Genomic DNA, 57,671 nt, shown 5'->3' with positions numbered 1-57,671 from the left:
GTGCCCGCGGTCGACCCCAAGGCCGAGCCCACGCTGCGCGCGTTCGCCACCGCGTACATGCAGGCGTTCAAGACACAGCCGTCGACGTATTCCGCCGAGGCGTACGATGTGGTCAACCTGATCATCGAGGCCGCCAAGTCCCTGCGCTCGCAGACGCCGACGAGGTCGGCGATGCTCGGCGCGATCCGGTCGGTCCGCTACAAGACGCCGCTCAAGGAGTACGCCTTCGACCGGTCGACCGGCGAATTCGCCGGAACCGGCGCCGTGTACGGGTACCAGGTCAAGGCCCAGACGATCACGTACGTCGGCAACCTCCACAAACTGGTCACCGCCTGAGCCGTCGGCTGAGCCCGGCCGTTGGCGGTGGTATCGACACCGGGGCCCGGCGTCCGCACTCCGCGGATCGCCGGCCCCGGCCGACTCCCTTGTACGGCGCGGGCCTCAGCCCTGCGCCCACTCCCGCTGCGTCTTCAAGTCCTCGCGCAGTTCCGCCAGTTGCTCGGCGACCCGGACGGGCGCGGTGCCACCGCGCCCGTCGCGCGAGCGGATCGAGCCGAGGACGGTCAGCACCCCGCGCACCTCCGGCGTCAACTCCGGCGAGATCTCCGCGAGTTGCGCGTCGGTCAGGTCCCACAGCTCCAGGCCGCGCGGCTCGCAGTACTTGACGCAGGCGCCCGCCACCTCGTGCGCGACGCGGAACGGCGTGCCCTGCTTGACCAGCCACTCCGCGATGTCGGTCGCGAGCGAGAACCCGGCCGGAGCCAGCTCCTCAAGCCGCTCGCGGCGGAACCGCAGCGTCGCCACCATCCCGGTGAACGCCGGCAGCAGCACCTCAAGGGTGTCGATGCTGTCGAACACCGGCTCCTTGTCCTCCTGCAAGTCGCGGTTGTACGCGAGCGGGAGGGCCTTCAGCGTGGCCATGAGCCCGGTCAGGTTCCCGATCAGGCGCCCGGACTTGCCGCGCGCGAGCTCGGCGATGTCCGGGTTCTTCTTCTGCGGCATGATCGACGAACCGGTGGAGAACGCGTCGTGCAGGTCGACGAAGGAGAACTCCTTCGTGTTCCAGATGATGATCTCCTCGGCCAACCGCGACAGGTTGACCCCGAGCATGGCGGTGACGAACGCGAACTCCGCCGCGAAGTCGCGGCTCGCGGTGCCGTCGATGGAGTTCCCCGCCGAGGCGCTGAAGCCCAGGTCGCGGGCGACCGACTCGGGGTCGAGGCCGAGCGAGGACCCGGCGAGCGCGCCCGAGCCGTACGCCGACACGTCCGTCCGGCGGTCCCAGTCCCGCAGCCGGTCGGCGTCCCGTGCGAACGCGTGAACGTGCGCGAGCAGGTGGTGCGCGAGCAGCACCGGCTGGGCGTGCTGGAGGTGGGTGCGGCCCGGCATCGCGACGTCGAGATTGGCCTCGGCCTGCGCGACCAGCGCCTCCTGGAGGTCGGCGAGCAGCGCCCCGATCGCGCGGCCGTGGTCGCGCAGGTACATGCGGCCCAGGGTGGCGATCTGGTCGTTGCGGGAGCGGCCCGCGCGCAGCTTGCCGCCGAGGTCGGGGCCGAGGCGTTCGAGCAGGCCGCGTTCCAGCGCGGTGTGCACGTCCTCGTCCTCGATGGTCGCGGTGAACGTACCCGCCGCGACGTCCGCCTCAAGCCGGTCCAGGCCCTCCAGCATGCGCGCCAGCTCGTCGTCGGTCAGCAGACCGGCCTTGTGCAGGACCCGCGCGTGGGCGCGCGAACCGGCGATGTCGTACGGCGCGAGCCGCCAGTCGAAATGCACCGATGCCGACAGCTTGGCCAGCGCCTCGCTCGGGCCGTCGGAGAACCGGCCGCCCCACAGACGGGTGGTCTCCTGCTCGTTCGTCACGTTCTGCCTTCTCCCTGGTACCGGTTGCGCGGGCCGACGCGGGGCCCGACCTTACTGCCCGAGGTCCCGCCCGGCCGCGATCTTGCTCGACAGGCCGAAGATCTCGATGAAGCCCTTGGCCTGCGACTGGTCGAACGTGTCGCCCGTGTCGTACGTGGCCAGGTTGAAGTCGTACAGCGAGGACTCGCTGCGCCGCCCGGTGACCACCGCGCGGCCGCCGTGCAGGGTCATGCGGATGTCCCCGGACACGTGCTGGTTGGCCTCGGCGATGAAGCCGTCGAGGGCGCGCTTGAGCGGCGAGAACCACAGGCCGTCGTACACCAGCTCGGCCCAGCGTTGCTCGACCTGCCGCTTGTAGCGGGCGAGTTCGCGTTCGACGGTGACGTTCTCCAGCTCGGTGTGCGCGGTGATGAGCGCGACGGCGCCCGGCGCCTCGTAGATCTCGCGGCTCTTGATGCCCACAAGCCGGTCCTCGACCATGTCGATGCGGCCGACGCCCTGGTCGCCCGCCCGGCGGTTCAGCTCCTCGATGGCCTGGAGCACGGTGACCGGGCGGCCGTCGATCGCGACCGGCACGCCGGACCGGAACGTGATGACGACCTCGTCGGCCTCGCGCGGCGTCGCCGGGTTCTGCGTGTACTCGTAGACGTCCTCGATCGGGCCGTTCCAGATGTCCTCCAGGAACCCGGTCTCGACGGCGCGCCCGAAGACGTTCTGGTCGATCGAGTACGGGGACTTCTTGCTGGTGGCGATCGGCAGGCTGTTGGCCTCCGCGAAGGCGATGGCCTTGTCGCGGGTCATCGCGTAATCGCGTACCGGCGCGATGCACTTGAGCTCGGGGGCGAGCGAGGCGATGCCGACCTCGAAGCGGACCTGGTCGTTGCCCTTGCCGGTGCAGCCGTGCGCGACGGTCGTGGCGCCGTGTTTCCTGGCCGCGGCCGCCAGGTGCTTCACGATGACGGGCCGGGACAGCGACGAGACCAGCGGGTACTGGTCCATGTACCGGGCGTTGGCCTTGATCGCAGGCAGGCAGTACTCGTCCGCGAACTCGTCGCGGGCGTCCGCCACCTCGGCCTCGACCGCACCGCACGCGAGCGCGCGCTTGCGGATGACCTCAAGGTCCTCGCCGCCCTGGCCGACGTCGACGGCCACCGCGATGACCTCGGCGCCGGTCTCCTCGGCGATCCAGCCGATGCAGACCGAGGTGTCCAGCCCCCCGGAGTATGCGAGTACGACGCGCTCGGTCACGAGCCTTGCTCCATTCCGTTCAGCCGCCGAACCGAGCAGCCCGGCGACGGTCGTTCAAGTCTTCGAGGGGGTGCACGCGACGCGTCCACCACCCCGCACCCACGGCCTCAAAGGGCCGCACCCCCCGAGCCCCCGGGGGACGCGCCCTGGGCCTGGCCACGGCGTGAACCCGGCCCGCCCTTGGCCCGAGCTCAACCCGACCCCGGCCCGGGATTGGGCCCCGGCGTCCCGCTCGGGATTCGGCCCGTGGTTCCGCCCGGGTTGGCGCCCCGGATTCGGCCCGAAATTGGGCCCGGCGTTCGGCCCGGGGTTCCGCCCGGACTGGGTCTCCTGGCCCGGGCCCTGGCTTGGGCCAGTTTTTCGTGGTCACACGCCGCCATGCCCGCGAGCCGCAGGCCGCGCGGCGCTCGCCGCGTTGCGGACCTCGCCCGACGAACCCGGCACGCGCCGCAACCCGCGGCCTATCCGGCGGTCGTGCGTGCACACTCAATCGCCAGTCCCTTGTCTCGTTCCTGGCCAACGTTCCGGATCCTTGCGCTAACTCGTGTCTTCGAAGTCCCGCCGGGCCCGGGGGCCGTGGCACGCTCTGGGCCTTGACGGCCCTCCCAAATCGCGGCGCTACGACTCTTGCCGCCGGGCCCTGACGGCCCGTCCAAGCGAAACCCGGGCCGAGCCGCGGGCCGAGCCTTGCGAGGGCACCCACCAAGGCCCGCGGGCTATCCGCCGGGAATGCGGAGACATGGCCTAGTCCCTGGCCGCCGCGGAGCGGCCGCCTTCGGCGAGGGCGACGAGGTGGGCCACCAGTGCCGCTCCCCCCTCGGGGTCACGGCACACCAGCAGGATCGTGTCGTCGCCCGCGATGGTGCCCAGGATCTCGCGGCTGTCGGCGTGGTCCATCGCCGAGGCGAGGAACTGCGCGGCGCCGGGCGGGGTGCGCACCACGACGAGGTTGCCCGAGGCCTCCGCCGAGACCATGAGTTCCCCCGCGAGCCGGGCCAGGCGTCCTTCGCTCACCGTGTCGTCGGACGGCACGCGCGGGGTGCGGTCGCCGCCTTCCGCGGGGACCGCGTAGATCAGCGCGCCCTGCCCGTCGCGGATCTTCACCGCCCCCAACTCGTCGAGGTCGCGCGACAGGGTGGCCTGCGTGACGGCGAGGCCGTCGTCGGCGAGCAGCGCGGCAAGTTGCGCCTGGGACCGGATGCGGTGCCGGGTCAGGATGTCCACGATGCGCCCGTGGCGTGCGGCGCGGGTGCTCGGCACCGCGTACACGCCCTCGGGCGCCGGCGTGGGCATGGTCTCTTGCTCGTTGCTCATGACGACCTCGCCTACCTTCGGACTCGTCGTCGGCCGCGCGGGCGCGGTACCGCGTGGGTCGTGGTCACCGGGGTCCTCCCGCGGCCGAAGCGGCTGACGCCGCGTCAAGGATCTCGGGCAGCGCCGCGATCAGCGCCTCCACGTCGGCGGTGTCGACGACCAGCGGAGGAGCGAGCCGGATGACGTCCGGCGCCACCGCGTTGACGAGGAAGCCCGCGTCGCCGGCGGCTTCGGCGACGTGACCCGCGACGGGTGCGGTCAGCACGATACCCAGCAGGAGGCCCGCGCCACGCACATGATCGACCAGCGGGTGGCCCAATGCCTCGACACCGGCGGTGATCCGCCCGCCCAGCGCGCGAGTTCGGTCCAACAGGCCGTCGGCCTCCAGCGTGTCGAACACGGCGAGGCCCGCCGCGCAGCACACCGGGTTGCCGCCGAACGTCGAGGCGTGCTGCCCCGGCGCCAGCAACTGCGCGGCGTCGCCGAACGCGACGCAGGCACCGAGCGGCAGGCCGCCGCCGATGCCCTTGGCCAGGGTCATGACGTCCGGCAGGGCCCCCTCGAAGTACGGGTCCTGGTGCGCGAACCAGTACCCGGTCCGGCCGGTGCCGGTCTGCACCTCGTCGAGCATGAGCAGCGCGCCGCGCTCGGCGGTGATCTCCCGGGCCCGCTTGAGGTAGCCGGGCGGCAGCGGCCGGACGCCGTACTCGCCCTGGATCGGCTCCAGGAGCACGGCCGCGGTCCGGTCGGTGACCATCGCGTCCAGCGCGTCGATGTCGCCGAACGGGACATACCGCACGCCGCCGGGCAGCGGTTCGAAGCCCTCACGCTTGCCGGGCTGCCCGGTCAGCGCGAGCGCGCCCATGGTGCGCCCGTGGAAGGAGCCCTCGACCGTGACGACCTCGGGCCGCCCGGTCCGGCGCGCGATCTTGAACGCCGCCTCGTTCGCCTCGGCGCCGGAGTTGCAGAAGAACACCCGGCCGTCGCGGCCGGTCAGGCCGAGGATGCGCTCGGCCAGTTCGACCGCGCGGGTCGAGATGAACAGGTTGGAGACGTGGCCGACCGCGGAGAGCTGCGTGGTGACGGCGTCGATGACCGCCGGGTGGGCGTGGCCCAGAACGTTGACCGCGACCCCGGAGAGGAAGTCGGTGTACTCGCGCCCGTCCGCGTCCACCACGTGGGCGCCCTTGCCGGACACCAGGGCGACCTTCGGCTGCCCGAGCGACGGCATCAGGGCCCCGCCCCACCGCTGCTGGTACGCCTCGTTCGTCTGCGAACCGCTCATGCCCCCGCCCCCTGGTTCGGTGCCGGGACGACCATGGTCCCGATGCCTTCGTCGGTGAACACCTCAAGCAGCAGCGAGTGCGCGACCCGCCCGTCGAGGACGTGGGCGGCCTTGACGCCCGCCCGTACGGCGCGCAGGCACGCCTCCATCTTCGGCACCATGCCGCTGGCCAGGGTCGGCAGCAGCTCGGCGAGCTCGTCGGCGTCGAGGCGGCTGATGACCTCGTCGCTGTCGGGCCAGTCGGCGTACAGGCCCTCGACGTCGGTCAGCACGACCAGGCGCTCCGCGCCCAGCGACGCGGCCAGGGCCGCGGCGGCGGTGTCGGCGTTGACGTTGTAGACGTGCCCGTCGGCGCCGCGCGCGACCGAGGAGATGACGGGGATGCGCCCGTCGTCCAGCAGCGCGGCGATGGCTCCGGGGTTGACCTCGACGACGTCGCCGACCAGCCCGATGTCGACCAGTTCGCCGTCGACCACGGCGTGCCGCTTCTCCGCGGTCATGGTGTGCGCGTCCTCGCCGGTCATGCCGACGGCGAACGGGCCGTGCTCGTTCACCAGGCCGACGATCTCGCGCTGCACCTGGCCCGCGAGGACCATGCGGACGATGTCCATCGCCTCGGGGGTGGTGACCCGCAGGCCGCCCGCGAAGGTGGACTCCAGGCCGAGCTTGTCCAGGTGGGCACTGATCTGCGGGCCGCCGCCGTGCACGATCACCGGCTTGAGCCCGGCGAAGCGCAGGAAGACGACGTCCTGGGCGAAGGCGCGCTTGAGGGCGTCGTCGACCATGGCGTTGCCGCCGAACTTGATGACGACGGTCTTGCCGTAATAGTGCTCAAGCCACGGCAGTGCCTCGATGAGGGTGTGCGCCTTGCCGAGCGCCACATTGTGGCGCGCGGCCCGGATCGCTTTGCCCACGGACTCGGTCTTCACCGTGCTCCCCCCGGACGGGTTCTGGTCGATTGCGGCGGTCATGACGAGTACGCCGAGTTCTCGTGCACGTATTCGGCGGTCAGGTCGTTGGTCCACACGGTGACGGCCTCGGCGCCCGCGTTGAGCCGGGCGGTGATGCGCACCTCGCGGCCGGTCATGTCGACCCGGTCGCGGTCCTCGCCGACGGCGCCGCCCTTGCAGACCCACACGCCGTTGATGGCGACGTCGAGCCGGTCGGGGTCGAACTCGGCGGAGGTGGTGCCGATCGCCGAGAGCACCCGGCCCCAGTTGGGGTCCTCGCCGTGGATCGCGCACTTGAGCAGGTTGTTGCGGGCGATCGACCTGGCGACCTGGAGGGCGTCGGCCTCGGTGGCCGCGCCCTCGACCTCGATGGCGATGTCCTTGCTCGCCCCTTCGGCGTCGGCGACGAGCTGACGCGCCAGGTCCGCGCACACCGAGCGCACGGCCTCGGCGAACTCGCCCTGCTCGGGGGTGACTCCGGAGGCACCGGAGGCGAGCAGCAGCACGGTGTCGTTGGTGGACATGCAGCCGTCGGAGTCCACCCGGTCGAACGTGGTGTGCGTGGCCGCCCGCAGCGCGGAGTCCAGCGTCTCGGCGGGGACGTCGGCGTCGGTGGTCAGCACGACGAGCATGGTGGCGAGACCGGGGGCGAGCATGCCCGCGCCCTTGGCCATGCCACCGACGACCCATCCGGACCCGCCCGCGGTGGCGACCTTGTGCACGGTGTCGGTGGTCTTGATCGCGACGGCCGCCGCCTCGCCGCCGTCGGCGGACAGCTGGGCCGCCGCCGCGTCGACCCCGGGCAGCAGCTTGTCCATCGGCAGTTGCAGGCCGATCAGACCGGTCGAGCACACCGCGACCTCGCCGGCGTTGAGGCCGAGGGCCGCGGCCACCTGCTCGGCGGTGCGGTGGGTGTTCTGGAAGCCCTCGGGACCGGTGCAGGCGTTGGCGCCGCCGGAGTTGAGCACCACGGCCTGGAGCCGCCCGCCGGTGAGCACCTGCCGGGACCACAGGACCGGAGCGGCCTGCACCCGGTTGGACGTGAACACGCCCGCGGCCGCGAGCGACGGTCCGTCGTTGACCACCAGGGCGACGTCGGTCGCGCCGGTCGTCTTGAGCCCGGCCGCGACGCCGGACGCCCGAAATCCTGCTGCTGCGGTGACACTCACGGCGCGACCCCCGTCTTGCTCAGTCCCAGGTCCTCGGCGAGGCCGAGGGCGATGTTCGTGCTCTGCACCGCGCCGCCCGCGGTGCCCTTGGCCAGGTTGTCGATCGCGCCGACGGCGACCAGCCGCCCGGCACGCTCGTCGACCGTGACCTGGATCAGCGCTGTGTTGGCGCCGTAGACCATGGCGGTCGCCGGCCACTGCCCCTCCGGCAGGAGGTGGACGAACGGCTCGGCGGCATACGCCTTCTCATACGCCTCGCGAACCTGCGCGCCGCTCACCCCGGGCCGGATCTTCGCCGTGCACGTGGCGAGGATGCCGCGCGACATCGGGACGAGGGTCGGCGTGAACGAGACGGTGACCGGCCCGCCCGCGACGGCGGCGAGGCCCTGGCCGATCTCCGGCGTGTGCCGGTGCACCCCGCCGACGCCGTACGCGCTCGCGGACCCCATGACCTCGCTGCCGAGCAGGTGGGTTTTGGGAGCCTTGCCGGCGCCGGAGGTGCCGGACGCGGCGACGATCACCACATCGGGCTCGACCAGCCCCGAGGCGAACGCCGGGAAGCAACTGAGCAGCGAGACGGTCGGGTAGCAGCCGGGCACGGCGATGCGCTTGCTGCCGCGCAGCCGGTCGCGCGCGCCGGGCAGCTCCGGCAGGCCGTACGGCCAGGTGCCGGCGTGCTCGGAGCCGTAGAAGTGCTCCCAGTCGGCCGCGTCGTGAAGCCGGAAGTCGGCGCCGCAGTCCACGACGAGCACGTCGTCGCCCAACTGCCGCGCTATCTCCGCGGACTGCCCGTGCGGCAGGGCGAGGAAGACCACGTCGTGTCCCGCCAACGCGTCGACCGTGGTCTCGGAGAGCACGCGGTCGGCCAGCGGCACCAGGTGCGGCTGAAGCGTGCCCAGGCGCTGACCTGCGTTGGACCCCGCGGTGAGCGTGCCGACCTCGAAGTGTGGATGTGCGAGCAGCAGCCGAAGAATCTCTCCGCCCGCGTAGCCGCTGGCTCCCGCCAGTGCCGCCGTGACGCCCATGGTCGCCTCCTCCCGACGGAATGAATATACGGAGGAGCGAAGTTTTATGCAAACACCATCCGCCACGGCCACGTGGCCCACCCACGACCGGGGCCTCCAGCTGCGACATTACTCCGAAGATCGCCGCATAACGGATGCCGTGGGAGCGTCCCCCCACACCGCCTCGCCGCCCCCGCGCGACGGCCCCTCAGGGCCCACGAAAATTCGAAGACGCGACCTTAGGATCGGCGGCATGGCGCTGCGACCTGTTCAGGTGAACATCAAGGCCATCGACGCTGTGGCGGTGGGGGCGTTCTGGGCGGCGGCGCTCGGGTGGACCGCGTTCCGGCCCGGCGCGACGAGCTACGTCGGGCCGTCCGAGGAATTCGTGTGGCCGGATCCGGTTGCCGTCGGTATCGACGTCGTGCCGGTTCCCGAACCCAAGGGCACGGCCAAAAACCGGCTACACCTCGATCTGGCCACCACCTCCGCCGCCCATCAGGCGGAGTTGGTCGTACGCCTCCTCGAACTCGGCGCCGCACACGCCGACATCGGCCAGGGCGATGTGCCGTGGACCGTGCTCACCGACCCGGAGGGCAACGAGTTCTGCGTGCTGGAGCCGCGCGAGATTTACCGCGACACCGGGCCGATCGCCGCGATCGTCGTCGACTGCGCCGACCCGCGGGGCATGGCCCTGTTCTGGGGTGAGGCAACCGGCTGGTGCACGCACGAGGTGGACGACGGCTTCGCCCGGCTTCGCGCCGCCCGGGGAGGCGGCCCGTACCTCGAATTCATCCGCACGCCCGACGGGAAGGACGCGCCAGACCGCGTCCACCTCGACCTGCTCCCGGCCCCCGGCGACGACCAAGCCGCCGAAGTCTCACGGCTGCGCCGCCTCGGCGCCGCCGACCTCGACCTGGGCCAAGGCGACGTCCCGTGGACCTGCCTGGTCGACCCCGAGGGGCACGAGTTCTGCGTCCTCGCCCCACACTGACGCCCCACACAGACACCCCACACTGACCGCCCCGCGCACCGACAGCCCGAACGACGAACGCCCCGGACGGCGGAAAAGCCGTCCGGGGCGCCCGGTTCACGTCTCTCGGCCCTGCCGGCCCCAAGCCGACACCCCGCCTCAGGCGAGCGAGGCCAGCGCCTTGTTGAAGGTCGCCGACGGCCGCATCACCGCGGCCGCCTTCGCCGGGTCGGGCTGGTAGTAGCCGCCGATGTCCGCCGGGGAGCCCTGGACCGCGAGCAGCTCCTCGTTGATCGTCTGCTCCTGCTCCGCCAGCGTCTTGGCGAGCGCCGCGAACGCCTCCGCGAGGGGCGCGTCCTCGGTCTGCTTGGCCAGCTCCTGCGCCCAGTACAGCGCGAGGTAGAAGTGGCTGCCGCGGTTGTCGATGCCGCCCACGCGGCGCGCCGGCGACTTGTTCTCGTTGAGGAACGTGCCGGTCGCGCGGTCGAGGGTGTCCGCGAGAATCTGCGCACGGGCGTTGCCGGTGGTCTGCGCGAGCTGCTCGAAGCTGACCGCGAGGGCCAGGAACTCGCCCAGGCTGTCCCAGCGCAGGTAGTTCTCCTTGACCAGCTGCTGCACGTGCTTGGGCGCCGAGCCGCCAGCGCCCGTCTCGAACAGGCCGCCGCCGTTCATCAGCGGGACGACCGACAGCATCTTCGCGCTGGTGCCCAGTTCGAGGATCGGGAACAGGTCGGTCAGGTAGTCGCGCAGCACGTTGCCGGTGACCGAGATGGTGTTCTCGCCGCGGCGGATGCGCTCCAGCGAGAACGCGATCGCGTCGACGGGCGCCATGATCTCGATCCGGAGACCGGAGGTGTCGTGCTCCGGCAGGTACTTGCGGACCTTCTCGATGAGCTGCGCGTCGTGCGCGCGGTCCGCGTCGAGCCAGAACACCGCCGGGTCGCCGGTGGCGCGGGCGCGGGTGACGGCGAGCTTGACCCAGTCCTGGATGGGCAGGTCCTTGGTCTGGCACATGCGGAAGATGTCGCCCGGCTGCACCGGCTGTTCCAGCACGACCGCGCCGGACGCGTCCACGACCCGTACCGTGCCCGCCGCGGCGATCTCGAACGTCTTGTCGTGGCTGCCGTACTCCTCGGCCTTCTGGGCCATGAGGCCGACGTTGGGCACCGAGCCCATCGTCGCCGGGTCGTACGCGCCGTGCGCCCGGCAGTCGTCGATGACGACCTGGTAGATCCCGGCGTAACTGCTGTCCGGGATCACCGCGAGGGTGTCGGCCTCCTCGCCGTCCGGGCCCCACATGTGGCCGGACGTGCGGATCATGGCCGGCATCGAGGCGTCGACGATGACGTCGCTCGGCACGTGCAGGTTGGTGATTCCGCGGTCCGAGTCGACCATCGCCAGCGCGGGGCCCTCGGCGATCTCGGCGTCGAACGACGCCTTGATCTCGGCGCCCTCGGGCAGCGACTCAAGGCCCTTGAGGATGCCGCCGAGCCCGTCGTTCGGGGTCAGGCCCGCCGCGGCGAGGGTGTCACCGAAGCGCGCGAACGTCTTGGGGAAGAAGGCGCGTACGACGTGGCCGAAGATCACCGGGTCGGAGACCTTCATCATCGTGGCCTTCAGGTGCACCGAGAAAAGGACGCCCTCGGCTTTGGCCCGCGCGACCTGGGCGGCCAGGAACTCGTTGAGCTGCGCCACGCGCATGACGGACGCGTCGACGACCTCGCCCGCCAGCACCGGCACCGACTCGCGCAGCACTGTGGTCGTGCCGTCCTCGGCGGCGAGCTCGATGCGCAGCGAGCCGTCCGCGGCGGCGACGGCGGACTTCTCGGTGGCGCGGAAGTCGTCGGCGCCCATGGTGGCGACGTTCGTCTTCGACTCGGGGGTCCAGGCGCCCATGCGGTGCGGGTGCGCCTTCGCGAAGTTCTTCACCGACGCGGGAGCTCGGCGGTCCGAGTTGCCCTCACGGAGCACCGGGTTGACCGCGCTGCCCTTGACCTTGTCGTAGCGCGCGCGGACGTCCTTCTCCTGGTCCGTCCGCGGGTCGTCCGGATAGTCCGGAAGCGCGTAGCCCTGCTGCTGCAACTCGGCGATGGCGGCCCGGAGCTGCGGGATGGACGCCGAGATGTTCGGCAGCTTGATGATGTTGGCCCCGGGGGTCTTGGCCAGCTCGCCCAGCTCCGCGAGCGCGTCATCAATACGCTGCCCCTCCTCCAGGTACTCCGGGAAGCCGGCGATGATCCGGCCCGCCAGGGAGATGTCGCGGGTCTCGACCGCGACGCCGGCCGTCGAGGCGTAGGCCTCGATGACCGGCAGGAAGGAGTACGTCGCCAAGGCCGGGGCCTCGTCGGTGTGCGTATAGATGATGGTCGAGTCAGTCACCGGGTGCTCCGCTCCACGTCTGCAACATTGCTCGACATCAAGATATCCCGTGAACGGCACCACCTCGACAGGGCCCCGCCCGCACCCGCCGCCCGTTCGGCCGAACCTCGCGCGCGGACCCCCCAGACGGGGATCAAGCCGACAACCGACGGGTAATTCCCCGCCACCGAACAACCCGTACGAGACCCCGGCCACGCGCCCGTGACCTGGGCGTCCTACGTTAGAATCTGGCCTTTCCACGCACCGCCACGCGCCCGTCCGCAGCACTGTGCGCACGGCGCCGAACCCCGACCGTCGCGCGGCAGCTTGCGCGCCCAGAGACGAACGAGACGAAGTGACCACTCCCCTCGGATCGGACCACCGGATCGAGACCACGCCTCCGGAGTCCCCGTCCCAGGCCTCAGGAACCTTCGGCGGACGCCTCAAGACCCGGCTGCGCGCGGTGCGCCCGGCCGACCTGGTCGTGATGGCGATACCCACGGTCATCCTCGCGGTGATGGGCTGGCAGAAGCGGTGGATGACGGACGACGGCCTCATCTTCACCCGCGCCGTCCGGCAGATCCTTGAGGGCAACGGCCCCGTCTACAACATCGGCGAGCGCACCGAGACCTCCACCAGCACCGCGTGGCAGTGGCTCCTCGTCGCCTTCGACTGGATCAGTCCCTGGCAGCTCGCCGTCACCGCGGTCTACCTCGGCCTCGCGCTCTCCGTGGCGGGCATGTGGCTGGCCCTGGACGGCACCCGCCGCCTCTACCGCGGCACGACGTCGGCGCGCTTCCTGCTGCCCGCGGGGGCCCTGGTCTTCGTTGCCGTCCCGTCCGTCTGGGACTTCACGACCGCGGGCATGGAGACCGGCCTGATCATCTTCTGGGTCGGCTCGTCCTGGTCGCTGCTCACCTCGGTCTGGCAGCGCGAGCCCGAGGACACCAGTCTGCGGAGACTGCTGCTGACCAGCGCGTACGTCGGCCTCGGCCCGCTGGTCCGGCCGGACCTCGGGCTGACCATGCTCATCTTCCTGGTCTCCCTCGCCCTGCTCACCCGGGCGAACTGGAAGCGCTGCGCGGGCATGCTCGTCGCCGCCGGGATCCTGCCGGTCGCCTACGAGATCTTCCGCATGGGCTATTACGGCCTGCTCTTCCCGATGCCCGCCCTCACCAAGGAGGCGTCGGAGTCGCCGTGGGACCGCGGGTGGATCTACCTCAAGGACTACGTCAAGCCGTACGACCTGTGGATCCCCGCGCTGCTGCTGGTCGCGCTCATCGTGATCCTCGTACTGCGCATCCGCCCCGCCCGGCGCACCCTGATCGTCGCGCTCACCCCCCTGGTGTGCGCCGCGTTCCAGGGGCTGTACGTCATCAAGGTCGGCGGCGACTTCATGCACGGCCGCATGTGGATGCCGGTGATGCTGCTGGCCGTCCTCCCGCTCGCGCTCACGCCCTTCACCCGGCTCACCACCCCGGTGGTCGCGGCCCTGTGCGCCTGGGCCGTGTTCACCGGCGGCTTCCAGCGCACCGGGTACGTCACCTCGCCGCACGTCCAGGGCATCTTCCTGCCGCAGGTATGGAACGAGCGCGACATGTACCTGCGGTGGACGGAGTCCGAGCACCCGGTCAGCCAGCAGCCGCACGTGCGCACCCTGCAAAAGACGTACAGCCAGATCGTGCACGCCCTGAAGGACGGCGAGCGGATCATGGTGTTCGACCCGAACTTCGGGTTCTTCAGCCGGATGGCCCCGGACGGCCTCACCCTGCGGAAGGACCTCGACTACCCCGTCGGCCTGGTGATCGGCCGCCTCGGCGTGGGCGGCGCGGTCGTGCCGATCGACGGCATCGTGGTCGACGTGTGGGGGCTGTCCAACCCGATCGGCTCGCACATCGAACAGACCCACCCCTCGCCGTCCGGACACCAGAAGCTGCTGCCGGTGGCCTGGGCGGTGGCGATGTACGTCGACCCGGCCTCGTTCAAGGACATCCCGCCGGGCGTCGCCCCACAGGACCAGATCGCCGCCGCCAAGCACACCCTGGAGTGCGGCGACGTCAAGGAGCTCATGGACTCGGTCACCGAGCCGATGTCCTTCGAGCGGTTCTGGAAGAACCTCACAGGCGCCTACGACCGCACGACCCTGCGCATTCCGGCCGACCCCATCGAAGCCGAGAAGAAATTCTGCAAGTAGGCCCGGAAACGGACGCGGCCCGGCGCGCGCGAACCCGCGCCGGGCCGTACCCGCCACGGAGCGCGCCACCCGCTATCGTGACGGTAACCTGCGCGTTATCAGGTGATCCCCGCGAGACCCGGGTCCCCCATGCCCGTCCCCCGTCACCCGTCGCACCGGCCCATCTGGAGTCCCCGAAACATGAGCCTCGTCAGTGTGCTGTCGCGGCGCACCGGCCTTGGACACGCGCAGGACGAGTCCCCGCGCGGGACGCAACTGGCGAAGCGCTGGAACACCCTCATGGTCGTCCTGCCGACCGCGGTGATTCTCGTCCTCGGGTTCGCCCGGCGCTGGATCAGCGACGACGGCCTGATCTTCACCCGCACGGTCCGGCAGATCCTGGCCGGCAACGGCCCGGTGTACAACGTGGGCGAGCGCGCCGAGGCGTCCACCAGCACCGTGTGGCAGTGGCTCCTCGTCCTGGTCGGCTGGGTCACCGGCGCCGACATCAGCCGCATCGCGGTCTACCTCGGCCTGCTGTGCGCGACCGCCGGCTACGCGATCGCGCTGGACGCCACTCGGCGCCTCTACCAGCCGTACGCCCCCGGCCGCCTGCTGCTGCCGGCCGGCGTCGCGGTGCTCCTCGCGCTGCCGCCGATCTGGGACTTCGCGACCTCGGGCCTGGAGACCGGCCTGACCACGCTGTGGACCGCGGGCTGCTGGTGGCTGCTGGTGCGCGCGCTGGAGGACGGCCGCGCGCGCGTCACGTACCCGCTCGCCGTGCTCGCCGGACTGGGCCCGATGGTGCGCCCCGACCTCGCCATCGCGAGCGCCGGGTTCCTCGTCGCGCTGTGGTTCGTCCGGCGCCCGCGCCTGCGCTCGGTCTTCGCGCACCTGGGCGTCGCCGCGGTGCTGCCGGTCGCGTACGAAATCTTCCGGGCCGGCTACTACGGCGTGCTGCTGCCGCTCCCGGCCATAGCGAAGGAGGCGTCGGGCAGCGACTGGCGGCGCGGCGGGACGTACGCCCGCGACTTCATCGCCCCCTACGGCCTGTGGCTCCCGATCCTGGCACTCAGCGCGATGGTCGTCGCCACGCTGGTCGTGCGGATCCGCCCGGTCGGCCTCAAGGCCGCCGCGCGCGAGGACGCCGGGCGCACCGCCGTGTTCGTGATGCCGGTGGTCGTGGCCGCGCTCATGGGCCTGTACGTCGTCAAGGTCGGCGGCGACTTCATGCACGCACGCATGCTGCTGCCCGCGCTGTTCGTCGCGATGCTGCCGATCCTGCTCGTGCCGTCCGGCCGCCTCGCGCTGCCGGTCGCGAGTGCCGTCGTCGTGTGGGCGCTGATCTGCGGCTTCGTGCTGCGCGTGCCGTACACCGGGCTCAGCCCCAACAAGATCATCGCGGACGAGCGCGGCTTCTACGTCGACGCGATGGGCATCGCCCACCCGGTCACCGCCGACGACTACCTCGCACACTACCCGCGCTTCCCCGAGGCGGTGCGCGTCGCCAAGGACGAGCACACCCATGTGCTGATCTACCCCTGGTACGACGGCTTCTACGTCACCCCCCTCAAGCCCGACGACCCGGCGCCGTACGCCGCCTCCTGGCTGAACCTGGGCATGAGCGGCGCGGCCGTCCCCCTCGACGGCCGGTCCATCGACATCCTCGGCCTCGCGTCGCCGCTCGCCGCGCACCAGGAGCTGACCGGACGCGGCCGCCCCGGCCACGAGAAGGAGCTCGACATCGCCTGGCTGTTCGCGATGTACGTGCCCACCGACGCGATCCTGCCGCCCGGCATCGACCCGCTCCGGGTCGCCCAGGCCAAGTTCGCACTCACCTGCGGCGACGAGAACCGCGGGAAGCTCAAGGAGTTGCAGGACTCGGTCAGCGAGCCGATGACGTGGAAGCGGTTCTGGAAGAACCTCACCGGCTCGGTCGAGCGCACCACCTTCCGCTTCCCGAACAACCCGCACGACGCGATGAAGCAGGTGTGCGGCGTGGACGAGCTCCCCGAGGGGTACCTGGACAAAATGTTCACGCTCGAAACCACCCCCGGCAAGGACTCCTCGTGACCGCGACGGCGCTGGTCACCGGCGCCGGACGCGGCATCGGCCGGGCTGTCGCCGAGCGCCTGGCCGACGAGGGCGTGGCCGTCGCCCTGCTGGGCCGCACGTCGGCGTCCGTCGCCGACACGCACGCCGACCTGTCCCGCAGCGGCACCCGCGTCACCTCGGTCGTCGCCGACGTCACCGACCCGCAGGCGGTCGCCCGCGCGGTGCGCGAGGCCGAGGCCGCGCTCGGCCCGCTGGATCTCGTCGTCAACAACGCGGGCCTCATCGATGCGAAGGAAGTCCCCTTCTGGGAGGCCGACTTCGCGCAGTGGTGGGACGTCGTGGAGACCAACCTGCGCGGGCCCGCCAACGTCGACCGGGCGGTACTGCCGGGTATGGTGGCGCGGCGCCACGGCCGCATCGTCAACCTGGGCAGCGGCTTCGCGGTCAGGCCGGACCCGCACTACTCGGCCTACTCGGTGTCCAAGGGCGCGCTCATGCGCCTGACGGACACCCTTGCCGGTCCGCTCGCCGAACACGGCGTTTACATCTTCGACATCTCCCCGGGCGCCGTCCCCACGGACATGACCGCGGCCATGGACATGTTCGAAGGCCGGACGGACTGGTACGACATCGACCTGTTCCTCGACGCCGTCGTCGCCGTCGCGCACGGCCGCCTCGACGCCCTGTCCGGGCGCTTCCTCCACGCGGGCAAGGACGACCTGACGGCTCTTGCGGCCCGGGCGGACGAACTGGCCGAAACGGACGCCCGGCGCCTTCACCTGCGCCCTTACGGGCCCGACGACCCTCAGCAGTAGGCCGCGCAACGCGCCACAGCCGTCCGGGGGTTCGCTCCCATGGCTTTCCGCGTTACAAGAGTGGCGCTCAAGCAGATGGGCAATCGCGGCAGCGTGCGATCGTCCGCCGCAACGCCGAGGGCCCCAGGAGGCGAACTCCTGGGGCCCTCGGCGTCTTTCAATTCTCAGTGGTGCCGCGCCCGGATCACGCCCCGCGCAGGACCGCGCCCGTGCGCTCCGCCGCCAGGGCAACCGCCGCGTCGCGCGCCGCGGTGGACTCCTCGGCGGTCAGCGTGCGGTCCGCCGCGCGGAAGCGCAGCGCGTAGGCAAGCGACTTGCGGCCCCCGCCGATCTGCTCGCCGGTGAAGACGTCGAACAGCCGCAGCGACTCCAGCAGTTCGCCCGCGCCCTCGCGCAGCGCCGCCTCGACCTCGGCCGTCGGGACGGCCGCGTCCACGATCAGCGCGACATCCTGCGTGGCGACCGGGAAGGCCGAGATGCGGCCCGCCGCGGCAAGGCGCTCGCCGCCCTGCGCGTCCTGCGACGCGGTGAGAAGGTCGAGGTCCAGCTCCATCGCACTGGTCCGCTCGGGCAACTGCAACGCCTTCACGACGCGCGGATGCAGCTCCCCGGCGTGGCCCACGACCGTGTCCCCGACGAGCAGCACCGCGCAGCGGCCGGGGTGCCAGGGGGCGTGCCGGTCCTGGCGTACCGTCAGCTCCGCGCCGACGGCCCGGGCCACGGTACGGGCGGCCTCGACGGCGTCCGCCCAGCTCTCCGTCCGGCCGCTCCCCCACCAGCCCGACGGCGCGCGCTCGCCCGCGAGGACGACCGCGACGCGGTACGGCTGATCGGGCAGCGCGTCGGCGAGCTGCGCCAACTCCGCGTCGGTCGGGCGCCGGTCGACCGGCAGCCGCGGCGCCACCGGACGCTCGGCCTTGGGCCGGAACACCAGGCCCGCCTCGAACAGCGCGGCGTCCGCGTTGCCGCGCCCGACGTTGCGGCGCAGCGCGGTGAGCAGCCCCGGCAGCAGCGTGGTGCGCAGCCCCGGCTCCTCGTCGGAGATCGGGTTGACCAGCTTGACCGTGGCGCGGCGCGGGTCCGACGGGTCGAGCCCGAAGGCGTCGAGGACCGCGTCGCCGACGAACGGGTAGTTCAGCACCTCGGTGTAGCCGTCGCCCGCGAGCGCGCGGCCCACGCGGCGGCGCAGGCGCTGGGCGGGGGTCAACCCGCGCCCGGCCGGGACCTGCGGCAGCGACGACGGGACGCGGTCGTAGCCCTCCAGGCGGATGACCTCTTCCGCCAGGTCGTTCGGGTCGGTCAGGTCCGGCCGCCAGGTCGGCGGCGTGACGGTCAGCGCGTCGATGCCCTCGACCGCGCAGCCGACCTCCTGGAGACGCTGCGCGACGGTCTCGGCGGTGTAGGCGATGCCGGCCACGTTGGTCGGGTGGTCCACGCCCATGCCGATGCGCACCGGCTCGCGCGGCGCGTCCACCTCGGTGACCCCGGCCTCGGCGACCGCGCCCTCGCCGCCGAGCAGCACGAGCAGGTCGACGGCCCGCTGGGCGGCCGCGCGCGCGGCCTCGGGGTCGACACCGCGCTCGAAGCGCCGCGACGCCTCCGAGCCGAGCTTGTGGCGCCGTGCGGTGCGGGCGATCGACACCGGGTCGAAATTGGCGGCCTCGATGACGATGTCACTCGTCTCCGGGCCGATCTCGGTGGTCGTGCCGCCCATGACGCCGGCCAGGCCGATCGGGCCGCTGTTGTCGGTGATCAGCAGGTCCTCGCGGTCGAGGACGCGCGTCACGCCGTCGAGCGTGGTCAGCTTCTCGCCCTCGTGCGCGCGGCGGACCCCGATGGTGCCCTGGAGGGCGCCGCGGTCGTACGCGTGCAGCGGCTGGCCGAGTTCGAGCATCACGTAGTTCGTGACGTCGACGGCGAGCGAGATCGGGCGCATGCCGGCCATCTGCACGCGGCGCTGGAGCCACAGCGGCGAGGGCGCGGCGGGGTCGACGCCGACGACGGTGCGCGCCACGAAGCGGCGGCAGCCGTCCGCGGCCTCGACGGCCACCGGGTAGCCGTACGAGTTCGGCGCGGGCACGTCCAGCAGCGCCGGGTCGCGCAGCGGGATGCCGTACGCGATGGCCGCCTCGCGGGCCACGCCGCGCAGCGACAGGCAGTAGCCGCGGTCGGGCGTGACGGCGATGTCGAGCACCTCGTCGACCAGGCCGAGCAGTTCGATCGCGTCGGCACCGACCTCGACCTCGATCGGCAGCACGATGATGCCGCCCGCCTTTGAATTCGACGCAGCGTCATCGCCCATGCCCAGCTCGCGGGCCGAGCAGATCATGCCCTCGGACGGCTTGCCGTACGTCTTCCGCGCCGAGATCGCGAACCCGCCGGGCAGCACGCCGCCGGGCAGGATCACCACGACCTTGTCGTCCACGTCGAAGTTCGTCGCGCCGCACACGATCTGCTGCGGCTCGCCGGTGCCGTTGGCGTCGCCCACGTCGACCCGGCAGAAGCGGATGGGCTTCTTGAAGCCCTCCAACTCCTCGATCTCCAGCACCTGGCCGACCACCAGCGGACCCTTGAGGTCGCTGCCGAGCTGGTCGACGGTCTCGACCTCGAGACCGAGGGCGACGAGCTTGTCCGCGACGTCGCGGCCGGACTCCCCGGCCGGCAGGTCGACGTACTCCCGCAGCCAAGAAAGCGGGACCCGCATCAGATCTCCATCCCGAACGGAAGGGTGAAGCGCACGTCACCCTCGACCATGTCCCGCATGTCCTCGACGTTGTGACGGAACATCAGGGTGCGTTCCAGTCCCATGCCGAAGGCGAAGCCGCTGTACTCCCCCGGGTCGATGCCGCAGGCGACGAGCACCCGCGGGTTGACCATGCCGCAGCCGCCCCACTCGATCCAGCCCTCGGACCGGCAGGTGCGGCACGGGTTGTCGGGGTCGCCCACCGACGCGCCGCGGCACACGAAGCACTGGAGGTCGACCTCCGCGGACGGCTCGGTGAACGGGAAGTACGACGGGCGCATGCGCGTCACCAGGCCCTCGCCGAACATGGACGCGGCGAAGTGGTCCAGGGTGCCCTTGAGGTGCGCCATGGTCAGGCCCTTGTCGACCGCGAGGCCCTCGACCTGGCCGAACACCGGGGTGTGCGTGGCGTCCAGCTCGTCGGTGCGGTAGACGCGGCCCGGGCAGATCACGTAGATCGGCGGCGTGCGCGTGAGCATCGTGCGGATCTGCACCGGCGAGGTGTGGGTGCGCAGGACGACGCCGGAGTCCGGGGTGCCGTCGGCGGCCTGCACGAAGAACGTGTCCTGCATCGTGCGGGCGGGGTGGTCCGGGGCGATGTTGAGGGCGTCGAAGTTGTACCACTCGGCCTCGACCTCGGGGCCCTCTGCGACCTCGTACCCCATGGCGACGAACACGTCGCCGACGCGCTCCGCGAGGGTGGTCAGCGGATGCCGTGCGCCGCGCTGGGCGCGGTCCCACGGCAGCGTGACGTCGACGGTCTCCTCGACCAGGACGCGTGCGTCGCGCTCCGCCTCCAGCTCCTCGCGGCGGGCCGCGAGCGCCTGGTTGACCGCGCCGCGGGCCTGGCCGACGCGCTTGCCGGCCTCGGCCTTGGCGTGCGGGGGCAGGGCGCCGATCTCGCGGTTGGCGAGTGCGAGCGGGGAGCGGTCGCCGGTGTGGGCGATCTTCGCCTCGTGCAGGGCGTCGAGATCGCCGGCGGCGGCGAACGCGGCCAGGGCTGCGTCGCGCGCCTTGTCGACCTCCTCCGGTTTCAGCGACTCCACCTCGACCGGGTCGTACGACTTGTTCGGTGCCGACATCTGCTTCCAGTGCTCCTGTAGGGATGCTCGCCCGCGGGTCCCCGGTCGAAGCCGGGCGGCCTCGTACTCCGGCTTCGCGGCGTCGGGCCGCGGGAGAGTACGGGGCGACGGGTCGAGTCTAGGTGGTTCGGGCCGCGTACCTGGAACCGCCCGCGGTCAGGCCAGAACGTCCGGCATGCCCGCGGGCAGGCGAAATCGGAACCTGGCCCCGCCGCACGCCGCACGGCCGACGTCGATCGTGCCGCCGTGCGCCTCGACGAGGCCCTTCACGATGTAGAGCCCGAGGCCGGTGCCGCCGCGGCGGTTGCCGCGCCAGAAGCGCGTGAAGACACGGCCGAGCAACTCGTCCGGGATGCCCGGGCCCTCGTCGCTCACCGTGATCTCCGTCCCTTCGTCGCCGGCCGCCTCGGCCGGACCGGCGGGCTTGGCGCCCGCGGGTTCGCCCCCGGTGGACCCGGCCCCCTCGTCCGGCCCGAAGCGGGTCCTGGCCATCTCGATGGTGACGGCTCCGGCGCCGTGGCGCACGGCGTTTTCCAGGAGGTTGCCGAGGATCTGGTCGAGCTTGTCGCGGTCCATCCAGGTCTGCGGAAGCGCTTCGTCGCAGCGCACGCGGAAACGGTCCTCCGGCTGCCCGGAGGCGATCTGCGCGCGTACGTGGCGGTCCACCGCCTCGCGCAGGTCGACCACCTCACGGTGCAGTTGCAGGCGCCCCGAGTCGATGCGCGAGATGTCCAGCAGCTCGGTGATCAGGCGCGTGACGCGGTCCGCGTCGGCGTCCACGGTCTCCAGCATCAGGCGCTTCTGCTCGTCGGTGAAGCGTTCCCACTTGCGCAGCAGCGTGGCGGTGAAGCCCTTGACGCTGGTGAGCGGCGAGCGGAGTTCGTGCGCGACGGTCGCGATCAGCTCGGCGTGGTTGCGCTCGCCGCGGCGGCGCGCGGACGTGCAGCGCAGGGCCACGGCGACGTGGGTCACCGGGGAGTTCGCGCCGTTCTCGCGCACGTACGACGCGGTGACCAGCACTTCGCGCCCGTTCAGCACGAGATTGCGCTCGGGCTGGCGGGTGCGGATGCCCAGCCCGCCGTACGGGTCCGTGCACACCCACCAGCGGCGGCCGTCGATGTCCTCCAACGGCAGCGCGTCGCCCAGGTGTTTGCCGAGCGCGTCCTCGGCCCGGATGCCGGTGATGCGCTGCGCCGCCGCGTTGAAGAGGCACACCGCGCCCGCGGCGTCGGCGATGACCAGGCCGTCGGGCAGCGCGTCCGCGCCGAGCCCCGCCAGCGCGCCCGGTCCGTACGGATCCGCGTCCACGTTCATCGGCCCCCTTCCGACCCACACGGCCGAGGAGTCACACCATTCCGGGGCCCCCCACGGAATGGCATACCCCTATGAAGCAGATGCTCCGGGCCGGTCACACTACTCCAACGGGCCGCGAGGCTCGACAGTCACGCGACCACATTTCCTGGCGCGCCCGTGGCGTACGCGGGCGCACGCCCGCGCTAACCGTCGCGCTTCGCCCGGCAGCCCGAACTCCCGCGCTGCGCCCGCGCGGACGCATACAGGCACACGGCCGCGGCCGTGGCCAGGTTCAAACTCTCCGCCCGTCCGTGGATCGGAACCCGCACCACGGCGTCGGCCAGCGCGCGGATCTCCGCCGGGAGGCCCCACGCCTCGTTGCCGAAAATCCACGCCGTCGGCCCATCGAGGCCGCCGGCGTCCAACTCGTCGTCCAGGTCCGCGGCTCCGGCACCGTCCGCGGCCAGAATGCGCAACCCGGCGGCGCGCAGCTGCGCCACGGTGTCCTCGACGCGGGCCCCGACCACGACCGGCAGGTGGAACAGGCTGCCCACCGACGCCCGCACGGTCTTGGGGTTGTACAGGTCGACGGACGCGTCCGTCAGGACCACCGCCTCCGCCCCCGCGGCGTCGGCCGCACGCAGAACCGTTCCGGCGTTGCCGGGGTCGCGTACGTGTGCCAGCACCGCCACCAGGTCGGGCGCGTGCGGGTCGGTCAGGTCGGCGAGCGGCACGTCGACGAAGCGGCACAGCGCGACCATGCCCTGCGGCGTGACGGTCTGGCTGACCGCGGCGACGACCTCGGGGGTCGCGCGCAGCACCGGGACGCCGGACTCCGCGGCGGCCGCGACGATGTCGGGGTAGCGCTCGGCGGTCTCGGCGGTGGCGTACACCTCGACGGCGGTGCCAGGGCGGGCCACGGCCTCGCGTACCGCCTGCGGACCCTCCGCGAGGAAGCGCCGTTCACCCGCCCGGAACGCGCGCTTGGCGAGCCGCCGGGCCGCCACCACGCGGGGTGAGCGGGTGGAGGTCAGCTCGGGAATCGCCATGGGGTTTCTTCCTGCGTTCCGCCCGCGGCGGTGGCGGGCTGTTCGGGCCGGGCGCGCCGTACCGGCCGCTTCTGGTTGCCGTGCGGCCCCGGGCGTTCTCCGGTGTGTTCATCCGGGCTCGGGGTGATTTCTTCCGGCCCCGGATGTACCGATGGGCCTCCGCGGACGCCGCGGCGCGAGGCCGCGGCGTCCGGTGCGGAGACCCACCGGGATGCCCGTGAGATCAGGCGGCTTCCTTCGGCGCGTTGACGTCGGCCGGGAGCGCCTTCTGCGCGACCTCGACCAGCGCGGCGAACGCCGTCGGGTCGTTGACCGCGAGCTCGGCCAGCATCTTGCGGTCGACCTCGATGCTGGCGGCCTTGAGGCCCTGGATGAAGCGGTTGTAGGTGATGCCGTTCAGACGGGCAGCCGCGTTGATGCGCTGGATCCAAAGCTGACGGAAGTCGCCCTTGCGCTTCTTGCGGTCGTTGTAGTTGTAGACCAGGGAGTGGGTGACCTGCTCCTTGGCCTTGCGGTACAGGCGCGAGCGCTGCCCGCGGTAACCGCTCGCGCGCTCCAGGATGACGCGGCGCTTCTTCTGGGCGTTGACCGACCGCTTGACGCGTGCCACTTGATGAACTCCTTGACTTCAGACCGGGGCGTGGTGACCCCGACCCGGGGTACGACTGGGACCGGCGCCCGCCGCCTCCGCGCGGCCGTCAGGCTCGCGGGGGCAGGCGCACATGGCTCACTTGCCGAGCAGCTTCTTGATCTTCTTGGCGTCGGCCGGGGCGGCGACGACCGTGCCCGCGAGGCGACGGGTCAGCGTCGAGGGCTTGTGCTCGAGCAGGTGGCGGCGACCGGCGCGCTGACGGACCACCTTGCCGGAGCCGGTGATCTTGAAGCGCTTGCTGGCACCACTGTGCGTCTTGTTCTTCGGCATGTCGCCGCTGTCTCCTCGTCGTGCCGTGCCTGCCCGGCATCCCGCCGGGCAGGCACAGATGTGTGTGGAACTGGGGTCGCGGATCGACCGGGGGTCAGCCCTCGTCCGCGGGGGTCGCAGCAGGTGTCGCGACGGTCTGCCCGGCCTCGGCGTCGGCGTCCTCCGGCGCGGCCGCGGCCTGGTCGTGGCCCCGGCGTGCGTCCTTGCGGGCGGCCTGGGCCTCGCGGGCCTCGGCCATGGCCTCGGTCTTCTTCTTGTGCGGACCGAGAACCATGATCATGTTGCGGCCGTCCTGCTTGGGGCTGGACTCGACGAAGCCCAGCTCCTGGACGTCCTCCGACAACCGCTTCAGCAGTCGGAAACCCAGCTCGGGGCGGGACTGCTCGCGACCGCGGAACATGATCGTGATCTTGACCTTGTCGCCCTGCTTCAGGAACCGCTCGACGTGACCCTTCTTGGTCTCGTAGTCGTGCGGGTCGATCTTCGGCCGGAGCTTCATCTCCTTGATGACCGTGTGCGCCTGGTTCTTGCGCGCTTCACGGGCCTTCATGGCGGACTCGTACTTGAACTTGCCGTAGTCCATGAGCTTGCACACCGGCGGCCTGGCGTTGGCCGCGACCTCGACGAGGTCGAGATCGTACTCCTGGGCGAGCTCCAGGGCCTTGGCAAGCGGAACGATCCCGACCTGCTCGCCGCTGGGACCGACGAGTCGCACCTCGGGGACGCGAATCCGGTCGTTGATGCGGGGCTCGGCGCTGATGGGGCCTCCTCGATTCCTGAAGTGGTCGGCGGTTCGGTCCCGCGGCCACGTACTCCTAGCCGTCAACCGTGCGGGTCTCCTTGCACGACGGGCCCGGTTCCGAGCCCGACATGCGAAAAGCCCCGCATGGGACGCATGCGAGGCTCCATAACACCGACGACCGGCGTGCTTCTTCCCGAACGGGAAAGCGCGCCTCGGACCACCGAGTGGTGATCCGCGCCGGACCGTGACCCGTCGACCGCGAGGTCGATCGGGTGGGAGACGGAGCCTCCGCTTACGTGTCGGACACATCAGTGCCCGATCGGTCGACGCACCACAATACCACCCGGCGGGGCGAACCGGACACCGGGCGGAGCGTTGCGGAAGCCCACTGTACGCGACCCCGGCCCGTACACCCAATCGCGCGGCCCACGTCAGGTCCGCCGCCGCGCATACCCGACACTGGGTCGCATGACCGACAGCGCACTGCCCGCAGACCCCGCCCCCGGCACCACCCCGGCACCGTCCGGCGACGACGCGGACACCATGACTCGCGACATGACCCGCGACATGACCCGCGACATCGCCGACGTCTCGGCGATGGAGGTGATCACCACCCTCGCCGTGCACCTGATGAGCGCGTCCGCCGTCAAGCTCGGCCTCGCCGAGGACGGCGACAAGCACAAGGACCTCGACGAGGCCCGCAAGCTCATCACCGCCCTCGCCGGCCTGGTCACCGCAGGCGCGCCCGAACTCGGCTCCCAACACGCCGCCCCGCTCCGAGACGGGCTCCGCTCCCTCCAGCTCGCCTTCCGCGAGGCCTCCCTGTACCCGGACGAACCCGGCAAGGGCCCCGGCGAAAAGTTCACCGGCCCGGTCTACGGCTGACGAACACCTCGGGCGCGCCCGGCTTCCTATGCGCCCCCCGTCGAACGGGAACGACCGCCACCCGTGTCGGAACCCTCGCACCAGCCGAAGCGCGGCGCACGCGATCACCCACCCGCGCCCAAAACGGCGCCGCGGCCGTTGCACCGCGGGACAGTGGACAACCCGCACCAAAGGCTCACGCTGTGAGGTTGAGCGGTGGGTGCACAACGTACGGGCGCGCGGTGCGACATCGACTGCGGCGCCCCGTGCGGGCACGAGGGGTCGGCTCGGCCGGCTGCGTAGTGGGCCGCCCACGGCGACCGGCGGTGGGTTGGGGCCGGCAGCGCGTCGGCGTCCGACGCGTCCCCGGCCCACGATCAGCTCTACCGGCCCGATCGACCCACGAGCCGAGAACTGGCGTACCTGCGGTGCCTGGCCTGTCGGGCGGCGGGACCGGGGCGGGGCTGTTCAGTTGGTTTGCGTGTAGAGCGGGGTGCTCGGTGGGGCGGCGCCGGTGGGGAGCAGGGCCAGGTCCAGGCTGCCGGTGAGGCGCGTGCGGAGGGCCTCGGACTCGGAGAGTCGGGTGGCGATGCGGTGGGCGGCTGCGGTGATTTCGGGGGTGGGGGCGCTTGAGGCGAGGGTCAGGAGGAGGCCGGCGGAGGGGGTTTCGGTGAGGTAGGCGGCGGTGACGGCCGGTTCCTCGGCGGTGGCGGCGCGGATTGTGGAGCGGATGGCTTCGTCGCGGTGGGGCGGTACGAGTTCGCGGCCTTCGGCGAGGGCGCGGAGCGCGGGGCCGGTGACCTCGTACGTGCTCGGGCCCGCCAGATCGAGGAGGAGGGTGTCGGCGCCCTCCGCGTACGCGGCCATCGCGGCGCGGCGGGCGTCGACGGGGACCGGGCGCGCGTCCGGGCGCCAGCGGGCGAGGGCATCGGTCGAGGTGAACGCGGGGAGCGCCTTGCGGCCGGAGGGCCCCGCGATCGTGGGCACCGCCATGTCGCTGGACTTCTCGCGCTTGAGCTCGCCCGGGGCGGTGTCCTCCAGTTCGCCGAGGAGCGCGACGACCGGGACCAGCAGGCGGGCTCCGGCGAGGGCCGTCAGGACGTCCCCGCGGCGCGGCGGGGTGCCGGCGAGGGCTTCTGCCAGGGCGGCGTCGGCGGTGCCGTCGTCGCCGGAGAAGCCGGGGTCGGGGATGCTCTTGCCGGTGAAGTCCACGCCTCGACCCTAAGGGGGCGGAAGGGGCATCCGGTCCACGGGGATGCCACGCGGGGCTTGACCACTGGGCCACGCGCGGCATCCCGTCCGGGGCGGCGACCTGCTGGGCGGACGACAGGTGCGATCAAGTGTCGTCGGCCGCCTTCGCAGCGCGGGTCGGGCGTGTGGAACCCGTGTCCCGAACGTGAATCAGGCTAGGCAGCCTGCGAGTTGACGTCCGCGGATCTCCGGCAACTCACCCGTACGGGTGAGGGCCCGGCGCGTACCCCTCCGGCAACCCCAGCGTGCGGTAGCGAGCCAGGCGGCGGGTGATCCGGTCGCCGGGATCGGCGGCGCGCAGCGCGGTCAGTTCGTCCTCCAGGGCGGCGGCGACGCGCTGCACGAACGCCTCGGGTTCGGCCGCGGCGTCCGGGAGTTCGGGGACGACCCGGTCGACGATCCCCGCGGCGTGCAGATCCGCGGAACGGATGCCCTGCCGCTCGGCGATCTCCGCCGCGCGGTCCGTGGTCCGGAACAGCAGTGCCGAGGCGCCTTCCGGCGGCAGCGGCGAGAGCCAGCCGTTGCGGGCGCAGAGCACGCGGTCGGCGGGCAGCAGGGCGAGAGCGCCGCCTCCGGCGCCTTGGCCGAGCAGCAGGCACACGGTCGGTGCGGGGAGCATCACGAGTTCGGTGAGGCAGCGGGCGATCTCCCCGGCGAGGCCGCCCTGTTCGGCGTCCGCGGACAGCGCGGCGCCGGCCGTGTCGACGACCGTCACGAGCGGCAGCCCGAGTTCGGCGGCGAGCCGCATGCCGCGCCGGGCCTGGCGCAGCCCGGCGGGTCCGAAGGGGCCGTACTCGCTCTGCCGCGTGCGGTCCTGGCCGAGCACGACACAGGGCGCGCCCGGGGACCCGTCGGCGCCGAACCGCGCGAGGGCGAGGCGCAGCGACGGTTCGCTCTCCCCCTCGCCGGTACCGCGCAGCGGTGTGACGCTTCGCGCGCCGTGCCGCAGCAGGGTGCGCAGGCCGGGGCGCCCGGGGTCGCGGGAGCGGCGCACGCTCTCCCAGGCGGGAGTGTCGGGCTGGTCGGCGTCAAACGGGTAAGGCGCGGCGGGGTTGGCGGCGTCCGGGCGGTCGTCGAGGACTTCCAGGACGCGCGCGGCGACGTCCCGCAGTTGCTCGGGCGGGACGACGGCGTCGATCAGTCCGTGTTCGTACAGGTTCTCCGCGACCTGCACGCCCGCCGGGAACGCTTCGCCGTTGAGTGCCTCGAACACGCGCGGGCCGAGGAATCCGATGAGCGCGCCCGGCTGTGCGGCGGTGACGTGGCCGAGCGAGCCCCACGACGCGAACACGCCGCCGGTGGTGGGGTGGCGCAGATAGACGAGGTATGGCAGACCGGCCGCCTTGTGCGCCGCGACCGCCGCGGAGATCTTCACCATTTGCAGGAAGGCGACGGTGCCTTCCTGCATGCGCGTGCCGCCGGAGGTCGGCGACGCCACGAGCGGGAGACGTTCGGCGCTCGCCCGCTCGATGGCGCGGACCAGGCGCTCGGCCGCCGCGACCCCGATGGATCCGGCGAGGAACGCGAACTCGCAGGCGACGACGGCGACGCGACGCCCGTGGATGCGGCCTTCGCCGGTCACCAGGGCCTCGTCGAGGCCGGTGCGTTCGCGGGCGGCGGCGAGTTCCCGGGCGTACTCGGCGTCCACCTTGTGCGGCTCGGGCAGTTTGTCGGTCCAGGCCGTGAAGCTGTCCGCGTCCAGGACGCGGTCGATCAGGTCGAGCGCTCGCACGTGCATGGGTCCGCCTTCCGGGCCGGGCCTGGTTCGCCTCGGTCGCGGGGTGCGCGCGCCGGGGCGTCGACCGTGTGTCGATCATGAGCACCATGCCATGGGCGGACGTCGGGCGCCGTGGCGTGCGGGGTTTCCGGCAGGCGAAGGTCGCCGGCGCCCTCGCTCCGCCTACCGTCCGGTAACCGAATCTGGCAGGCTGCGGGGCATGGCCAGTCTCACCGCCGCGCGCACCTCGTACCACCCGTCCGACGACCGGGCGCGCTACGACCGCGCGACCGCGGACCTCGACGCGCCCTTCGCGATCGTCGACCTCGACGCGTTCCGGGCGAACGCCGCGGACCTCGTGCGGCGCGCGGGCGGTACGCCGATCCGGGTCGCCAGCAAGTCGGTGCGCTGCCTTCCTCTGCTGCGCGAGGTGCTGGCCTTGGACGGTTTCGCGGGCGTGATGGCCTTCACCCTGCCCGAGGCCCTGTGGCTGGCCGCGGAAGGCGTCGAGGACGTGCTCGTCGCCTACCCGTCGACGGACCGGGAGGCGTACGCCCGCCTCGCAGCCGACCCCGTGGCCGCCGCCCGTGTCACCGTGATGGTCGACGACGTCGCGCAGTTGGACTACATCGACCGTGTGCGCGGTGACGGCGCCGAACGCATCCGCGTGTGCGTCGACATCGACTGCTCGTGGCAGCCCTTCGGCGGGCGCGTCCGCGTGGGCGCGCACCGCTCTCCCCTGCACACCCCCGAACAGGTGGCCGCGGTCGCCGAACTGGTCGCAAAGCGCCCGCAGTTCCACCTCGTCGGGCTGATGGCGTACGAGGCGCAGATCGCCGGAGTGGGCGACGCCCCACACGGGCGCGCGCTGTACGGGCGGGCGATCCGGTTCATGCAGGCCCGCGCCGGCGCCGAACTGGCCTCGCGCCGCGCCGAGATCGTGGCGGCCGTACGCGCGGTCGCCGACCTGGAGTTCGTCAACGGCGGCGGCACCGGCAGTGTCGAGCGGACGGCGGCCGAGGCGTGCATCACCGAGGTCGCTGCCGGGTCGGGGCTCTTCCAGCCGCGGCTGTTCGACGACTACACCAGCTTCCGGGGCCGCCCGGCGGCGCTGTTCGCGCTGCCGGTGGTGCGGCGTCCTGGCGTCGGGTGGGTGTCCGTGCTGGGCGGCGGCTATCCGGCGTCCGGGGCGGCGGGCCGCGACCGGCTGCCGCAGCCGTACCTGCCGCAGGGGCTGGCGTACGACCCGCAGGAGGGTGCGGGCGAGGTACAGACGCCGCTGCGCGGGAGTGCCGCGGACGACCTGCTGATCGGCGACCGCGTGTGGTTCCGGCACGCGAAGGCCGGGGAACTGTGCGAGCGGTTCGACGCGCTGCACCTGGTCGAGGGGGACCGGGTCGTCGGGACGGTGCCGACGTATCGGGGCGAGGGGCACACGTTCCTCTAGCGCCCGCGTTGGTGCGAGCAATTGCGTGCGGCGCGTGTGTGCGACGCCTGTGCGCACCGCCTGTACGTGGCCCGTGGGAGCTGCCTACGCGCGGGGCACACACACGCGTGATCCGCGCGCACGCCAGGTGCGCACCAGTGCATCCCACCACCCGCCCCCCCGCACGGCAGTTCGGTATCGCACTCGCCCACTGACACGCTCGGTGACACCCCCGCCCCGGCGCACCGACGCGCACCGACAGCGCCCGCCCCTGAGGCCGCACGCCCGCATGTTCACCCGTACGAGTGAAGGCCGAGAAAACGGTCATTGGCCGATCAGCCGTCAGCTTGGTTGGTATGCCCGGTTTTTCGGAAACCGATCAGCGCTGAAACCGGCCTTATCAGGCCAAGCCGCCCGTGATCCACCCGGTCCCGTGCAAGACGCGCTCCAGAAAGGGTGTCACGGACGCTCCGGATGCCCCAGAATGCATTCGGCGCCGTGAGGTTCCAATCCCGTCCCGACCACGGAAAGGTCGAGGCCATGGTCGCGCGGCTCGGCATGCTCGGTCAGGAACACCCTGTCACCGGGGTCACTATCTGGCGCGGGTGCGCGGTCGTCCATCTGCACGGCGAGCTCGATCTCCACAACGCCCCGCTGCTGCACCGCACGCTGATCGACCTGATCGACGGCGGGTGCCGCCGCGTGGTCGTCGACGCCACAGCGCTGACGTTTTGTGACTCGGTCGGTCTCGGCGTGCTCATCGACGCCTTCAAGGCAATGCACGCGTGCGGCGGCGGACTCCGCCTCGCCGCCCCCGACCGGCATGTGCGCGCCACGCTGCGCATGACCGGGCTCATCGACATCCTCGGCGTGCGCGACACGCTCCAGGAGGTCCTGGACGAGTTCGCGGTCTGACGCCAGCGCTTGCCCGCCGCACCGGGCGGCACTCCGCACCCGGGCGCGTACGGGGCGAAATCCTTCGGCGGCATGCCCGCGCGTACGCCAGAATCAAACATGATCACGGACCACTGGCCGCTGTTCGGACTGCGTGTCACCACCCCGCGCCTGGAGTTGCGGCTGCCCCGACTGGAGGACTTCGACGGCCTGTTCGCCGCCGTCGCGCGGGGCGTCCACAACCCGGACTACATGCCGTTCTCCGTGCCGTGGTCGACGGTGCCCGAGCCGCGGCGCTCGCGCTCCGCCTTGCAGCACCACTGGCGGCAGTGGGCGACCTGGACCCCTGACGACTGGACGCTCGACCTCGTCGTCTTCCACGAAGGCATGCCGGTCGGCGGGCAGGACCTGAGCGGCACCCAGTTCGTCACCCGGCGCGAGGTCTCCTCGGGCTCGTGGATCGAGCGCGCCCGCCAGGGCACGGGACTCGGCACGGAGATGCGCGCCGCGGTACTGCACCTGGCGTTCGAGGGCCTGGGCGCGCAATGGGCGGTGTCGTCCGCGTTCACCGACAACCCGGCCTCGCTGGGGGTGTCGCGCAAGCTCGGGTACGCGGACGACGGTCTTGAGATACACGCGGCGGCCGACGGCCGGGCACGCATGCTGCGCCGCGTGCGCATCGACCGGGATACCTGGGAGGCACACCGCACGGTGCCCGTCGTGATCCACGGACTGGACGCCTGCCTCGACATGTTCGGCCTCGGAGACGACGCGACCGGCGCGTGACTCGACCCGCACGTGATGCGACCGGCACCTGACGCGACCTACAACCGACGCGACACCGGCCGGGCGCCGAGAGACCGATCCCCGCCCTGTGACACCGGCGTACGGCACGATGGGCACGTGCCTGGACAACTGATGCTTCTCGATACCGCGTCGCTCTACTTCCGCGCCTACTTCGGCGTCCCCGATTCGGTGAAGGCGCCGGACGGCACCCCGGTCAACGCGGTGCGCGGCCTGCTCGACTTCATCTCGCGGCTCGTCTCCGACCACGGCCCCGACTCGCTCGTGGCCTGCTGGGACGACGACTGGCGCCCGCAGTTCCGGGTCGACGCCATCCCCTCCTACAAGGCGCACCGCGTCGCGGAGGTCGTCGAGGGCGACGCGCCCGACGAGGAGGAGGTGCCGGACACCCTGTCCCCGCAGGTGCCCGTCATCGAGGACGTGTTGGCCGCGTTCGGCATCACGCGTGTCGGCTCGCCCGGCTTCGAGGCCGACGACGTGATCGGCACGCTGGCGACGGCGGCCGAGGTGCCCGTGCAGATCGTGACCGGCGACCGCGACCTGTTCCAACTGGTCGACGACAAGCGCGCGGTGAGCGTCCTCTACCCGGTCAAGGGCGTGGGCGTCGTCGACGTGATGGACGAGGCGGCGGTGCTGGCGCGGTACGGCGTGCCCGCGTCCTCCTACGCCGACTTCGCCACCCTGCGCGGGGACGCCAGCGACGGGCTGCCCGGGGTCAAGGGCATCGGCGAGAAGACCGCCGCCCAGCTCATCGGCGAGTTCGGTGACCTCGCGGGGGTACGCCGGGCCGCCGAGGACCCCGCGTCCTCGCTCACCCCGGCGCGCCGCCGCAACCTGGTCGCTGCCGCCGACTACCTCGACGTCGCCCCCGGGGTCGTGCAGGTCGTCCGTGATGTTCCGCTTCCGGAAGATCTGACCACCGCGCTCCCCCGCGCGCCCCGCGACCCCGACGCCCTGCACGCGCTGGCCGAACGCTGGGGCCTCGGCGGCTCCGTGCAGCGCCTTGTGGCGGTGTTGGCCGAGCGCCGCTGACCGCGGTCACGGCAAGGTAAAAGCGCTACCCGAAAGGGTCACCTGGCTGCGCGCCCGGCGCGCGGTTGGAATGTGATCCAGGTCACACCAAATACTACTCGGAAGTCGCGTCACTTCTCCGAGGTACCCCGGTCTCCCTTGGCATGGGTACCGAGTGTGACATCGCATCGACCGCCGACCCCGACTGGCTGCGGGGCGAGTGGCACCGTGTGACGCAGAGGGCCGGCTGGCCCTCGCGCGTCGAATGGCACAGCGCCGCAGTGGAGCTGTGCATCGAGTCGTTCGTGACGACCGGGCACGTGCGTTCGGCCTGCATCGCGCTGGGCCGCGACCGCGCCGCCGCAGAGATCCCGCTCGACGTGGCGCTCGCCGAGCTGGACGCGCTGTTCCTGTGCGCGCTGGCGCACGCCGCGCCCGCCGCGGTGGTGCAGGCTTACGTCGGCGCGCGTGCCCGGGCCACCGCGCCCGGCACGCTCCCGCCGGGCACCGATCCGCTCACCGAACTCCCCTCCGCGGCCGTCCTCCAGCGACGGCTCCAGGAGCGCGCCGGCGCCGGGGAGCACCCGCGCCTGGTCGTCGTGCAACTGGAAGTCGCCGAGTCCCGGTTCTGGGCGCATCTGAGACACCTCCTGCTGACCGCCCGCCACATGGAGCGGGCGTTGCAGGAAGACGTGCACGCCGTCCCCGCGGGCCGCCTGATGGCGCTGGTCGACGGCGACGAGCCCTCGCTCGCGGACCGCCTCGACCGGCTCTGCCGCGCCCCCGTCGACCCCCTTTCCGGGGTGTACGGCGCTCCTGGAGCGGTCCCCGTCGTCCCACGCCCGCACGTCCGGCTCGCCGTCGAGCCCGGTACGCCCCAGGGGAGTTGAACGTGTTCAGCACGACCCGCACCGCCCGTTCCACCAGCGCCGCCCGTGCCGCCCGTACCGCCCGCACCGAACGCAAGGCCCTCTCCCCCATGCTCCCCACCTCCCCCGCGCTCCGCCCCGCGACCTCCCCGTCGCTCGCCCCCACCACCTCCCCCCAGACCTCTTCCGCGATCTCCCCCTCGCCCTCCCCCCTCCGCCCCGCGACCTCCCCCTCGCGATTCCCGGCGCTTTCCCCGGTGTTGGTCCTCACGTCGGTCCCCGCGGCCTCCCCCGCCGCGCCGACGTCCGACCCGATCGCCCCGGAGCCCGCACCGCGGACCTCCCCGGAACCCGCCTCACGGACCGGCGTACCGACCGCCGAATCGGCCGCTCCCCCAAGCGCCGTGGCGAGCGCCGCTCCCACCCCCGTCACGACCGCTCCCGGCCCCTCCACCCCTCGCATGACGCAGCGTCACGGCGACTGCGCCGCCAAGACCGGAGCGGGCGCGGGTGATTCGTCCCCGCGCCCCTTCCGCACCACGCACGCCGGAGTGCACCACCCCCACCGCGTACGCCCCCTGACGATCTGGACAGATGCCGCCGAGATCGCAACGATGCTGACGACAGAGGCGACGAGCACCGCTCAAGGGGGTCACGGGTGTCACGCGAGGACGACCCTTCGGCCTCCGGTCCCGACCGGCAGCCATCGGACCCGCCGATCGACCCCGCATCCGTGGACCCCGCCGCGACCGCTCCCGACGGAGACGGCTCCACCCGCGTTCCGGGACAGGGCCGCAACTCCGGGCCGGCGCAAGGCCCCGTCGTCCCCGGACAGCGGACCGCACTGCACCGCCGCGGCCCGTTCCCGGCTCCGCGGGGGCACGAGCCGCCCCGAGCCGGCGCGCCCGGTGCCGGGACGCCCGACGCCGCAGCGCCCGGTGCCGTCCCGGCCCCCGTCGGGCCGGCTGACCCGCCGGAACCCGCCGACCCGCGGTACCGGCCCGGCCCGGGCGACGGCGGCGCCGGAAGCGACCACCAGGGCGCGGAAGGACGCGGCGACGACGGCCCCTCGGACGCCTACCTGGCCGACCGGGTCCGCGACGGCGACGACGCCGCGTACGAAGTCCTGTACCAGCGCCACGTGGACGCGGTCCGCAGGCTCGCCCGCCTGTGCACGCGCACGCGCGAGAACGCCGAGGACCTCGTCGGCGAGACCTTCACCCGCACGCTGCACGCCCTGCGCTCCGGACACGGACCGCGCGAGGCGTGCCGCCCCTACCTCCTCACGACCGTGAGGCGCGTGGCGGGTGACTGGGCCCGCAACGAAAGGCGCGTGCTGCTTACCGACGACGTGGCGGCGTACGAGGCGGGGCCCAGCGGCGAGCCCGAGGACCCCGCGGTCGCCGCGACCGACCGCAACCTGGCCGCCAAGGCGTTCCAGGAACTCCCGGAACGCTGGCAGGCGGTGCTCTGGTACACCGAGGTCGAGCGGGAGCCGCGCGACCGCGTGGCCCCACTGCTCGGCGTCAGCCCGAACGCCCTCTCGAAGCTCAAGGAGCGGGCGCGCGACGGGCTGCGCGAGGCGTACCTCAAGGTGTACGTCGAGAACGGGCTGCCCAAGGAGTGCCGCCCGTTCGCGAAGAACTACGGGGCGTACGTCCGCAACAGCCTCGGCGACCGCGCCGAGAACAACGTGCGCGCCCACCTCGACGAGTGCGACCGCTGCCGCGCGGCCTGCCTCGAACTGGCAAGCGTCAGCACGTGCATGCGCGTCGCCGCAGAGGGCCTGCTGGGGGCCGCGGCGCTGGCGTACCTCGCAACCGCCGCCGCGGCGGCCGCGGCCATCGGTGCGGCGGTCGCGGGCGGCACCGTCGCCGCGGGCGGCGCGGCCGCCGGAAGCGGCTCGGCGGGCGAGGCCGCGGGGTCGGCCGGGTCCGCCGGGTCGGCCAGCGGCGGTTCGTCCGGCGGCTCCGGCGGCAGCGCCGGGGCGGGCGAGGGCGGCAGCACCATGGTGAAGGCCTCGCTGATCGCCGGTGTGGCGGTCGCCGCGGCGGCCGCGCTCGCCTGGGCCCTCACCCACCAACCGGAGGCGGGCAAGAAGCCTGTCGCGGCGCCCGCCGCCCCCGCGCCGCCCGCGGCGACCCCGGCCCCGCCGCCGCCCCCGCCCCCGGTTCAGCCTCCGGCGCCCCCGACCCCTCCGCCGCCGAAGCCGGAGCCGCCGAAGGCCCCGCCGCCCAAGCCGACGCCGCCGCCGCCGCAGCCGAGCCCGCCGCCGCGGCCCCCCGCGCCGGCGCCGCCGCCCCCGAAGGCGACGCCGACTCCCAAGCCGCCCAAGCCCACGCCGCCGAAGCCCCCGAAGCCGAGGCCGACGATCATCGTCGAGCCGACGCGGATCATCGTCGACAACGGCCGGGTGCGCGTGGAGTGCTCGGGGCAGCCGGTCGGGCGCGTCGGGATCCCGCGCTGCGAGAACGTGACGCTCACCCTGCCGTCGCGTCCGCCCAACGCCAACCGCCCGACGCCGGCCCAGGCGTGCCGCCAGTACGGACCGTCCGGAGCCCCGAACCTCACGATCTGCCGCCGGTAGCAGTCACGCCGGGCCGCGCCACACAGCACCACCGAAACGGGCCGGGTGCGACGGGCCCGGGGCTGCTCCGGTCCCTCCTTGCCACGCCTGCGGCACGGCGAACGCGAACCGACCGCACCAGTGCCGAGCACACGTGTCCGGTGCCGCCCCTGCACTCGCCGCCGCGTGCGAAAAGCTTCCGGCGACCTTGTCACATCCCCCCGCTCCCCGACGTCAGTGCTTCGACAGACCGAACACACCAGGAGGAGCGCGCCATGGACGCCCGCATCAACTACTACGAGAACCCCGTCGGGACGAAGTTCACTCGGTACATCAACTCAGCGGGGAAGACCCTCTCGGAGTCGGCGCTGCCGCTCGCGACGCAGGAGCTGGTCAAGCTGCGGGCCAGCCAGATCAACGGCTGCGCCATGTGCACCGACATGCACGCCAAGGACGCCGTCCACGCAGGCGATACCTGGCCGCGCCTCAACATGCTCGCGGCCTGGCGGGAGGCCACGGTATTTACCGAGGCCGAGCGCGCCGCGCTGGAGCTGACCGAGCAGGGCACGCGCATCGCCGACGGGGCGGGCGGTGTCAGCGACGAGGCGTGGGCGAACGCCGCCGAGCACTACGACGCCGACCAACTCGCCGCGCTGATCTCGCTGATCGCGCTCATCAACGCCTACAACCGCATCAACCTGATCAACCGCCAGCCCGCCGGCGACTACGAACCCGGTCAGTGGTAGACGTCACGAGACAAGGCAAGACATATCGAACACCCGTGCGCGCCCGCGGTTCCGACCGGGGCGCGCACGCGCGTCAGTTCACGGACGAGTAGGCGACCACGCCGCGGCGCACCGCCTCCACGGCCTTGCGGGCGGTCGTGCGCACGCCCCCGTCCTCCGGCGCGGCGTCCGCGATCTGCCCCAGGACGTCGACAAGTTGTTTCATCCACCGGACGAAATCCCCCGCGGGCATGTCGGACTCGCCGAGCACCGCGTCCAACCGCCGCCCCGAGGCCCAGTTGTACGCGGTCCAGGCGAACCCGAGGTCCGGTTCGCGGAGGAAGTCGAGGTGGTGGCGTTCCTCCAGCGCGTCCAGGTGCCCCCACAGGCGGACCATGTCGGCCAGCGCCGACTTCGCCGCGCCGCCCGGCAGCTTCGGGGCGAGGGCGTCGTCCGGCATGCGCGCCTCGAAGACGAGGGCCGAGGCGCACGCCGCCAGTTCGGCCGGCGTGAGGTCGTTCCACAGGCCCTCGCGCAGGCACTCGGCGGTGAGCAGGTCGAGTTCGGCGTAGATGCGGGCGAGCCTGCGGCCGTCCTCGGTCACGGTGTCGCCGGAAAGGTAGCCGAGGTCGGTCAGCATCGCGCAGACCCGGTCGAAGGTGCGCGCGATGGTGTGCGTGCGCCCCTTCATCCGCCGCTCCAACTGCTCGGTGTCACGCAGCAGCCGGTAGTAGCGCTCGGCCCACCGCGCATGATCCTCGCGGTCGTCGCAGCCGTGGCACGGGTGCTGCCGGATCTCCGCCCGCAACCGGGTGATCTCCGGGTCGTCGGCCGCCGCCGAGCGCCCCCGCCGCGGACGCGACGGCTCGACGTGCCCGGCCTTGGTGCGCAGCGCCGAGGCCAGGTCCCGGCGCGACTGCGGATTGCGGGCGTTGAACGAGCGCGGGATCCGCATGCGCTCCACCGCGGCGACCGGCGTCGGGAAGTCGATCGACGCGAGGCGCCGCGCCTGCCGGTCCGCGGTCAGCACGAACGGCCGCGGCCCGTCGTGGCCTTCGTCGAGCCCGGGGTCGAGGACGACGGCGAGGCCCGCGTACTTCCCGGTCGGCACCACGATCACGTCGCCAGGCCGCAGCTTCTCCAGCGAAGCCGCGGCGGCCGCCCGGCGCTGCTGCGCGCCCTCGCGCGCGAGCAGCGTCTCGCGGTCCTTCAAGGCCCGGCGCAGCGCGCCGTACTCCTCGAAGTCGCCGAGATGGCACGTCATCGCCTCGCGGTAGCCCTCCAGGCCCTCCTCGTTGCGCCGCACCTGCTTGGCGATGCCGACGACCGAGCGGTCTGCCTGGAACTGCGCGAACGACGTCTCCAGCAGCTCGCGCGACCGGTGCCGCCCGACCTGCCCCACCAGGTTGACCGCCATGTTGTACGACGGCCGGAACGACGACCTCAGCGGATACGTCCGCGTCCCGGCAAGCCCCGCCAGGTGCTTCGGGTCGAACCCCTGGTGCCACAGCACCACCGCGTGGCCCTCGACGTCGATCCCGCGACGCCCCGCGCGCCCGGTGAGCTGTGTGTACTCCCCCGCCGTCAGGTCCGCGTGCGTCTCGCCGTTCCACTTGACCAGCTTCTCCAGCACCACCGACCGGGCCGGCATGTTGATGCCCAGCGCCAACGTCTCGGTGGCGAACACCGCCTTCACCAGGCCGCGAACGAACAGCTCCTCGACGACCTCCTTGAAGGTCGGCAGCATGCCCGCGTGGTGCGCCGCGATGCCGCGCTGCAACGCCTCCAGCCACTCGAAGTAGCCCAGCACCTGGAGGTCTTCGTCCGGGATGTGCCCGGTGCGCGACTCCACGATCGACTTGACCTGCTGCCGCTCCGCCTGCGTGTTGAGCCGCAGCCCGGCGTGCAGGCACTGCTGCACCGCCGCCGCGCAGCCCGCCCGGCTGAAGATGAACGTGATCGCGGGCAGCAGCCCCTGCGCGTCGAGCTTCTCGATCACGTCGACCCGGCTCGGCGTCCACACGCGGCGCGCCCGCGTGTGCTCGTCGCGTCCGCGCGACTTGCGGTAGCGGTCGTACGGCCGCCCGCTGCGCTCGTTCGTCTCGCGCGCGAGCCGGGTGAGGTCCGGGTTGACCTCCTGGTGGACCTCGTCCGTGAACAGGTCGTAGACGCGGTTCCCGGCCATCACGTGCTGCCACAGCGGCACCGGCCGGTGCTCGGACACCACGACCTCGGTGTCGCCGCGCACGGTACCGAGCCAGTCGCCGAACTCCTCGGCGTTGGACACGGTCGCGGACAACGACACCAGGGTGACCGAGGGCGGCAGGTGGATGATCACTTCCTCCCACACCGCGCCGCGGAAGCGGTCGGAGAGGTAGTGCACCTCGTCCATGACCACATAGCCGAGGCCGTCGAGGGTGCGCGAGGAGGCGTACAGCATGTTGCGCAGCACCTCGGTCGTCATCACGACGACCGGTGCGTCGCCGTTGACCGAGTTGTCGCCGGTCAGCAGGCCGACCTTGTCGGCGCCGTAGCGCTTGACCAGGTCCGCGTACTTCTGGTTGGACAGCGCCTTGATGGGAGTCGTGTAGAAGCACTTGCGGCCCCGCTCCAGCGCCAGGTGCACGGCGAACTCGCCGACCACCGTCTTGCCGGAGCCGGTCGGCGCGGCCACCAGGACGCCGCGCCCGGCCTCCAGCGCGCGGCAAGCCTCCTCCTGGAACAGGTCGAGCCCGAACTCGTAGTCGCCGCGGAAGGCGTGGAGGCTGGTGCGCTCCTCGGCCTGGCGTACGCGGGCGGCGGCGAAGCGCTCGGCCGGCGACGGCTCGGGGGTCTGGCCGGTCATACGGACCACCCGCTCTCCGGTCGCGCGCTGTTCAGGACTCGGGGGTCGCGGCGGTCGCCGCGGGAAGGATCGAGAGGCATCTCATCGAGCAGGTTACCGGGCGGCGTCCCCGGATGTGATCACGTTTAACGCGGCGCGCGGCCGCCACCGGGCGCGCCGCCCGGCACGTCACGAGACGCGCCGCGGGGCACATCGCGGCGCACGGCGCGCGGCGCGGCGCCGGGCCCGTCCGCCGGCACCAGCAGCCGCAGCGCGCCCGGCACCGTGCGCGCGGTCACCGGGAGCGCCGAGATGCGCTCGCCGTCCGCCCACGCGCTCACCCGGGGCGCGGCCAGCGACACCACCGAGGCCTCGTACGTCGTCACCTTCGGGTGCCGCACGTGCCCGCCGCTGTACGCCCGGGGCAGCACCCGCAGCAGCTCCAGCCGCCCGCATTCCTCGACCACGGTGACCTGGAACCGGCCGTCGGTCATGTCCGCGCCGGGGCAGATCATCATGCCGCCGCCGTACGACGTGCTGTTGCCGACCGCGACGAGCATCGCCTCGACGTGGAGCGTCTTCCCGTCCAACTCGATCTCGTACGGGATCGCGCCCAGCGACGGCAGTTCCGCGACCACCGCGCGGTTGTAGCGCATGCGGCCGCGCGGCCAGCGCATCGCGTTCGCGCGCTCGTTGACCCGCGAGTCGAAGCCGGACGCGATGACGGTCCCGAACCAGCGGTCCCCGGCCTTGCCGAGGTCCAGGTCGCGGGTGCGGCCGCCGAGGACCACGGACAGCGCCGCGTCGACGTCCCCGACCGGCAGGCCCACCGAGCGGGCGAAGTCGTTGCCCGAGCCGATCGCGACGACGCCGAGCGGGACGCCGCTGCCGGCGACCGCCTGGAGCGCGAGCGACAACGTCCCGTCGCCGCCGAGCACCACCACCGCACCGACGCCGCGCCGCACTTCGGACCTCAGCCGCTCCAGCGCGTCGGCGGGCCCGGGCACGCGGATCTCCCGCACCGTGCGGCCCGCGGCGCGCAGGCGGGCCGCGACGGGAGCGGCGGCGCGCTCGGCACGGCCCAGATCCGCGGCGGGATTGACGAAGAGTGCGATCTCACGGGACACGCCCGGCACAGTAGTGCAGGGCGCGTCATCCGTGCAGGTCAGGGGCCGGGGAACGCGGACGGGTCACCTCGGGGTCCACGGCGCCGTGACGTCACGTCACGTTATGTCGTCGGCGTGCACCGCGGGTTGCTCCCGGTTGTCGCCGCCGTCGCCGTTGCGCGGCACGGGCGGGGCCGGTTCGACCCGCGAGGGCGTCAGGTCCAGCGCGGACGCCTCGTCGTCGTCCACGTCGCCGCCGAGCGTCGCCTTGCGGTTGCGTCCGCGACGTTTGTCGTTGATCCACGCGAACAGCACGGCCAGGATGTACAACACCGTGATCGGCACGGCCAGCAGGCACATCGTCAGCGGGTCGGTGGTCGGCGTCGCCACCGCACCGAAGACGAAGATGCCCATCACGACCCAGCGCCACCACCCGATCAACTGCCGTGCGGTGACCAGCCCGGCGACGTTCATCAGAATGAGGATCAGCGGCAGTTCGCACGCCAGGCCGAACACGATGACCATACGCAGGACGAAGTCGAGGTACTCGTCCAGTTGGATCTGGTTGTTCGCGTCGGTGATCGTGAAGCCCAGCAGCGCGTCGAGCGCGTGCGGCAGGATCGTGTACGAGAACCACGCGCCGGCCGCGAACAGCGGGGCGCCGAGCGCGACGAACGAGATCGCGTACCGCTTCTCGTGCTTGTGCAGGCCCGGCGCGAGGAACGCCCAGAGCTGGTACAGCCAGACCGGGGCCGCCAGGACCAGGCCGGTGGTGAGCGACACCTTCAGCATGATCGAGAACGGGCTGAGCACACCCGACTGCACGAGCACGCCGGCGCCGCACTCCTGGTTGTTGCCGACACCGTCGACGTTGTCCAGGTCGCAGACCGGCGCCACGAGGAATTTGGCGACGTCCTTGTAGTAGAACGCCGCCACGATCGTCACCAGCATGATTGCCAGCAGCGCTTTGACCAGCCTGTTGCGCAGTTCGCGCAGGTGGTCCATGAGGGGCATGCGCCCCTCGTTGTTCTTGGGTGGGCGGGCAGGCTTGCGCCAGAGCCCTCTGCGTTCGCTCACCTTGAGGGGCCGACTCCGGGGGGCTCGGGGGTCAGCGGCGGTTCGCGTCGGGCTCGCCCACCGGGCGGGACTGCGACACGTCGCCGGGAGCGGCCTGGATGGTGCGCGGGGCCTCGGGAGCACTCGACTTCGCGGCGGCGTCCGCCTCGGCGTCGTCGGTCTTCATGGCCTTGGTCTCGCTCTTGAGGATGCGCATCGAGCGGCCGAGCGCCCGCGCGGTGTCCGGCAGCTTCTTGGCACCGAACAGAAGCACGACGATGACCAGGATCAGGATGATCTCGGTGGGTCCAAGCCTGCCGAACATAGTTGCTACCTCATAACCGGGGGGTTGATGGGTCCGATCGTACGCCGATCAGTGTTACGGCCGTGCAACGCAATCGTGGCGAACGTCGGGCGCTTTAGGAACCCGAATTCGCCAAGCGTTCAGGAAACGACCGTGCTATTCGTCGGCCCCACCTGTCAACGCAACGTCGCCCGGGCCTCCTCCAGCTCGGCCGCGGAACGGCCGATGCGGTCCGTGGCGTCGCCGACCGCGCGGCCGAAGTGACGGACGTCACCCGCCAACCGGAAGGCCAGTCGACCGATGACGGCCAGTCCCCCGGCCACAAGCAGGAACGAGAGGACGAGCAGCACCCACAGCAGCATGCGCCCGACCCTATCCGCCGCCGGGGCAGGACCGGCGCATGCGTCCGGGGCACGTACGCACGGCTCCCGGGCATATTCGGCCGGTCATCCCGCCACCTGCATCGACGGGACACCGCCGTCGGACAGCAGCTCCACGATCTTCTCGCCGGCCGGGCGACGCACCGAGTCGTCGCAGCCCGGGCAACGGAAGACGTAGAAGGACTTGCCCGGACGCACCACGAGCCGCAGCTGATCGGCGGTCAGCTCGACCCGTCCGCACACCGGGCAGCGCGCCGTGAACGTGGCCATCGGCCGCTCCTTCACACCTTGGGATGGAACGTCGGGTTCAAACTGGGGTTCACACACGTGCAGCGCGGGCGGGCCCCGCGCCGCGTCAGGCGTCCGCGTACGCGGCAAGCGCGGCGGACGCGGTCCGGTGCACCTCGTCGGCCAACTCGGCGGGGGCGACGACGCGTCCGTGCTCGCCGAGCCGGAGCGCCAGCCGCCGCACCACCGAGGTGTCCGGCGTGCGAAGGGTCAACCGCAGGCCGCCGTCCGGCAGTTCCTCCAGGGCGTCGTACGGGTAGTACTCGCGCACCCAGCGCCCGCCCGGGCCCAGTTCGAGCACCACCTCGACGTCGTCCGGCGTCGGCTGCACCAGGCCCTCGTCCGGATCGAACGGCGCCACCGTCGGCGGATCGGACGCCTCGTCCAGCAGCTCCGCCGCCACCACCCGGTCCAGGCGGAACAGCCGCCGGTCCTCCGCGGTGCGGCACCACGCCAGCAGGTACGGGCGGCCCTCCACCAGCAGCAGCCGCACCGGGTCCACGACCCGCTCGGTCACCTGGTCGCGGCGCGGCACGTAGTAGCTCAGCCGCAGCACGCGCTTCTCGGCGATCGCCCGGTCCATCGTCGCGAACGACGACTCCTCGGCCTCGAACTCCACGCTCACGTGCGCCGCCACCTGCGCGGCCTCCCCGGCTGCGTCCTCCAGCTTCGCCGTCACGCGGCCCAGCGCCTCGCGGTCGCGGTCCCGCAGCCCGGAAAGCCCGGCAAGCGCGCGGAGCGCCACGAGGAGGCTCAGCGCCTCGTGCGGGGCCAGGCGCACCGGACGCACGGGGGCGTCGGCGTTGTCGAGCCACACCCGGCCGTCGGAGTCGACGTGCGGCTCCAAGAGATCGTCGGCCATGAAGCTGGTGCCGCACATGTGCAGCGTGCCGAGATCGGCCTCGATCGCGTCGATGTCGTGGCCGAACGCGCGCGCCACGTCCTCCAGGCGCGCCCCAGGGCGCTCGCGCAAGTAGGCGACGAGGGACAGGAGTCGGCGCGTGTCGTCCAGTGCGTTGCTCATGCCGCCCCCTCGCTGCCCGCGCCGAACGCGACCGGCAGACCGGCTGCCGCCCGCAACTGCCGTATGACGGCCGCGCGCAGCTCCGGCGGGTCCACCACCACGACCTCCGCGCCGAACTCGGCGAGCCAGTTGTGCAGGCCGTGACCGTACGGCAACTCCAGCTCGTCCCACGCCTCGTCGACCGGCTTCACCGCCGTCGCGCGGGCCCGCAGCGGGAAACCCGCGCCCGAACGCAGCCGGATCCGCGCGGAACCCTCGCCGCCCTCGCCGGCGAACCGCGCCACCTGCGCGCGGATGTCGACGTTCTCCGGTACGGGCGCCCGCAGTTGCTCACGCAGAATGCGCGGCTTCGGCTTGTCGAGCACGCGCTCCAGGCGGAACACCCGCTGCTCCTCGCGGTCGCGCGCCCACCCGACCAGATACCACCGGCCGCGCCAGCAGCTCATCCCCCACGGCTCCACAATGCGCACACGCGGCTCCGCGGCCCCGGAGGCCCGGTAGGAGAACTGCACCGGCCGCCGTGTGCGCAGCGCCTCCAGCAACGGCCCGAACGCGGACTCCCGCGCGGCCACCCGCGGTTCGACCGACGTGAGCGGCGCGGTGTCGATCTCGACGCCCGCCGCCTTCAGCTTGTACAGCGCGCCGGTCGCGGCCCCCGACAGCGACGACTGCTGCCACGCCCCGGCCGCCAGCGCGAGCGCCGCCGCCTCCTCGGGGTCCAGGTCGACGGGCGGCAGCGTGTTGTGCTCGGGGCGGATGCGGTAGCCGTCGGCGGACTCCACCAGAGGGTCGTTCGCCCCGGTCTCGATCGTGAAGCCGAGCTCGCGCACATCGTCCTTGTCGCGCTCGAACATCCGGTCGAACGCCTCGTCGGAGGTGCACAGGCGGTACGACTCGATCGAGGTCCGCAGCTCCTCCTTCGTGACATACCGGCGCGCGGCGAGCAGGCACATGACCAGGCTCACCAACCGCTCCTGCTTGGGGATCGCCATCCGTTCCCGCCCCTTGGCTCACTGACCGAATCCGACGCCCGCGCAACTCCCTCGGGGAGGCGCGGCGCGTTCCGCCCCGACCGTACCGCGTTCGCGCGTGCGGCGTCCGCCCGGTCGCGGCGACCGCCGGGACTCGCCGCCGGGGTCGCCGGTCCGTTAACCTCACCCACCGTGATCACGTGGCGGCGGGGCGAGGTTCTGGCGGTACGGCGCGAGTGGCGCGGAGCCATCGAGTTGACGGTGCGTCAGCTCGACGGCGGTCCGGAGTTCCGGGCCCTCGCGTACCCCGAACTCGTCGGACGCCCCGAGGTCGGCGACACCGTCCTGCTCAACACCACCGCACAAACCCTCGGCCTCGGCACCGGCGGCTACGCCCTGGTCACCGCCGTTCCCGACCGCCTCCCCACGGACCCGCCGCCCGGCCCCGGGCACCTCGTCAAGGCCCGCTACACCCCGCTCCAGAGCATCGTCCTCGGCGTCGACGAACAGGACTCCCCGCACCACGCCGCCCTCCGCGACGCCGACGACCTCGACGCGATGCCGGTCGTCGTCGCCGACCTGCACTCCGCCCTACCCGCCATCTGCGCCGGCGTACGCACCGTGCGCCCCACCGCGCGCATCGCCTACGTCATGACCGACGGCGGCGCGCTGCCCGCGTGGTTCTCCATGACCATCTCCGCCCTGCGCGACGCGGACTGGATCGTCGGCACGGTCACCACCGGACAGACCATGGGCGGCGACCTGGAGGCCGTCACCGTGCACACCGGCCTCCTGGCCGCCCGCCACGTCCTCCACGCCGACATCGCGGTCGTCACCCAGGGCCCCGGCAACCTCGGCACCGACACCCGCTGGGGGTTCTCCGGCGTCGCGGCCGGCGAGGCCGTCAACGCCGCGGCCACCCTCGGCGGTCGCGCCGTCGCCGCCCTCCGCGTCTCCGACGCCGACCCCCGCGAACGCCACCGCGGCATCTCCCACCACAGCCTCACCGCCTACGGCCGCGTCGCACTCGCCTCCGCCGACGTCGTGCTCCCCGACCTCGACGAGCCCCTGGCCTCCCGACTCGCCGCCGACATCGCCCCCTTGCGCGCCCGCCACCGCATCGTCACCGTTCCCACCCACGGCCTCGACGAAGTCCTGCGCACCACCCCCCTGAAACTCTCCACCATGGGTCGTGGCCTCGACGAGGACCACGCCCACTTCCTGGCCACAGCCGCCGCCGGCCGCCACGCCGCCACCCTCCTCCCACCCCATTCCCCCTGACCCACCGGTATGCGGACACCCGCTCCCCCACCCACCACGCGTGTCAGGCCGGCAGCGGGGACCCGTCGTCACGTCCGGCGAGGCGGAACGATCCCGCGACGACAAGTTCGGCCCCCTACCGAGCAGTTGCGAGCCGCCCTGTGGGGGTACAACCAGGCCCAAGTACGCAGCAGCGCAAACGCACGGCCGCTGCCCGAATCACCCGGCAGCACGGATGCCACCTGCGACTACCGCCTTCAAGCCACCGTCGACCACCTCCCGCCGATCCCCGACCGAGCGCGCGTGTTGAGTCGCGTGGACAGGAGGCAAGCAGGTCAACGCGATCTGTCGGGGGCGGGTCAGGCCGTCCGTGCGCACTGACGCTGCGCGAATCCCCCGGCAGCACGGCCGCCAACACGCAACCGCCGCCGTTCCGACGCGAGCCGCCGACGACTCTGGCGGACTTTGGCCGGTCCGCTCTTGGCGCCGCCGGGCGCTGGGGGTGGGAGGCGCGTGCAGTGGAGGCGGTCTGGGGTGGGGTGTTTCCGGCCGTCGGTGCACGGAGGTGAGATGGGACGGCCCCGGGTGACGCGTTCGGCGTTCCGCCGGGGCTTTGGACCTGGGTCCGCATGGGTGAGGGCGGTGGCTCCTTGTGGAGGCACCGCCCTCGGGGGTTGAGCGGTCAGCTGACGCCGCGGAGGTCGACGACGAAGATCAGGGTCTCGCCCGGCTTGATCAGGGGGCTGGGGCTCTGGTTGCCGTAGGCCAGGTGCGGGGGGATGACGAGCTTGCGGCGGCCGCCGACCCGCATGCCCTGGATGCCCTTGTCCCAGCCCTGGATGACCCGTCCCGCGCCCAGCGGGAACTCCAGCGGCTGGCCGCGGTTCCAGCTCGCGTCGAACTCCTCGCCGGTGGAGAACGCCACGCCGACGTAGTCGGCCTTCACGGTGTGCCCCGCCTTGGCCTCCTCGCCGTCGCCGAGCACGATGTCGGTGATTTCCAGCTCGGCCGGCGGATTCCCGCCCGGGAAGTCGATCTCGGGCTTCTCGTTGTTGCTCATCGCGGTCCTGCTCCTCGGTACATGGTCTGACGGACATGAGGTGCCATGCCCGGTACGCACGCCGGCGGCGTACGCCTTCGGCCGCCGGACACTCTTCCAGTCCCGGCACCGGCGCGAGACTCGCCCCGCCGCACGCACCCCGGAAAACCGGGCCGCGCGCCGGGCCGACGTCAGGAGGCCGCGGGGGCCGGACCGGCCTTCACGATGTCCAGCACGAGCACCAGCGTCGAGCCCGCCGGAATGCCCTTCTCCGGCGCACCCGCCGCGCCCACGCCCTTGTCCGGCGGCAGCACCAGCATCACCCGGCTGCCCACCTTCTTCCCGACCACGCCCTCCTGGAGCGACGTCATGAGCTGCGTCGGGTCCTGCTGGCCGAGCTGGAGCGGCTGCGGGCCGCTGCCCGCCCACGACGAGCCGTATGCCGCGGGCGCGCCCCACAGCCACTGCACGACCTGCATCTCCACCTGGTCCGTCGCGGCGACCGCCGCCCCCGTGCCCTCGATCAGGTTCTGGTTCACCACCGCGGTCGGCGCGGCCTTGCCCGCCGGGAACGTCAGGTTCGCGACCTTGTTGCCGTCCGTCGTCACCGTCGGCAGGTCGGGGTTCGGCGCCACCGGCGCACCGGTCGCGAAGCCCGGGCGCGTGCCCACGATGTCGACCACGAACACCAGCGTCTCGTTGGACTTGATGTCCTCGCCGCCGCCCGCCGCGCCGTAGCCCAGGTCGCCCGGGATGGTCAGGAGCACGCGGCTGCCGACCTTCTTGCCGGTCAGGCCCTGCGTCCAGCCCTTGATGACCGCCTCAAGGTAGAACTCGGTCGCCTCACCCCGGTCGAACGAGCTGTCGAACACCTTCTTGGTGCTCCACGCCACGCCCTCGTAGTTGGCGTTGACCATGTCCTGCGACGTCACCAACGGGCCGGTGCCCTCGGTCAGCACCTGGGACTGGAGCCCCATCGGCGCGGCCGCGTCCGGGATCTTGATGTCGGGCGCCTGGCCGTACGCCGGATTGCCGGTCGCGGCGCCGGTGGTGCTGAGCCCCGCGAAGCGGGCCGGCTTGGTCGACGACGGGCTGGGGCTGGAACTCGCGTTCTTGTCGCCCGAATCGTCGCCGCACGCCGCGGCACCGAGCATCAGGGCGGGGACAAGAAGCAGCGCGGCGAAACGGCGCACGGTAATCCTCTGCAAGAGCCGACAGGACCCGGACACTCTACGGGCAACCCAGGTCGGAATCGTGTGAAGACCGGAGCCTGTTGCTGATCCGTACCCGTGCGTAGCGCCCCTGTACGGCAGCGCGCGCCGGGGGTGCGCACCACCCCGCGGTGCGCACCCCCGCCGCAACTCCCGCAACGGCCGCCCCACGCCTCCCGGCGAGGGACCGCGGCCGCCGAACGGGCCGTACGGTCACATGCTCGCGATCAGCTTCTCCACCCGGTCGTCCACCGCACGGAACGGGTCCTTGCACAGCACGGTTCGCTGCGCCTGGTCGTTCAGCTTCAGGTGCACCCAGTCGACCGTGAAGTCGCGCCGCTGCTCCTGCGCCTTCTTGATGAACTCGCCGCGCAGCCGCGCGCGGGTCGTCTGCGGCGGCACCGACTTGGCCTCGAAGATCTTGACGTCCTGCCCGATCCGCTCGACCTGCCCGCGCCGCTCCATCAGGTAGTACAGGCCGCGCCGCCGGTGGATGTCGTGGTACGCGAGGTCGATCTGCGCGACCCGCGGCGACGCCATCGGCAGGTTGTGCTTGGCCCGGTACCGCTCGATCAGCTGGTACTTGATCACCCAGTCGATCTCCCGGCCGACCAGGTCCAGGTTCCCGGTCTGCACCGCGGTCAGCGTGCGCTCCCACAGGTCCAGCACCTGCCGCACGGTGCCCGTGCGGATGCCCCGGCGGTCGGCGAAGTCCATCGCCTTCGTCAGGTACTCCAGTTGGATCTCCAGCGCGGACGCCTCGCGCCCGTTGGCCAACCGCACCTTGCGCTGGCCCGTCATGTCGTGGCTGACCTCGCGGATCGCCCGGATCGGGTTCTCCAGGGTCAGGTCCCGCATGACCATGCCCGCCTCGATCATCCGCAGCACCAGGTCGGTCGCGCCGACCTTCAGCATGGTGGTCGGCTCGGCCATGTTGGAGTCCCCGACGATCACGTGCAGGCGCCGGTAGCGCTCGGCGTCCGCGTGCGGCTCGTCGCGGGTGTTGATTATCGGGCGGGACCGGGTGGTCGCCGAACTGACGCCCTCCCAGATGTGCTCCGCCCGCTGGCTCACGCAGTACACCGCACCGCGGGGCGTCTGGAGCACCTTGCCCGCGCCGCACAGCATCTGACGGGTCACCAGGAACGGGATGAGGATGTCCGCCAGCCGCGAGAACTCGCCGTGCCGGGCCACCAGGTAGTTCTCGTGGCAGCCGTACGAGTTCCCCGCGGAGTCGGTGTTGTTCTTGAACAGGTAGACGTCACCGGCGATGCCCTCCTCGTGCAGACGCCGCTCGGCGTCGACGAGAAGCCCTTCGAGGATGCGCTCACCCGCTTTGTCGTGCACGACCAGTTCGGGCACGGAGTCGCACTCCGGCGTTGCGTACTCGGGGTGGCTGCCCACATCCAGGTACAGCCTGGCCCCATTGCGTAGGAAGACGTTGCTGCTTCGGCCCCACGAGACGACTCTGCGAAACAGGTACCGCGCCACCTCGTCCGGGGACAGCCTGCGCTGCCCGCGGAACGTGCAGGTGACGCCGTACTCGTTCTCAAGCCCGAAGATTCGGCGGTCCATGAACCAACATTACGCCGCTGACGTGCCGTTCCGGGACAACTCGCGGGCGGCGATTCCCGCGGAGTCGATCTCGCGGGGGCGCAGCGCCGCCCGTCCCGCCACCAGCAGCGCGAGACCGAGCGCCGCGCCCACGCCCGCCACCGCGAACGCGCCCCGTACGCCCCCTACTTCACCGGCGAACCCGGCGGCGGCCGTACCGATCGCGGCGCCCGTCCCCATGGCCGCCACCACCCACGCGAACGCCTCGGTGAGCGTGCCCGGCGGCGCGAGTTCGTCGACCAGCGTGAACGTGCACGCGATCACCGGTGCCAGGAACACGCCCGACACCACCGACAGCACGATCATCAGCCACGGCCCGGGAGCCCACACAAGCGGCAGGTAACCCACCGTCAGACACGCCATCAGCCACGGCAGTCGCTCACGCGCGGGACGCTTCCACTGGCGCGCCCCGTGCACCACGCCGCCGACGAACGCGCCCGTCGACATCGCCGCCATGATGACGCCCGCCCACACACCCGAGTCCCGGTCGTCCGCGTACGCCACCGCCGCCACGCTCAGCACGCCCAGCGCCGTCCCGGTCAGCGTCAGCGAGAGGAACAGGACACGGAGTCCGGAGGAGCGCAGCGGCCCCGCCCAGTGGCGCGTGTGCGACTCCGGACGCCACGCGCGGGAGGGAGGACACGTCGCGACGACGAGTGTGCCGACGATGCCCAGCAGGCCCGTCGCGACCACGGCGGCCGCCTCCGACATCGTCTCGGCGATCAGCACGACCAGCAGCGGGCCCGCGGTGAACAGGATCTCCTGGGCGGCGGCGTCGAGCGCGTAGGCGGCGTGCACCTGGTCCGGACGCAGCACGGCGGGCCACAGCGCGCGCAGACCCGACTCCAGGGGCGGCGTCGCGAACCCGGCGACCAGGACCGCCACGACGGCCAGCGGCAGCGGGTCCACGCCGACGAGGGCGAACGCCGCAAAGCCGGCGGCCGACACGAAGGCGCCGCCGACCAGCACACGCGTCTGGCCCCGGCGGTCCATCCAGCGGCCGAGCGCGGGCTGTCCGAGGGCCGTCGCGAGACCGGAGAGGGCGGAGAGCGTGCCCGCGACGCCGTACCCGGCCCCGTCCTCGCGTGCCAGCAGCAGGATCGCCAGGGCGCCCATGCCGTTGGGCAGGCGGCCCAGCAGCGTGCCGCCGAGCAGGCGGGCCGCGAACCGGGCACGGAAGAGGTCCGCGTATATGCGCATGGGCGGGGCCGCCGTTTCCTGGGCTTCGTGGGGGACGCGGGTCGGGGGCCGGGCCGGGTCCGTGGGATCGGTCGGGTCCGTGGGATCGGGTCGGAGGTCTGCCGGGTCGCGCGTTTGTCTCTTTGGGGTGTCTCGGACGCTGGTCGGCCCGGCGCGGGTCGCCGGAGCGGTCGACGTACGGCCGACCCTCGGGGTCATACGTATGACTTCACAGTCCAGTCTGGCCCGCCGCACCGCAATCAGGCAACCCGTATACGCCGAGTCCTGCCGGAACCCCCGCGCCCAAGCCCCTAAAGTTGGCTCCCCGGAGTCGGCCCGCACCCCCGGACCACGGCCCTGGCACCACAACCCTCGGACCACCGCACCCACTGCACGCCCCCGCTTCGGCCCGCGGACCCGACCACCGCCACGACGCCTCGTCTGCACGAAGGGAACGCCGTCACCGTGCCCCCCACCGGCCCGCCGGCGGAACCGCCTGCCACGGACCGCCCCGCCACCCGCCCCACCAGCAAGGACGTCGCCAAACTCGCCGGCGTCTCGCAGTCCACCGTGTCACTCGTGCACGCCGGGAAATGGCACGGCCGCGTCTCCGAGCGCACCGTGCAAGCCGTCCACGAGGCCAGCGCCGCCCTCGGCTACCGCCCCAACCAGGCCGCCCGCCACCTCCGCCTCGGGACCACCCGCACCGTCCTCCTCGTGGTCCCCGCGCTCACCAACCCCTTCTTCGGCGCCGTGCACACGGGAGCCTCCGAAGCCGCCGCACGCCGCGACTTCTCCGTGGTCGTCTACCCCTCCCCCATCCGCGCCGGCACCGAACTCGCGCCCTTCGCCAGCCCGTTCGCCGCCGCACACACCGCCCTCGACGGCGTCCTCGCCTCCTCCATGGCCCTGGAAAGCCTCTCCGAACTCCTCGGCGGCAGCGGCCCGGGGCCCGGCCTGCCCCTCGTCATGCTCGACAGCGCCCCCGAGGCGGGCCCGCCCACCGTCAACGTCGAGGTCGCCGCGGGCATGCACGCACTCGTCAGCCACCTCCTCGACCTGGGCCACCGGCGCTTCGCCCGGCTTGTCCCCGACATCGACGGCTGGACGTTCACCGCGCGCGACAACGCCTACCGCGCCGCACTCGCCGGCACCGGCGCCGTCCACACCGGACACGCCCGCACCGCCTTCACCGTCCACGAGGCCACCGAGGCCGCCCGCACACTCCTCGACACGCCGACACCGCCCACCGCGCTGGTCTGCGACGACGACGTGCTGGCAGCGGGCGCGTACAAGGCCGCCCGGCAACGCGGCCTGCGCATCCCCGACGACATCTCCGTCACCGGCTTCGACGACCTGATCCTCGCCACCGTCATGGAGCCCGAACTGACCACCGTGCGCCTCCCCGCGCACCGGCTCGGCGAGACCGGTATGACCGCCCTCCTCGACCTCCTGGACGGCGGCCGCCCCGACAACATCTCGCTCCGCAGCGAACTCACCGTCCGCGGCTCCACCGCGCCGCCCCCGCCGCCCCCGCGCTGAAACGCGGACGGGCGCGCTCCCCGAAGGGAGCGCGCCCGTGGCGTCCACGCTGCCGCCCCGGCCATTCGCCGGACGGCACCGCCTTGCTCGTACGACCGGCGCCGACTACTCGTCGGACGAACCGCTCGACGTGCCGTTCGCCGAACCGTCCGAGGAGCCGCCCGACGAGCCGCCCGAGGCCGAACCACCGGACCCGGAACCGCCGTTCTCCGCCGCACCCGACGACTCCGCGCCGCCCTCGGCCGCGTCACCGGCATCGGCCGCGTCCGCCGACGCACCGGCCTCCGCCGCGGACGGAGGCGCCTCACCCAGCAGTCGGGCCAACTGCGCACCCACCACACGCTTGAACTTCCGCTGCTGCGAACGCGTCCGGTCCAGCACCGCGACCTCCAGCTGCGCCGCGGTAACCTGCCGCTTCTCGCCGCTCCCGTCGCGCGCCAGCACGTCGACCGCGACGCGCAGCGCCTCGTCCAGCGGCAGCCCCTCGCGGTGCGTGCGCTTCAACTGCTCGGTGATCTGGTCCGCGTTGCCGCCCATCGCCACGTAGTGGTGCTCGTCGGCGATCGAACCGTCGTACGTCAGACGGTAGATCTGGTCGTCGGCGGGCGTGCTGCCCACCTCCGCGACGATCAGCTCGACCTCGTACGGCTTCTCGCCGCCGCTGGAGAAGATCGTGCCGAGCGTCTGCGCGTACACGTTCGCCAGACCGCGCGCGGTCACGTCGTGACGGGCGTACGAGTAACCGCGGATGTCCGCGTACCGCACACCGCCGATACGCAGGTTCTCGAACTCGGGGTACTTGCCGACCGCCGCAAACGCGATGCGGTCGTAGATCTCACTCATCTTGTGCAGGGCGCGCGACGGGTTCTCCGCCACGAACAGGATGCCGTCCGCGTACGTCAGCACCACCACGCTGCGACCCCGGGCGATGCCCTTGCGGGCGAAATCGGCCCGGTCCGCCATGGCTTGCTGCGGCGACACATAGAAAGGCGTCGTCACCGTGGAGTCCTTTGCCGGTAGGGGATCAAGAAGTCGCCGACCATCCGATGGGCCGTCAAATCCATTAGTTCAAAGGTGCGTTCGGGCCGTTCGGACGGATGAGGCGGTCCCCGACGATCGTCTGCACCACAGCGCCGACCTGGTCGTCGGACCAGCGCGACAGGCCCTCGTCGGTCACCACGGTCACAATCGGGTAGATCTTGCGGGACAGGTCGGGCCCGCCGGTCGCCGAGTCGTCGTCCGCCGCGTCGTACAGAGCCTGCACGCACACCGTGACCGCGTCCTCGGCGGTCAGGTCGTCGCGGTACAGCTTCTTCAACGCGCCGCGCGCGAACAGCGACCCGGAACCCACCGAGGTGAAGCCCTGCTCGTCGCTGCGGCCGCCGGTGATGTCGTAGCTGTAGATGCGGCCGGTACCCGCGTCGAGGTCGTAGCCGGCGTAAACCGGCACCACCGCGAGGCCCTGCATGGCCATTCCGAGGTTGCCGCGGATCATCTGCGACAGGCGGTTGGCCTTGCCTTCGAGGGACATCGTGGCGCCCTCGATCTTCTCGTAGTGCTCCAGCTCGACCTGGAACAACCGGACCATCTCGACTGCGATCCCGGCCGTGCCGGCGATCCCGACGCAACTGTATTCGTCGGCGGGGAACACCTTTTCGATGTCCCGCTGCGCGATGAGGTTGCCCATCGTCGCGCGCCGGTCGCCGGCCATCACGACACCGCCGGGGAACGTCACCGCGACGATCGTCGTGCCGTGCGGTGCCTCCACCGTCACCGGCGCCCCCGGCACGGCCCGCCGCGACGGCAGCAACTCCGGCTGGTACGCGTCCAGGAACTCGGTGAACGACGACGACCCGGGGGTCAGGAAGGCGTCCGGTAGACGCCCGGTGCCACGCGTGTTGGCTTCCACACGATCCCTTCCAAGTAGGCGGCGGCCCGACGGAGTGCATCGGGACGGTCCTTGAAGTGCCCTAGTGCGGCATTGCAGTTGAAGCAGAGTACGGCTCGGACCTTACCTGTTTCGTGATCGTGATCCACGTGTTCGGCCCTCGCCACGAGACAGATTGCACAGCGCCCGACCTGCTCCTCGACCATCCCCTGGTAGCGCTGCTCGGTGAGGCCGTACTGGCGCTTCAGGTGGCCGGCGCGTCCCTCGACCGCGCGGCACGCTTTGCAGCGCGCCGCGAAGCCGTCGGAGCTGCGCCGGTGGACGTGCCACTCCGAGTGCGGCTTCACCACACCGCACCCGGGGCGGCGCTTGTGCCCGGGAGGCACCTCCACCTTCGGACGGACCGTGAATCCTTTTGCCAGGCGACGTTCCGCATAATAATTCGCGGAGCATTCTCGGCAATAAGCCTGAAGTCCATCCCGCATGGCTTTGTTCGAAGCGAAAGAATTACCCGGCAAATTCCGTTTGCCACGGGAGCATTTCTTACCCGGGAGCAAATCGGACATACCGGTCATTCTCCGCCTTTCTGAACAAATCCACGCACAAAATCCTCCGCATTCTCTTCTAGGACCTCGTCAATTTCATCGAGAACTGCGTCGACGTCATCCGTCAATTTTTCCTGGCGTTCTTGCAGGTCAGAGGCCTCGTTCGTCTCGACCGAATTCTCTTCGACCTCTTCCGAGCGCTTATTCGCCCGGGACTGTCCGCCGGTGTCCTTGGTAGCCATTTGACTCACCCCACCTTTTCGTCGTGATCCCGTGCCGACTGCCGTTACCAGACACTACAAGCGTAGGCCGACAGTTGTTCCCGTGCACCGGAATTCCTTTTGTCACACGAGGGACGGCCGGCTGCCGTGAGGAGCGGAGGACCACCGTCCGCGCCCTCGAAGACACGTTCGGTGGTCCGGCGCCTCCACACGCTTCCTCCCCCACACGGGTCAGGTTCACCCATCCGCGGGTGCGTTCACCTCACCGCGAACACCGGTTTTCACCCCGTCGGATGATCTTGGCCCCGCGCCCGCCCCGGGCGATCAGCCGCCGGTCAGCGCGGCGACCAGTTCCTCGGCCGTGCGGCAGCGGTCCAGAAGGTCCTTGACGTGCGCCTTCGTGCCCCGCAGCGGCTCCAGCGTGGGGACGCGCTGGAGCGAGTCGTGGCCCGGCACGTCGAAGATCACCGAGTCCCAGGACGCCGCCGCCACCTCGTCGGCGTACTGCTCCAGGCAGCGGCCCCGGAAGTACGCCCGGGTGTCCTCGGGAGGCAGGTGCGCGGCCCGCTGGACCTCCGGCTCGGTGGCGATCCGCTCGAACCGGTTTTCGAGCCGGTTGTAGAGCCCCTTGTCGGGCCGTACGTCGGCGTACTGGAGGTCGACGAGGTGCAGGCGCGGCGCGTCCCAGTCGAGGCCGTCACGCTGCCGGTAGCCCTCCAGGATCTGGAGCTTGGCGACCCAGTCCAATTCGCGCGAGAGCGACATCGGGTCGGTCTCCAGGCGCGAGAGCACGGATTCCCAGCGCGTCAGGACATCGGCGGTGGTGTCGTCGACATCTGTGCCGAACCGGTCCTCGACGTATTTGCGGGCCAGTTCCAGGTATTCCATCTGGAGCTGCACGGCGGTCAGCTTGCGGCCCGCGCGCAGCGTGATGAGCTGCTTGAGGGACGGGTCGTGCGACACCTGGTGCAGCGTGCGCACCGGCTGATCCACCGTCAGGTCGTGGGTGATGAACCGGTCCTCGATCATCGACAAGACGAGCGCCGTGGTGCCGAGCTTGAGGTACGTGGACACCTCGGAGAGGTTCGCGTCGCCGATGATGACGTGCAGCCTGCGGTACTTCTCGGCGTCGGCGTGGGGTTCGTCCCGGGTGTTGATGATGGGGCGCTTGAGGGTGGTCTCCAGGCCCACCTCGACCTCGAAGTAGTCGGCGCGCTGGCTGATCTGGAAGCCGTGCGACGAGCCGTCCTGCCCGATGCCGACGCGGCCCGCGCCGCACACGACCTGGCGGGAGACGAAGAACGGGGTCAGGTGGCGGACGATGTCGGCGAAGGGCGTGGCGCGCTGCATGAGGTAGTTCTCGTGGCAGCCGTAGCTCGCGCCCTTGTTGTCGGTGTTGTTCTTGTAGAGCAGGATGTTCTGCCCGCCCGGGACCTCGCCGGCCCGGCGCGCGGCCTCGGCCATGATGCGCTCGCCGGCCTTGTCCCAGACGACGGCGTCGCGCGGGTTGGTGGTCTCGGGGGCGGAGTACTCCGGGTGCGCGTGGTCGACGTACAGCCGTGCGCCGTTGGTGAGAATGACGTTGGCGAGGCCGACGTCCTCGTCGGTGAGCTGGCTGGCGTCGGCGAGTTCGCGGGCGAGGTCGAAGCCGCGGGCGTCGCGCAGCGGGTTCTCCTCCTCGAAGTCCCAGCGGGCGCGGCGGGCGCGCTGCATGGCAGCGGCGTACGCGTTCACGACCTGAGACGAAGTCAGCATCGCGTTGGCGCCGGGGTGCCCCGGCACGGAGATCCCGTATTCGGTCTCGATGCCCATCACGCGCTGGACGGTCATGCGACCCCCTCATCACTTACCCGGCCGGCCACGCCCAGGTCTCGGGGCGTCGGGGCTTCGCGGGCCGACGTGTAGCCGGTCGGGTACTCCCTGGTCATGTAACGAGCCTATTGCGGTTGGTGGGTGCTGTGGATACGACCGCGCGATTGATCTCGACGGTCTTGGCCGACGTGCCGAGGGTTTCGGGGTCGCGCAGACACGCCGCCGCGGCCCACAGCTCGCTGTGG

At 72.0% G+C, this 57,671-nt stretch carries 49 protein-coding genes (1 of these 49 only partly in view); 15 read left to right on the top strand and 34 right to left on the bottom strand.

Annotation, left to right across the window (positions count from 1 at the left end; genetic code table 11):
- A protein-coding gene (locus ACRX5S_RS02120; RefSeq protein WP_436770931.1) for an ABC transporter substrate-binding protein crosses the window boundary here: on the top strand, positions 1-336 show its 3' end. It extends 2,265 nt beyond the left edge of the window; 336 of the gene's 2,601 nt are visible here — the last part of the coding sequence; its start codon lies off the left edge, out of view; its stop codon occupies positions 334-336.
- Positions 337-441: 105 nt separating this feature from the next.
- Here ACRX5S_RS02120 and argH read toward each other — a convergent pair whose 3' ends face one another.
- From argH to argC, 7 genes are all read right to left on the bottom strand, one after another.
- Complete coding sequence (gene argH, locus ACRX5S_RS02115) at positions 442-1,860, bottom strand: argininosuccinate lyase (protein WP_436770930.1); 1,419 nt, start codon at positions 1,858-1,860, stop codon at positions 442-444.
- Between the two features lie 51 nt (positions 1,861-1,911).
- A complete protein-coding gene (locus tag ACRX5S_RS02110) occupies positions 1,912-3,108 on the bottom strand; it encodes an argininosuccinate synthase (RefSeq protein ID WP_436770929.1) in 1,197 nt (398 codons plus the stop codon).
- Positions 3,109-3,852: 744 nt separating this feature from the next.
- A complete protein-coding gene (locus tag ACRX5S_RS02105) occupies positions 3,853-4,422 on the bottom strand; it encodes an arginine repressor (protein ID WP_436770928.1) in 570 nt (189 codons plus the stop codon).
- A gap of 64 nt (positions 4,423-4,486) precedes the next feature.
- Positions 4,487-5,707, bottom strand: coding sequence for an acetylornithine transaminase (locus tag ACRX5S_RS02100; protein ID WP_436770927.1), 1,221 nt, complete (start codon positions 5,705-5,707; stop codon positions 4,487-4,489).
- Complete coding sequence (gene argB / locus ACRX5S_RS02095) at positions 5,704-6,678, bottom strand: acetylglutamate kinase (protein ID WP_436770926.1); 975 nt, start codon at positions 6,676-6,678, stop codon at positions 5,704-5,706. The genes ACRX5S_RS02100 and argB overlap by 4 nt, the downstream gene beginning before the upstream one ends.
- A complete protein-coding gene (gene argJ / locus ACRX5S_RS02090; protein ID WP_436770925.1) occupies positions 6,675-7,826 on the bottom strand; it encodes a bifunctional glutamate N-acetyltransferase/amino-acid acetyltransferase ArgJ in 1,152 nt (383 codons plus the stop codon). The genes argB and argJ overlap by 4 nt, the downstream gene beginning before the upstream one ends.
- Positions 7,823-8,851, bottom strand: a complete 1,029-nt coding sequence (argC, locus tag ACRX5S_RS02085; protein ID WP_436770924.1) for an N-acetyl-gamma-glutamyl-phosphate reductase — start codon at positions 8,849-8,851, stop codon at positions 7,823-7,825. The genes argJ and argC overlap by 4 nt, the downstream gene beginning before the upstream one ends.
- A gap of 232 nt (positions 8,852-9,083) precedes the next feature.
- Here argC and ACRX5S_RS02080 point away from each other — a divergent pair, with 232 nt between their 5' ends.
- A complete protein-coding gene (locus ACRX5S_RS02080; protein ID WP_436770923.1) occupies positions 9,084-9,824 on the top strand; it encodes a VOC family protein in 741 nt (246 codons plus the stop codon).
- Positions 9,825-9,962: 138 nt separating this feature from the next.
- Here ACRX5S_RS02080 and ACRX5S_RS02075 read toward each other — a convergent pair whose 3' ends face one another.
- Complete coding sequence (locus tag ACRX5S_RS02075; protein ID WP_436770922.1) at positions 9,963-12,182, bottom strand: NADP-dependent isocitrate dehydrogenase; 2,220 nt, start codon at positions 12,180-12,182, stop codon at positions 9,963-9,965.
- Positions 12,183-12,516: 334 nt separating this feature from the next.
- On the opposite strand from ACRX5S_RS02075, the gene ACRX5S_RS02070 reads away from it, so the two are divergent.
- From ACRX5S_RS02070 to ACRX5S_RS02060, 3 genes are all read left to right on the top strand, one after another.
- Positions 12,517-14,355 (top strand): hypothetical protein, encoded by a 1,839-nt coding sequence (locus ACRX5S_RS02070; protein ID WP_436770921.1) that lies wholly within the window; start codon positions 12,517-12,519, stop codon positions 14,353-14,355.
- A gap of 180 nt (positions 14,356-14,535) precedes the next feature.
- The gene (locus ACRX5S_RS02065; RefSeq protein WP_436770920.1) at positions 14,536-16,407 is read left to right on the top strand and encodes an ArnT family glycosyltransferase; all 1,872 of its coding nucleotides are present in this window, start codon (positions 14,536-14,538) and stop codon (positions 16,405-16,407) included.
- Positions 16,404-17,204, top strand: a complete 801-nt coding sequence (locus ACRX5S_RS02060; protein WP_436770919.1) for an SDR family NAD(P)-dependent oxidoreductase — start codon at positions 16,404-16,406, stop codon at positions 17,202-17,204. The genes ACRX5S_RS02065 and ACRX5S_RS02060 overlap by 4 nt, the downstream gene beginning before the upstream one ends.
- Before the next feature lie 184 nt (positions 17,205-17,388).
- Here the strand turns inward: ACRX5S_RS02060 and pheT are convergent, their stop codons facing one another.
- The 7 genes from pheT to infC all read right to left on the bottom strand — a co-directional run bounded on the left by pheT (position 17,389) and on the right by infC (position 25,053).
- Positions 17,389-19,908: a phenylalanine--tRNA ligase subunit beta gene (gene pheT / locus ACRX5S_RS02055; RefSeq protein WP_436770918.1), complete on the bottom strand. Its 2,520-nt coding sequence runs from the start codon at positions 19,906-19,908 to the stop codon at positions 17,389-17,391.
- Positions 19,908-21,029: a phenylalanine--tRNA ligase subunit alpha gene (gene pheS, locus ACRX5S_RS02050; RefSeq protein WP_436770917.1), complete on the bottom strand. Its 1,122-nt coding sequence runs from the start codon at positions 21,027-21,029 to the stop codon at positions 19,908-19,910. Before pheS ends, pheT begins: the two co-directional genes overlap by 1 nt.
- A gap of 156 nt (positions 21,030-21,185) precedes the next feature.
- The gene (locus ACRX5S_RS02045; protein WP_436770916.1) at positions 21,186-22,343 is read right to left on the bottom strand and encodes an ATP-binding protein; all 1,158 of its coding nucleotides are present in this window, start codon (positions 22,341-22,343) and stop codon (positions 21,186-21,188) included.
- Positions 22,344-22,525: 182 nt separating this feature from the next.
- A complete protein-coding gene (locus tag ACRX5S_RS02040) occupies positions 22,526-23,371 on the bottom strand; it encodes a TrmH family RNA methyltransferase (RefSeq protein WP_436770915.1) in 846 nt (281 codons plus the stop codon).
- A 223-nt stretch (positions 23,372-23,594) separates the two neighbouring features.
- Positions 23,595-23,981 carry a 50S ribosomal protein L20 gene (gene rplT / locus ACRX5S_RS02035; RefSeq protein WP_358362137.1) on the bottom strand — a complete coding sequence of 129 codons (387 nt, stop codon included), beginning with the start codon at positions 23,979-23,981 and terminating at the stop codon, positions 23,595-23,597.
- A 117-nt stretch (positions 23,982-24,098) separates the two neighbouring features.
- Complete coding sequence (rpmI, locus tag ACRX5S_RS02030) at positions 24,099-24,293, bottom strand: 50S ribosomal protein L35 (protein ID WP_436770914.1); 195 nt, start codon at positions 24,291-24,293, stop codon at positions 24,099-24,101.
- 94 nt (positions 24,294-24,387) lie between these two features.
- A complete protein-coding gene (gene infC / locus ACRX5S_RS02025; protein ID WP_436771143.1) occupies positions 24,388-25,053 on the bottom strand; it encodes a translation initiation factor IF-3 in 666 nt (221 codons plus the stop codon).
- Between the two features lie 450 nt (positions 25,054-25,503).
- On the opposite strand from infC, the gene ACRX5S_RS02020 reads away from it, so the two are divergent.
- Positions 25,504-25,920, top strand: coding sequence for a DUF1844 domain-containing protein (locus tag ACRX5S_RS02020; RefSeq protein ID WP_436770913.1), 417 nt, complete (start codon positions 25,504-25,506; stop codon positions 25,918-25,920).
- A gap of 447 nt (positions 25,921-26,367) precedes the next feature.
- Here ACRX5S_RS02020 and ACRX5S_RS02015 read toward each other — a convergent pair whose 3' ends face one another.
- Positions 26,368-27,111 carry an SseB family protein gene (locus tag ACRX5S_RS02015; RefSeq protein ID WP_436770912.1) on the bottom strand — a complete coding sequence of 248 codons (744 nt, stop codon included), beginning with the start codon at positions 27,109-27,111 and terminating at the stop codon, positions 26,368-26,370.
- Between the two features lie 235 nt (positions 27,112-27,346).
- Complete coding sequence (locus ACRX5S_RS02010) at positions 27,347-28,888, bottom strand: carboxyl transferase domain-containing protein (protein WP_436770911.1); 1,542 nt, start codon at positions 28,886-28,888, stop codon at positions 27,347-27,349.
- 199 nt (positions 28,889-29,087) lie between these two features.
- Here ACRX5S_RS02010 and ACRX5S_RS02005 point away from each other — a divergent pair, with 199 nt between their 5' ends.
- The 7 genes from ACRX5S_RS02005 (at position 29,088) to ACRX5S_RS01975 (ending at position 37,183) form a co-directional block, all read left to right on the top strand.
- Positions 29,088-30,314, top strand: coding sequence for an amino acid deaminase/aldolase (locus ACRX5S_RS02005; protein WP_436770910.1), 1,227 nt, complete (start codon positions 29,088-29,090; stop codon positions 30,312-30,314).
- Between the two features lie 477 nt (positions 30,315-30,791).
- Positions 30,792-31,208: an STAS domain-containing protein gene (locus tag ACRX5S_RS02000; protein WP_358364571.1), complete on the top strand. Its 417-nt coding sequence runs from the start codon at positions 30,792-30,794 to the stop codon at positions 31,206-31,208.
- A gap of 99 nt (positions 31,209-31,307) precedes the next feature.
- Entirely contained in the window at positions 31,308-31,973 is a 666-nt protein-coding gene (locus ACRX5S_RS01995) for a GNAT family N-acetyltransferase (RefSeq protein WP_436770909.1), read from the top strand.
- Between the two features lie 132 nt (positions 31,974-32,105).
- Entirely contained in the window at positions 32,106-33,023 is a 918-nt protein-coding gene (locus ACRX5S_RS01990) for a 5'-3' exonuclease (protein WP_436771142.1), read from the top strand.
- A gap of 143 nt (positions 33,024-33,166) precedes the next feature.
- A complete protein-coding gene (locus tag ACRX5S_RS01985; RefSeq protein ID WP_436770908.1) occupies positions 33,167-33,892 on the top strand; it encodes a hypothetical protein in 726 nt (241 codons plus the stop codon).
- Positions 33,893-34,529: 637 nt separating this feature from the next.
- Positions 34,530-36,458 carry a sigma-70 family RNA polymerase sigma factor gene (locus ACRX5S_RS01980; RefSeq protein WP_436770907.1) on the top strand — a complete coding sequence of 643 codons (1,929 nt, stop codon included), beginning with the start codon at positions 34,530-34,532 and terminating at the stop codon, positions 36,456-36,458.
- Positions 36,459-36,712: 254 nt separating this feature from the next.
- Positions 36,713-37,183, top strand: coding sequence for a carboxymuconolactone decarboxylase family protein (locus ACRX5S_RS01975; protein WP_436770906.1), 471 nt, complete (start codon positions 36,713-36,715; stop codon positions 37,181-37,183).
- Between the two features lie 73 nt (positions 37,184-37,256).
- On the opposite strand, the gene ACRX5S_RS01970 is transcribed toward ACRX5S_RS01975, so the two are convergent.
- The 8 genes from ACRX5S_RS01970 to ACRX5S_RS01935 form a co-directional block, all read right to left on the bottom strand.
- Positions 37,257-40,007: a DEAD/DEAH box helicase gene (locus tag ACRX5S_RS01970; RefSeq protein ID WP_436770905.1), complete on the bottom strand. Its 2,751-nt coding sequence runs from the start codon at positions 40,005-40,007 to the stop codon at positions 37,257-37,259.
- A gap of 125 nt (positions 40,008-40,132) precedes the next feature.
- Complete coding sequence (locus tag ACRX5S_RS01965; protein WP_436770904.1) at positions 40,133-41,113, bottom strand: YegS/Rv2252/BmrU family lipid kinase; 981 nt, start codon at positions 41,111-41,113, stop codon at positions 40,133-40,135.
- 96 nt (positions 41,114-41,209) lie between these two features.
- A complete protein-coding gene (gene tatC / locus ACRX5S_RS01960) occupies positions 41,210-42,106 on the bottom strand; it encodes a twin-arginine translocase subunit TatC (RefSeq protein ID WP_436770903.1) in 897 nt (298 codons plus the stop codon).
- A 94-nt stretch (positions 42,107-42,200) separates the two neighbouring features.
- Positions 42,201-42,473 carry a Sec-independent protein translocase subunit TatA gene (gene tatA / locus ACRX5S_RS01955; protein ID WP_436770902.1) on the bottom strand — a complete coding sequence of 91 codons (273 nt, stop codon included), beginning with the start codon at positions 42,471-42,473 and terminating at the stop codon, positions 42,201-42,203.
- Between the two features lie 155 nt (positions 42,474-42,628).
- Complete coding sequence (locus tag ACRX5S_RS01950) at positions 42,629-42,814, bottom strand: hypothetical protein (protein WP_436770901.1); 186 nt, start codon at positions 42,812-42,814, stop codon at positions 42,629-42,631.
- A gap of 84 nt (positions 42,815-42,898) precedes the next feature.
- A complete protein-coding gene (locus ACRX5S_RS01945) occupies positions 42,899-43,102 on the bottom strand; it encodes a hypothetical protein (RefSeq protein ID WP_436770900.1) in 204 nt (67 codons plus the stop codon).
- Positions 43,103-43,187: 85 nt separating this feature from the next.
- Entirely contained in the window at positions 43,188-44,144 is a 957-nt protein-coding gene (locus ACRX5S_RS01940) for a helix-turn-helix transcriptional regulator (protein WP_436770899.1), read from the bottom strand.
- A complete protein-coding gene (locus ACRX5S_RS01935) occupies positions 44,141-45,136 on the bottom strand; it encodes a helix-turn-helix transcriptional regulator (protein ID WP_436770898.1) in 996 nt (331 codons plus the stop codon). Before ACRX5S_RS01935 ends, ACRX5S_RS01940 begins: the two co-directional genes overlap by 4 nt.
- Positions 45,137-45,307: 171 nt before the next feature.
- Between ACRX5S_RS01935 and ACRX5S_RS01930 the strand changes: the two genes are divergently transcribed.
- Positions 45,308-46,396, top strand: coding sequence for a DUF3866 family protein (locus ACRX5S_RS01930; RefSeq protein ID WP_436770897.1), 1,089 nt, complete (start codon positions 45,308-45,310; stop codon positions 46,394-46,396).
- Positions 46,397-47,057: 661 nt separating this feature from the next.
- Here the strand turns inward: ACRX5S_RS01930 and ACRX5S_RS01925 are convergent.
- From ACRX5S_RS01925 to ACRX5S_RS01910, 4 genes are all read right to left on the bottom strand, one after another.
- Positions 47,058-47,435 carry an FKBP-type peptidyl-prolyl cis-trans isomerase gene (locus tag ACRX5S_RS01925; RefSeq protein WP_436770896.1) on the bottom strand — a complete coding sequence of 126 codons (378 nt, stop codon included), beginning with the start codon at positions 47,433-47,435 and terminating at the stop codon, positions 47,058-47,060.
- A gap of 170 nt (positions 47,436-47,605) precedes the next feature.
- The gene (locus tag ACRX5S_RS01920; protein WP_436770895.1) at positions 47,606-48,607 is read right to left on the bottom strand and encodes an FKBP-type peptidyl-prolyl cis-trans isomerase; all 1,002 of its coding nucleotides are present in this window, start codon (positions 48,605-48,607) and stop codon (positions 47,606-47,608) included.
- A gap of 231 nt (positions 48,608-48,838) precedes the next feature.
- Entirely contained in the window at positions 48,839-50,200 is a 1,362-nt protein-coding gene (pafA, locus tag ACRX5S_RS01915) for a Pup--protein ligase (RefSeq protein WP_436770894.1), read from the bottom strand.
- Positions 50,201-50,209: 9 nt separating this feature from the next.
- The gene (locus tag ACRX5S_RS01910) at positions 50,210-51,439 is read right to left on the bottom strand and encodes an MFS transporter (protein WP_436770893.1); all 1,230 of its coding nucleotides are present in this window, start codon (positions 51,437-51,439) and stop codon (positions 50,210-50,212) included.
- Positions 51,440-51,883: 444 nt separating this feature from the next.
- Here ACRX5S_RS01910 and ACRX5S_RS01905 point away from each other — a divergent pair, with 444 nt between their 5' ends.
- Positions 51,884-52,960, top strand: coding sequence for a LacI family DNA-binding transcriptional regulator (locus ACRX5S_RS01905; RefSeq protein WP_436770892.1), 1,077 nt, complete (start codon positions 51,884-51,886; stop codon positions 52,958-52,960).
- Between the two features lie 105 nt (positions 52,961-53,065).
- Here the strand turns inward: ACRX5S_RS01905 and prcA are convergent, their stop codons facing one another.
- The 5 genes from prcA to dop all read right to left on the bottom strand — a co-directional run bounded on the left by prcA (position 53,066) and on the right by dop (position 57,444).
- Positions 53,066-53,959 carry a proteasome subunit alpha gene (gene prcA, locus ACRX5S_RS01900; protein WP_436770891.1) on the bottom strand — a complete coding sequence of 298 codons (894 nt, stop codon included), beginning with the start codon at positions 53,957-53,959 and terminating at the stop codon, positions 53,066-53,068.
- 64 nt (positions 53,960-54,023) lie between these two features.
- The gene (gene prcB, locus ACRX5S_RS01895; RefSeq protein WP_436770890.1) at positions 54,024-54,869 is read right to left on the bottom strand and encodes a proteasome subunit beta; all 846 of its coding nucleotides are present in this window, start codon (positions 54,867-54,869) and stop codon (positions 54,024-54,026) included.
- Positions 54,821-55,414, bottom strand: a complete 594-nt coding sequence (locus ACRX5S_RS01890) for an endonuclease VII domain-containing protein (RefSeq protein ID WP_436770889.1) — start codon at positions 55,412-55,414, stop codon at positions 54,821-54,823. Before ACRX5S_RS01890 ends, prcB begins: the two co-directional genes overlap by 49 nt.
- Before the next feature lie 5 nt (positions 55,415-55,419).
- The gene (locus ACRX5S_RS01885; protein WP_436770888.1) at positions 55,420-55,635 is read right to left on the bottom strand and encodes a ubiquitin-like protein Pup; all 216 of its coding nucleotides are present in this window, start codon (positions 55,633-55,635) and stop codon (positions 55,420-55,422) included.
- A gap of 303 nt (positions 55,636-55,938) precedes the next feature.
- Entirely contained in the window at positions 55,939-57,444 is a 1,506-nt protein-coding gene (dop, locus tag ACRX5S_RS01880; RefSeq protein WP_436770887.1) for a depupylase/deamidase Dop, read from the bottom strand.
- Positions 57,445-57,671: the final 227 nt, after the last annotated feature.

Origin of the sequence: Yinghuangia sp. YIM S09857, assembly GCF_051388915.1 — a bacterium.
Lineage (GTDB): Bacteria > Actinomycetota > Actinomycetes > Streptomycetales > Streptomycetaceae > Yinghuangia.
Note: the sequence above shows the minus strand (reverse complement) of the source record. Positions and strands in the feature narration are given on the sequence as shown.

Coding starts and splice junctions, on each gene's coding strand:
- ACRX5S_RS02065 (WP_436770920.1), top strand. CDS start 14,536: ATGAGCCTCGTCAGTGTGCTGTCGCGGCGCACCGGCCTTGGACACGCG.
- dop (WP_436770887.1), bottom strand. CDS start 57,444: ATGACCGTCCAGCGCGTGATGGGCATCGAGACCGAATACGGGATCTCC.
- argC (WP_436770924.1), bottom strand. CDS start 8,851: ATGGGCGTCACGGCGGCACTGGCGGGAGCCAGCGGCTACGCGGGCGGA.
- ACRX5S_RS01995 (WP_436770909.1), top strand. CDS start 31,308: ATGATCACGGACCACTGGCCGCTGTTCGGACTGCGTGTCACCACCCCG.
- ACRX5S_RS02020 (WP_436770913.1), top strand. CDS start 25,504: ATGACCGACAGCGCACTGCCCGCAGACCCCGCCCCCGGCACCACCCCG.
- ACRX5S_RS01890 (WP_436770889.1), bottom strand. CDS start 55,414: ATGTCCGATTTGCTCCCGGGTAAGAAATGCTCCCGTGGCAAACGGAAT.
- ACRX5S_RS01970 (WP_436770905.1), bottom strand. CDS start 40,007: ATGACCGGCCAGACCCCCGAGCCGTCGCCGGCCGAGCGCTTCGCCGCC.
- ACRX5S_RS01885 (WP_436770888.1), bottom strand. CDS start 55,635: ATGGCTACCAAGGACACCGGCGGACAGTCCCGGGCGAATAAGCGCTCG.
- tatA (WP_436770902.1), bottom strand. CDS start 42,473: ATGTTCGGCAGGCTTGGACCCACCGAGATCATCCTGATCCTGGTCATC.
- pheS (WP_436770917.1), bottom strand. CDS start 21,029: ATGTCGGCACCGAACAAGTCGTACGACCCGGTCGAGGTGGAGTCGCTG.
- ACRX5S_RS01910 (WP_436770893.1), bottom strand. CDS start 51,439: ATGCGCATATACGCGGACCTCTTCCGTGCCCGGTTCGCGGCCCGCCTG.
- ACRX5S_RS01940 (WP_436770899.1), bottom strand. CDS start 44,144: ATGAGCAACGCACTGGACGACACGCGCCGACTCCTGTCCCTCGTCGCC.
- ACRX5S_RS02010 (WP_436770911.1), bottom strand. CDS start 28,888: ATGCACGTGCGAGCGCTCGACCTGATCGACCGCGTCCTGGACGCGGAC.
- pafA (WP_436770894.1), bottom strand. CDS start 50,200: ATGGACCGCCGAATCTTCGGGCTTGAGAACGAGTACGGCGTCACCTGC.
- ACRX5S_RS01990 (WP_436771142.1), top strand. CDS start 32,106: ATGCTTCTCGATACCGCGTCGCTCTACTTCCGCGCCTACTTCGGCGTC.
- ACRX5S_RS02040 (WP_436770915.1), bottom strand. CDS start 23,371: ATGGCGATTCCCGAGCTGACCTCCACCCGCTCACCCCGCGTGGTGGCG.
- ACRX5S_RS02080 (WP_436770923.1), top strand. CDS start 9,084: ATGGCGCTGCGACCTGTTCAGGTGAACATCAAGGCCATCGACGCTGTG.
- ACRX5S_RS01975 (WP_436770906.1), top strand. CDS start 36,713: ATGGACGCCCGCATCAACTACTACGAGAACCCCGTCGGGACGAAGTTC.
- ACRX5S_RS02045 (WP_436770916.1), bottom strand. CDS start 22,343: ATGAACGTGGACGCGGATCCGTACGGACCGGGCGCGCTGGCGGGGCTC.
- ACRX5S_RS02005 (WP_436770910.1), top strand. CDS start 29,088: ATGGCCAGTCTCACCGCCGCGCGCACCTCGTACCACCCGTCCGACGAC.
- ACRX5S_RS01925 (WP_436770896.1), bottom strand. CDS start 47,435: ATGAGCAACAACGAGAAGCCCGAGATCGACTTCCCGGGCGGGAATCCG.
- ACRX5S_RS01935 (WP_436770898.1), bottom strand. CDS start 45,136: ATGGCGATCCCCAAGCAGGAGCGGTTGGTGAGCCTGGTCATGTGCCTG.
- ACRX5S_RS01950 (WP_436770901.1), bottom strand. CDS start 42,814: ATGCTGCTGTGGGTGCTGCTCGTCCTCTCGTTCCTGCTTGTGGCCGGG.
- tatC (WP_436770903.1), bottom strand. CDS start 42,106: ATGCCCCTCATGGACCACCTGCGCGAACTGCGCAACAGGCTGGTCAAA.
- ACRX5S_RS02100 (WP_436770927.1), bottom strand. CDS start 5,707: ATGAGCGGTTCGCAGACGAACGAGGCGTACCAGCAGCGGTGGGGCGGG.
- ACRX5S_RS01985 (WP_436770908.1), top strand. CDS start 33,167: ATGGGTACCGAGTGTGACATCGCATCGACCGCCGACCCCGACTGGCTG.
- pheT (WP_436770918.1), bottom strand. CDS start 19,908: ATGCGGGTCCCGCTTTCTTGGCTGCGGGAGTACGTCGACCTGCCGGCC.
- ACRX5S_RS01945 (WP_436770900.1), bottom strand. CDS start 43,102: ATGGCCACGTTCACGGCGCGCTGCCCGGTGTGCGGACGGGTCGAGCTG.
- rpmI (WP_436770914.1), bottom strand. CDS start 24,293: ATGCCGAAGAACAAGACGCACAGTGGTGCCAGCAAGCGCTTCAAGATC.
- ACRX5S_RS02105 (WP_436770928.1), bottom strand. CDS start 4,422: ATGAGCAACGAGCAAGAGACCATGCCCACGCCGGCGCCCGAGGGCGTG.
- argB (WP_436770926.1), bottom strand. CDS start 6,678: ATGACCGCCGCAATCGACCAGAACCCGTCCGGGGGGAGCACGGTGAAG.